54 protein-coding genes and 1 pseudogene (1 of these 55 only partly in view) are annotated in these 56,325 nt (G+C 62.2%); 22 read left to right on the top strand and 33 right to left on the bottom strand.

What is annotated here, in order from left to right; translation table 11 throughout:
• The 3 genes from INQ47_RS16190 to INQ47_RS16180 all read left to right on the top strand — a co-directional run.
• Positions 1-52 carry the end of an alpha/beta fold hydrolase gene (locus INQ47_RS16190; RefSeq protein WP_252461605.1) on the top strand. Its footprint begins 761 nt before the window's first position, so 52 of the gene's 813 nt are visible here — the last part of the coding sequence; the start codon falls outside the window, past its left edge; it ends in the stop codon at positions 50-52.
• Positions 46-603, top strand: coding sequence for a peptidylprolyl isomerase (locus tag INQ47_RS16185; protein ID WP_252461606.1), 558 nt, complete (start codon positions 46-48; stop codon positions 601-603). Before INQ47_RS16190 ends, INQ47_RS16185 begins: the two co-directional genes overlap by 7 nt.
• Positions 604-665: 62 nt before the next feature.
• On the top strand, positions 666-2,498 hold the full coding sequence (locus INQ47_RS16180) for an ABC transporter ATP-binding protein (protein WP_252461607.1): 1,833 nt from the start codon (positions 666-668) through the stop codon (positions 2,496-2,498).
• 124 nt (positions 2,499-2,622) lie between these two features.
• Here INQ47_RS16180 and INQ47_RS16175 read toward each other — a convergent pair whose 3' ends face one another.
• Entirely contained in the window at positions 2,623-3,750 is a 1,128-nt protein-coding gene (locus INQ47_RS16175; protein ID WP_404702101.1) for a GNAT family N-acetyltransferase, read from the bottom strand.
• Positions 3,751-4,012: 262 nt separating this feature from the next.
• Between INQ47_RS16175 and INQ47_RS16170 the strand changes: the two genes are divergently transcribed.
• Positions 4,013-5,257 (top strand): putative porin, encoded by a 1,245-nt coding sequence (locus INQ47_RS16170; RefSeq protein ID WP_252461609.1) that lies wholly within the window; start codon positions 4,013-4,015, stop codon positions 5,255-5,257.
• A 244-nt stretch (positions 5,258-5,501) separates the two neighbouring features.
• Here INQ47_RS16170 and INQ47_RS16165 read toward each other — a convergent pair whose 3' ends face one another.
• Positions 5,502-6,623, bottom strand: coding sequence for a beta-ketoacyl-ACP synthase III (locus tag INQ47_RS16165; RefSeq protein ID WP_252461610.1), 1,122 nt, complete (start codon positions 6,621-6,623; stop codon positions 5,502-5,504).
• A 174-nt stretch (positions 6,624-6,797) separates the two neighbouring features.
• Positions 6,798-10,703 carry an ATP-dependent RNA helicase HrpA gene (gene hrpA / locus INQ47_RS16160; RefSeq protein ID WP_404702100.1) on the bottom strand — a complete coding sequence of 1,302 codons (3,906 nt, stop codon included), beginning with the start codon at positions 10,701-10,703 and terminating at the stop codon, positions 6,798-6,800.
• A 458-nt stretch (positions 10,704-11,161) separates the two neighbouring features.
• Between hrpA and INQ47_RS16155 the strand changes: the two genes are divergently transcribed.
• Both INQ47_RS16155 and INQ47_RS16150 read left to right on the top strand, forming a co-directional pair.
• Complete coding sequence (locus INQ47_RS16155; RefSeq protein WP_209969891.1) at positions 11,162-12,526, top strand: glutamine synthetase family protein; 1,365 nt, start codon at positions 11,162-11,164, stop codon at positions 12,524-12,526.
• Between the two features lie 24 nt (positions 12,527-12,550).
• Positions 12,551-13,858 carry an FAD-binding oxidoreductase gene (locus INQ47_RS16150; RefSeq protein ID WP_021783406.1) on the top strand — a complete coding sequence of 436 codons (1,308 nt, stop codon included), beginning with the start codon at positions 12,551-12,553 and terminating at the stop codon, positions 13,856-13,858.
• Positions 13,859-14,136: 278 nt separating this feature from the next.
• On the opposite strand, the gene fadD1 is transcribed toward INQ47_RS16150, so the two are convergent.
• Both fadD1 and fadD2 read right to left on the bottom strand, forming a co-directional pair.
• A complete protein-coding gene (gene fadD1 / locus INQ47_RS16145; protein WP_404702099.1) occupies positions 14,137-15,834 on the bottom strand; it encodes a long-chain-fatty-acid--CoA ligase FadD1 in 1,698 nt (565 codons plus the stop codon).
• Between the two features lie 331 nt (positions 15,835-16,165).
• Positions 16,166-17,854 carry a long-chain-fatty-acid--CoA ligase FadD2 gene (fadD2, locus tag INQ47_RS16140; protein ID WP_404702098.1) on the bottom strand — a complete coding sequence of 563 codons (1,689 nt, stop codon included), beginning with the start codon at positions 17,852-17,854 and terminating at the stop codon, positions 16,166-16,168.
• 218 nt (positions 17,855-18,072) lie between these two features.
• Between fadD2 and INQ47_RS16135 the strand changes: the two genes are divergently transcribed.
• Positions 18,073-19,017, top strand: coding sequence for a lysophospholipase (locus INQ47_RS16135; protein WP_404702097.1), 945 nt, complete (start codon positions 18,073-18,075; stop codon positions 19,015-19,017).
• Positions 19,018-19,051: 34 nt separating this feature from the next.
• Positions 19,052-19,522 (top strand): MaoC family dehydratase, encoded by a 471-nt coding sequence (locus INQ47_RS16130; RefSeq protein WP_003254624.1) that lies wholly within the window; start codon positions 19,052-19,054, stop codon positions 19,520-19,522.
• 119 nt (positions 19,523-19,641) lie between these two features.
• On the opposite strand, the gene INQ47_RS16125 is transcribed toward INQ47_RS16130, so the two are convergent.
• The 5 genes from INQ47_RS16125 to INQ47_RS16105 form a co-directional block, all read right to left on the bottom strand.
• On the bottom strand, positions 19,642-20,880 hold the full coding sequence (locus INQ47_RS16125) for an RNA polymerase sigma factor (protein ID WP_404702096.1): 1,239 nt from the start codon (positions 20,878-20,880) through the stop codon (positions 19,642-19,644).
• Entirely contained in the window at positions 20,880-21,365 is a 486-nt protein-coding gene (locus INQ47_RS16120; RefSeq protein ID WP_252461616.1) for an SRPBCC family protein, read from the bottom strand. Before INQ47_RS16120 ends, INQ47_RS16125 begins: the two co-directional genes overlap by 1 nt.
• A 21-nt stretch (positions 21,366-21,386) precedes the next feature.
• Positions 21,387-21,731 carry a YciI family protein gene (locus INQ47_RS16115; protein ID WP_252461617.1) on the bottom strand — a complete coding sequence of 115 codons (345 nt, stop codon included), beginning with the start codon at positions 21,729-21,731 and terminating at the stop codon, positions 21,387-21,389.
• A 45-nt stretch (positions 21,732-21,776) separates the two neighbouring features.
• Positions 21,777-22,202 (bottom strand): nuclear transport factor 2 family protein, encoded by a 426-nt coding sequence (locus INQ47_RS16110; protein ID WP_252461618.1) that lies wholly within the window; start codon positions 22,200-22,202, stop codon positions 21,777-21,779.
• Positions 22,203-22,677: 475 nt separating this feature from the next.
• A complete protein-coding gene (locus INQ47_RS16105; protein WP_003254632.1) occupies positions 22,678-22,935 on the bottom strand; it encodes a DUF2790 domain-containing protein in 258 nt (85 codons plus the stop codon).
• Positions 22,936-23,253: 318 nt separating this feature from the next.
• Between INQ47_RS16105 and INQ47_RS16100 the strand changes: the two genes are divergently transcribed.
• Positions 23,254-23,658, top strand: coding sequence for a GNAT family N-acetyltransferase (locus tag INQ47_RS16100; protein WP_404702095.1), 405 nt, complete (start codon positions 23,254-23,256; stop codon positions 23,656-23,658).
• Here the strand turns inward: INQ47_RS16100 and def are convergent.
• The 3 genes from def to INQ47_RS16085 form a co-directional block, all read right to left on the bottom strand.
• Positions 23,613-24,149, bottom strand: coding sequence for a peptide deformylase (gene def, locus INQ47_RS16095; protein WP_404702094.1), 537 nt, complete (start codon positions 24,147-24,149; stop codon positions 23,613-23,615). The genes INQ47_RS16100 and def overlap by 46 nt on opposite strands.
• Positions 24,149-25,105, bottom strand: coding sequence for a YihY/virulence factor BrkB family protein (locus INQ47_RS16090; protein WP_404702093.1), 957 nt, complete (start codon positions 25,103-25,105; stop codon positions 24,149-24,151). Before INQ47_RS16090 ends, def begins: the two co-directional genes overlap by 1 nt.
• Before the next feature lie 157 nt (positions 25,106-25,262).
• Entirely contained in the window at positions 25,263-25,442 is a 180-nt protein-coding gene (locus INQ47_RS16085) for a CsbD family protein (protein WP_003254639.1), read from the bottom strand.
• A gap of 235 nt (positions 25,443-25,677) precedes the next feature.
• Here INQ47_RS16085 and INQ47_RS16080 point away from each other — a divergent pair, with 235 nt between their 5' ends.
• Complete coding sequence (locus tag INQ47_RS16080) at positions 25,678-26,058, top strand: hypothetical protein (protein ID WP_003254641.1); 381 nt, start codon at positions 25,678-25,680, stop codon at positions 26,056-26,058.
• Positions 26,059-26,063: 5 nt separating this feature from the next.
• Here INQ47_RS16080 and INQ47_RS16075 read toward each other — a convergent pair whose 3' ends face one another.
• The gene (locus INQ47_RS16075) at positions 26,064-26,900 is read right to left on the bottom strand and encodes a S1 RNA-binding domain-containing protein (protein WP_010955234.1); all 837 of its coding nucleotides are present in this window, start codon (positions 26,898-26,900) and stop codon (positions 26,064-26,066) included.
• Positions 26,901-27,030: 130 nt separating this feature from the next.
• On the opposite strand from INQ47_RS16075, the gene INQ47_RS16070 reads away from it, so the two are divergent.
• A complete protein-coding gene (locus INQ47_RS16070) occupies positions 27,031-27,891 on the top strand; it encodes a DUF6279 family lipoprotein (protein ID WP_252461621.1) in 861 nt (286 codons plus the stop codon).
• Between the two features lie 19 nt (positions 27,892-27,910).
• Here INQ47_RS16070 and aceK read toward each other — a convergent pair whose 3' ends face one another.
• Positions 27,911-29,626, bottom strand: a complete 1,716-nt coding sequence (gene aceK, locus INQ47_RS16065) for a bifunctional isocitrate dehydrogenase kinase/phosphatase (RefSeq protein WP_252461622.1) — start codon at positions 29,624-29,626, stop codon at positions 27,911-27,913.
• 204 nt (positions 29,627-29,830) lie between these two features.
• Here aceK and INQ47_RS16060 point away from each other — a divergent pair, with 204 nt between their 5' ends.
• Together INQ47_RS16060 and INQ47_RS16055 are read left to right on the top strand one after the other, a co-directional pair.
• Positions 29,831-30,706 (top strand): DMT family transporter, encoded by an 876-nt coding sequence (locus tag INQ47_RS16060; protein WP_404702092.1) that lies wholly within the window; start codon positions 29,831-29,833, stop codon positions 30,704-30,706.
• Between the two features lie 13 nt (positions 30,707-30,719).
• A complete protein-coding gene (locus INQ47_RS16055) occupies positions 30,720-31,178 on the top strand; it encodes a DUF4265 domain-containing protein (protein WP_404702091.1) in 459 nt (152 codons plus the stop codon).
• Between the two features lie 3 nt (positions 31,179-31,181).
• Here the strand turns inward: INQ47_RS16055 and INQ47_RS16050 are convergent.
• The 3 genes and pseudogenes from INQ47_RS16050 to cysK form a co-directional block, all read right to left on the bottom strand.
• Positions 31,182-32,062: pseudogene (locus tag INQ47_RS16050) on the bottom strand (DMT family transporter).
• Between the two features lie 436 nt (positions 32,063-32,498).
• Positions 32,499-33,434, bottom strand: a complete 936-nt coding sequence (locus INQ47_RS16045; RefSeq protein WP_101196526.1) for an aspartyl/asparaginyl beta-hydroxylase domain-containing protein — start codon at positions 33,432-33,434, stop codon at positions 32,499-32,501.
• Positions 33,435-33,607: 173 nt separating this feature from the next.
• Positions 33,608-34,582, bottom strand: a complete 975-nt coding sequence (gene cysK / locus INQ47_RS16040) for a cysteine synthase A (protein WP_252461626.1) — start codon at positions 34,580-34,582, stop codon at positions 33,608-33,610.
• Between the two features lie 132 nt (positions 34,583-34,714).
• Here cysK and INQ47_RS16035 point away from each other — a divergent pair, with 132 nt between their 5' ends.
• The 3 genes from INQ47_RS16035 to INQ47_RS16025 all read left to right on the top strand — a co-directional run bounded on the left by INQ47_RS16035 (position 34,715) and on the right by INQ47_RS16025 (position 38,025).
• Positions 34,715-35,788 (top strand): DUF748 domain-containing protein, encoded by a 1,074-nt coding sequence (locus INQ47_RS16035; RefSeq protein WP_252461627.1) that lies wholly within the window; start codon positions 34,715-34,717, stop codon positions 35,786-35,788.
• A 199-nt stretch (positions 35,789-35,987) separates the two neighbouring features.
• A complete protein-coding gene (locus INQ47_RS16030) occupies positions 35,988-36,833 on the top strand; it encodes a MoxR family ATPase (RefSeq protein WP_016488585.1) in 846 nt (281 codons plus the stop codon).
• 13 nt (positions 36,834-36,846) lie between these two features.
• Positions 36,847-38,025 carry a VWA domain-containing protein gene (locus INQ47_RS16025; RefSeq protein WP_252461628.1) on the top strand — a complete coding sequence of 393 codons (1,179 nt, stop codon included), beginning with the start codon at positions 36,847-36,849 and terminating at the stop codon, positions 38,023-38,025.
• 81 nt (positions 38,026-38,106) lie between these two features.
• Here INQ47_RS16025 and INQ47_RS16020 read toward each other — a convergent pair whose 3' ends face one another.
• The 4 genes from INQ47_RS16020 to INQ47_RS16005 are packed head-to-tail and all read right to left on the bottom strand — an operon-like array spanning position 38,107 to position 41,779.
• Positions 38,107-39,024: a biotin-dependent carboxyltransferase family protein gene (locus tag INQ47_RS16020; protein WP_404702090.1), complete on the bottom strand. Its 918-nt coding sequence runs from the start codon at positions 39,022-39,024 to the stop codon at positions 38,107-38,109.
• Positions 39,021-39,707 (bottom strand): 5-oxoprolinase subunit PxpB, encoded by a 687-nt coding sequence (gene pxpB, locus INQ47_RS16015; protein ID WP_404702089.1) that lies wholly within the window; start codon positions 39,705-39,707, stop codon positions 39,021-39,023. Before pxpB ends, INQ47_RS16020 begins: the two co-directional genes overlap by 4 nt.
• The gene (locus INQ47_RS16010) at positions 39,707-40,483 is read right to left on the bottom strand and encodes a 5-oxoprolinase subunit PxpA (protein WP_404702088.1); all 777 of its coding nucleotides are present in this window, start codon (positions 40,481-40,483) and stop codon (positions 39,707-39,709) included. Before INQ47_RS16010 ends, pxpB begins: the two co-directional genes overlap by 1 nt.
• A gap of 9 nt (positions 40,484-40,492) precedes the next feature.
• Positions 40,493-41,779 (bottom strand): MFS transporter, encoded by a 1,287-nt coding sequence (locus INQ47_RS16005; RefSeq protein ID WP_021783380.1) that lies wholly within the window; start codon positions 41,777-41,779, stop codon positions 40,493-40,495.
• Between the two features lie 130 nt (positions 41,780-41,909).
• Between INQ47_RS16005 and INQ47_RS16000 the strand changes: the two genes are divergently transcribed.
• Complete coding sequence (locus INQ47_RS16000; protein WP_252461631.1) at positions 41,910-42,821, top strand: LysR family transcriptional regulator; 912 nt, start codon at positions 41,910-41,912, stop codon at positions 42,819-42,821.
• A gap of 122 nt (positions 42,822-42,943) precedes the next feature.
• Here the strand turns inward: INQ47_RS16000 and INQ47_RS15995 are convergent, their stop codons facing one another.
• From INQ47_RS15995 to INQ47_RS15985, 3 genes are read right to left on the bottom strand one after another with little or no spacing between them, the layout of a single operon-like run.
• Positions 42,944-43,465: a DUF2937 family protein gene (locus tag INQ47_RS15995; RefSeq protein ID WP_003254669.1), complete on the bottom strand. Its 522-nt coding sequence runs from the start codon at positions 43,463-43,465 to the stop codon at positions 42,944-42,946.
• 9 nt (positions 43,466-43,474) lie between these two features.
• Complete coding sequence (locus tag INQ47_RS15990) at positions 43,475-44,248, bottom strand: class II glutamine amidotransferase (RefSeq protein ID WP_003254671.1); 774 nt, start codon at positions 44,246-44,248, stop codon at positions 43,475-43,477.
• A 14-nt stretch (positions 44,249-44,262) separates the two neighbouring features.
• Complete coding sequence (locus INQ47_RS15985) at positions 44,263-44,760, bottom strand: MFS transporter (RefSeq protein WP_252461632.1); 498 nt, start codon at positions 44,758-44,760, stop codon at positions 44,263-44,265.
• Between the two features lie 179 nt (positions 44,761-44,939).
• Here INQ47_RS15985 and INQ47_RS15980 point away from each other — a divergent pair, with 179 nt between their 5' ends.
• On the top strand, positions 44,940-46,982 hold the full coding sequence (locus tag INQ47_RS15980; protein WP_404702087.1) for a S9 family peptidase: 2,043 nt from the start codon (positions 44,940-44,942) through the stop codon (positions 46,980-46,982).
• Positions 46,983-47,167: 185 nt separating this feature from the next.
• Here the strand turns inward: INQ47_RS15980 and INQ47_RS15975 are convergent, their stop codons facing one another.
• Complete coding sequence (locus tag INQ47_RS15975; RefSeq protein WP_103462157.1) at positions 47,168-47,446, bottom strand: hypothetical protein; 279 nt, start codon at positions 47,444-47,446, stop codon at positions 47,168-47,170.
• 132 nt (positions 47,447-47,578) lie between these two features.
• Here INQ47_RS15975 and INQ47_RS15970 point away from each other — a divergent pair, with 132 nt between their 5' ends.
• The gene (locus tag INQ47_RS15970) at positions 47,579-47,950 is read left to right on the top strand and encodes a YajD family HNH nuclease (protein ID WP_003254676.1); all 372 of its coding nucleotides are present in this window, start codon (positions 47,579-47,581) and stop codon (positions 47,948-47,950) included.
• A 72-nt stretch (positions 47,951-48,022) separates the two neighbouring features.
• The gene (locus tag INQ47_RS15965) at positions 48,023-48,493 is read left to right on the top strand and encodes an RNA methyltransferase (RefSeq protein ID WP_003254677.1); all 471 of its coding nucleotides are present in this window, start codon (positions 48,023-48,025) and stop codon (positions 48,491-48,493) included.
• A gap of 64 nt (positions 48,494-48,557) precedes the next feature.
• Here the strand turns inward: INQ47_RS15965 and INQ47_RS15960 are convergent, their stop codons facing one another.
• Genes INQ47_RS15960 through INQ47_RS15950 form a run of 3 tightly spaced genes read right to left on the bottom strand, consistent with a single transcriptional unit; the run spans position 48,558 to position 50,478 of the window.
• Positions 48,558-48,776 carry an aldehyde dehydrogenase family protein gene (locus tag INQ47_RS15960; protein ID WP_289711653.1) on the bottom strand — a complete coding sequence of 73 codons (219 nt, stop codon included), beginning with the start codon at positions 48,774-48,776 and terminating at the stop codon, positions 48,558-48,560.
• A gap of 2 nt (positions 48,777-48,778) precedes the next feature.
• Positions 48,779-49,987, bottom strand: a complete 1,209-nt coding sequence (locus tag INQ47_RS15955) for a hypothetical protein (protein WP_404702086.1) — start codon at positions 49,985-49,987, stop codon at positions 48,779-48,781.
• 41 nt (positions 49,988-50,028) lie between these two features.
• Positions 50,029-50,478 (bottom strand): YcgN family cysteine cluster protein, encoded by a 450-nt coding sequence (locus INQ47_RS15950; protein WP_404702085.1) that lies wholly within the window; start codon positions 50,476-50,478, stop codon positions 50,029-50,031.
• A gap of 145 nt (positions 50,479-50,623) precedes the next feature.
• Here INQ47_RS15950 and INQ47_RS15945 point away from each other — a divergent pair, with 145 nt between their 5' ends.
• Positions 50,624-51,217, top strand: a complete 594-nt coding sequence (locus tag INQ47_RS15945; RefSeq protein WP_404702084.1) for a nitroreductase family protein — start codon at positions 50,624-50,626, stop codon at positions 51,215-51,217.
• 113 nt (positions 51,218-51,330) lie between these two features.
• Here INQ47_RS15945 and INQ47_RS15940 read toward each other — a convergent pair whose 3' ends face one another.
• From INQ47_RS15940 to INQ47_RS15925, 4 genes are all read right to left on the bottom strand, one after another.
• Positions 51,331-52,263 (bottom strand): D-2-hydroxyacid dehydrogenase, encoded by a 933-nt coding sequence (locus tag INQ47_RS15940; RefSeq protein ID WP_404702083.1) that lies wholly within the window; start codon positions 52,261-52,263, stop codon positions 51,331-51,333.
• A gap of 2 nt (positions 52,264-52,265) precedes the next feature.
• Positions 52,266-52,559, bottom strand: a complete 294-nt coding sequence (locus INQ47_RS15935) for a YcgL domain-containing protein (protein WP_021783370.1) — start codon at positions 52,557-52,559, stop codon at positions 52,266-52,268.
• Positions 52,556-53,689, bottom strand: a complete 1,134-nt coding sequence (rnd, locus tag INQ47_RS15930) for a ribonuclease D (RefSeq protein WP_404702082.1) — start codon at positions 53,687-53,689, stop codon at positions 52,556-52,558. Before rnd ends, INQ47_RS15935 begins: the two co-directional genes overlap by 4 nt.
• A gap of 206 nt (positions 53,690-53,895) precedes the next feature.
• The gene (locus INQ47_RS15925; RefSeq protein ID WP_404702081.1) at positions 53,896-55,533 is read right to left on the bottom strand and encodes a phosphoethanolamine transferase; all 1,638 of its coding nucleotides are present in this window, start codon (positions 55,531-55,533) and stop codon (positions 53,896-53,898) included.
• Between the two features lie 253 nt (positions 55,534-55,786).
• Between INQ47_RS15925 and INQ47_RS15920 the strand changes: the two genes are divergently transcribed.
• The gene (locus INQ47_RS15920) at positions 55,787-56,023 is read left to right on the top strand and encodes a YdcH family protein (RefSeq protein WP_016391913.1); all 237 of its coding nucleotides are present in this window, start codon (positions 55,787-55,789) and stop codon (positions 56,021-56,023) included.
• Positions 56,024-56,325 lie beyond the last annotated feature (302 nt).

Below are 56,325 nucleotides of genomic sequence, written 5' to 3'. Positions count from 1 at the left end.
GCAGTTCCTCGCAGCCGCTTCCACCTCTCAAGGATCTTTGAGCCCATGCTGAAAAAACTCCTGCTCACCGCCTGCTCGGTCGCCTTCGCCACCTGTGTCATGGCTTCCGACAAGACCCCGCACGTCATGCTGGACACCAGCTTCGGCCAGGTCGAAATCGAGCTGAACGCCGAGAAGGCACCGATCAGTACCAAGAACTTCCTGGAGTACGTCGACAGCGGCTTCTACAACAACACCATCTTCCACCGCGTGATCCCGGGGTTCATGGTCCAGGGCGGCGGTTTCACTGACCAGATGGTGCAGAAGAACACCAACGACCCAATCAAGAACGAGGCCAGCAACGGCCTGCAGAACACCCGCGGCACCCTGTCGATGGCGCGCACGTCCAACCCGAACTCAGCCACCAGCCAGTTCTTCATCAACGTCGCCGACAACGACTTCCTCAACCCGGGCCGCGACGCCGGTTATGCGGTGTTCGGCAAAGTGACCAAGGGCATGGAAGTGGTCGACCAGATCGTCAACTCGCCCACCACCATCAAAAAAGGCATGCGCGACGTACCGGCCGATCCGGTCTATATCAAGTCCGCCAAACGTATCGACTGACTGCAGGCTTCACAAGGATGTGAAACCGCCTGAGGGTCGGACGAACAGGAGTGTTGTCGACCATGCTGTACCGTCGTTTCGAAAGACTGATCGATATTTTCCGCGCGGCACCGAGCGAGGCCCCACCGAGCACGGTGTGGCCGTTCTATCTGTACTACCTGCGCCAGGTATGGCCTGCTTTTCTTGCGCTGCTGGTGGTTGGCCTGTTCGCCTCGCTGATCGAGGTGGCGATGTTCAGCTACCTCAGCCGCATCATCGACCTGGCCCAGGGTACGCCCAATGCCAACTTCTTCAGCGAGCACAGCGGCGAGCTGATCTGGATGCTGGTGGTGATCCTGCTGCTGCGGCCAGTGTTCTTCGGCCTGCATGACCTGCTGGTGCACCAGACCATCAACCCTGGCATGACCAGCCTGATCCGCTGGCAGAACCATACCTACGTGCTCAAGCAGAGCCTGAACTTCTTCCAGAGCGACTTTGCCGGGCGCATTGCCCAACGCATCATGCAGACCGGCAACTCGCTGCGCGACTCCGCCGTGCAGGCCGTGGACGCGTTATGGCATGTGCTGATCTACGCCATTACGTCGCTGGTGTTGTTTGCCGAGGCCGACTGGCGCCTGATGCTGCCGCTGCTGATGTGGATCATCGGCTACATCGCCGCGCTCTGCTACTTCGTGCCGAGGGTGAAGGAACGCTCGGTGATTTCTTCCGACGCCCGCTCCAAGCTCATGGGGCGTATCGTCGATGGCTACACCAACATCGCCACCCTCAAGCTGTTTGCCCACACCGACTACGAGCAGCAATACGCTCGCGAAGCAATCCGCGAACAAACCGAGAAGACCCAGCTGGCCTCACGGGTGGTCACCAGCATGGACGTGGTCATCACCACCCTCAACGGCCTGCTGGTAGTCACCACCACGGGCCTGGCGCTGTGGCTGTGGAGCCAGTCGCTGATCACCGTCGGCGCCATCGCCCTGGCCACTGGCCTGGTGATCCGCATCGTCAACATGTCAGGCTGGATCATGTGGGTGGTCAACGGCATTTTCGAGAACATCGGCATGGTGCAGGACGGCCTGCAGACCATCGCCCAGCCGGTCACCGTCACCGACAGGCCCAATGCGCCGGCACTGAAGGTCAGCCGCGGCGCGGTGCGTTTCGATGACGTCGACTTCCATTACGGCAAGGCTGCCAATGTCATCGAAGGGCTCAACCTGGACATCCGCCCTGGTGAGAAAATTGGCTTGATCGGCCCATCCGGGGCAGGCAAGTCGACCTTGGTCAACCTGCTGTTGCGCCTGTACGACGTGCAGGGTGGGCGCATCCTGATCGACGGCCAGGACATTGCCGAGGTCAGCCAGGCCAGCTTGCGTGCGCAGATCGGCATGATCACCCAGGACACCTCGCTGTTGCACCGTTCGATCCGCGACAACTTGCTGTATGGTCGCCCAGACGCCAGCGAGGCGGAGTTGATCGAAGCCGTGCGCCGTGCCCGCGCCGACGAGTTCATCCCGCAACTGTCGGATGCCCAGGGGCGTACCGGCTTCGATGCCCATGTGGGGGAGCGCGGGGTCAAGTTGTCGGGCGGTCAGCGTCAGCGTATCGCCATTGCCCGGGTCCTGTTGAAGAATGCACCGATCCTGATCATGGACGAGGCCACTTCAGCGCTGGACTCGGAGGTGGAGGCTGCCATCCAGGAAAGCCTGGAGACGCTGATGCAGGGCAAGACGGTGATTGCCATCGCCCACCGGCTGTCGACCATTGCCCGGATGGACCGGCTGGTGGTGCTGGACAAGGGGCGAATTGCCGAGAGTGGCAGCCACAGTGAGTTGCTGGAGCAGCAAGGGCTGTATGCCCGGTTGTGGCACCACCAGACCGGAGGCTTTGTCGGGGTCGATTGACACCTGTGCGGCCTCTTCGCGGGCTCGCCCGCTCCCACAGGATCACCACAGGCCATCAGAACTGTGCAATACCTGTGGGAGCGGGCGAGCCCGCGAAAAGGCCGGCACAGGCAACACAAAACGCTCAGTCCCGGCGGTAGGGCAACATCCCCCGCGCCTCCTCGGCATACCCCCTGACCCCTTCCCGTTCCTGCAGCAGAAAACCCTCCACCGCCCGCCGCAACCCCGGATGCAGCAGGTAATGCCACGACCGCGTCAACACCGGCTCGAAACCGCGAATCAACTTGTGCTCACCCTGCGCCCCGGCATCAAACCGCTGCAGCCCTTCGGCAATGGCAAAGTCCATGCCCTGGTAGAAACACGTCTCGAAATGCAGCCGGTCAAACTCATCCAGGCAGCCCCAGTAGCGGCCAAACAGGCTGTCACCGCCCACGAGGCTCAAGGCCATCGCCACATCTCGCCCACCCTGGCGGGCCATCACCACGCGCAACGCTTCGGGCATGCGTTCGGCCAGCAGGCTGAAAAACTCGCGGGTCAGGTAAGGCGCCCGACGGCGTACCGCATAGGTGTTGGCGTAACACAGGAAGACGAAGTCCCACTGTGCTTCATCCAGTTCGTCGCCCCGATACCAGCGAAAATCGATGCCTTGCCCCGCCACCTGCTCGCGCTCCTTGCGCATCTGCTTGCGCTTGCGCGAGCTGAGGCTGTCGAGAAAGTCCTGAAAGTCGCGGTAACCGTGATTGCGCCAATGAAACTGGCACCCCAACCGCTCCATCCACCCCGGCAAGCCAGCCATCTGCGCATCCAGCTGCGGGTCAGTGAAGTTGATGTGCGCCCCTGACAACCCACCCTTACCCAGGTATTCCGGTAGCGCCTGCAGCACCAGCAAGCCGTCGGCTGGGTCGGCAGCCAGCAAACGCGGGCCACTGACCGGGCTGAACGGCACGGCGCCGAGCAGCTTGGGGTAGTAAGCGATACCGGCCCGCTCACAAGCATCGGCCCAACCATGATCGAACACATACTCGCCAAACGAGTGCCACTTGCGGTAAGCGGGCAACAGCGCCCGCACCTGCCCGTCACGCTCCAGCACCAGGTGCTCGGGAGCCCAGCCAGTGCTGCGCGCCACGCTGCCGCTGTCCTCCATTGCACTGAGAAAAGCATGGCGCAGGAAGGGTTGACCGGCTGGCACATGGGCATCCCAGGTGGCTGTCGGGAGATCACGCAGATGGGCAAGGCTGTACAGGCTGGTCACGTTTTCGGCTCGCTGTCTGAAGACCGTCAGTATCCCCAAGGAAGGCCCGTCGCTCAAATGACGAACGCCGGGTTGATCCCTTCATTCTCAATTACTTAACAACAGTGCCACTAATCAGACATTAATCTGTCATTGACCCCCGCAATACTTGCGCCTGTTTTCCGGATCCACAGAACCTGTCTACTCAGGCCCTTTCCGAAGACATGCCAACGCAGGGGCAGGCGCTTGAGCCTCCCCCATTTTTTTCAGTAGGGAGAACCTTATGCGTCTTGTTTCCACACTTACCGGAGTAAGCCTCACCGGCATGATGCTGGCCCTGAGTGCCCCGGCCAGTGCTGCTGTCGACGCCAAGCTGCTCGAAATGCTCCGCGCCAATGGCTCGATCAACCAGGCGCAGTACAACGAACTGCAGGGCGACCTGGCAAAAGAAACCAAGGAAAAGGCCGACCAGAAAGCTCAGTCCGAACGTATGAGCTCCTTCGAACAAAAAGTGGCATGGGCCGCCAAGACCCAGATCAAGGGTGACGTGCGCCTGCGTTACGAAGACGTCAACGTCGACGACCCGAACAGCAGCAGCGGCAACCAGGACCGCCAGCGCGTGCGTGCCCGTGTCGGCTTCTACAGCGAGATCAACCCGCAGGTCGACGCAGGGGTTCGTATCGCCACTGGCAGCAGCGCTGACCGACGCTCGACCAACCAGAGCTTCGACAACTACTTTGACAAGAAGTCGCTGTGGGTCGACCTGGCCTACCTCGACTGGCACCCGACTGCAGTCCCTAACCTGCACCTGATTGGCGGCAAGATGCCACAGCCTTGGGTGAGCATGGGCGACATCATCTGGGATGGCGACATCAACCCGGAAGGTGTGGCTGCCACTTACAAGGCTGACCTGGGCGGGGCCGAGGTCTTTGCCAGCGCCGGTCAGTACACCCTGAAAGACAACGTCGATGGTGACGGCGTCCAGTACAAGCACGATGCGCAGGTCTACCACGGCCAGTTGGGCGCCAAGTTTGCGCCGGCCGACGTGCTCAAGCTCACCGTGGGTGCCAGCATCTATGGTTACGACAACGACAAGGAAGCAGCCATCCTGCAGTCGTTCGGCAACACCACCAACGAGTTCAATTTGGTGGAAGGCTTTGGCCAGATCGACTTTACCGGCTTGGCCATTCCGTTGTCGGCCTATGGCCAGTACGTGAAGAATACCGAGAGCACCGATGGCGAAGATCAGGCCTGGCTGGCTGGCTTGAAAACCAAAATGGGCGCCTGGAGCCTGGACTACAACTACCGCGATGTGCAGCGTAACGCGGTGGTCAGCCTGTTCACCGATTCGGACTTCGGTAACGGCTTCACCGGTTCGCGTGGTCACAAGTTCAAGGTCGGTTACGAAATCGACAAGAACTTCTCCCTGGGTGCTGCCTACCTGATGGCCAAGACCGACCTGTCGCAGCTGCCGAACAGCAATGCTGACGTAGATACCCTGCAGGTTGATCTGGAAGCCAAGTTCTAAGCAACACCCTGCTCTGTTTCACCTGAAGCGGGAAATGCCGACCCCATCCGGCGTTTCCCGCTTTTTTGCATACCAGAAATGCATCGGCCACTTTCTACCGGGCGTTCACCGGTGCCGGCGCTACCGTATTCGCGGGTGAACCCGCTCCTACAACGGTCGGTGGTGTACACGCATGGGCGGTCCGGCACGGCCCGTCGTAGGAGCGGGTTTACCCGCGAAGGGGCCGGAACAGGCCTCTGCTCAATCAGCGCTTGCGCAAAATCACGCTACCGATCGAATACCCCGCACCAAACGAGCTCAACACGCCCAACGAGCCCTTGGCCAGGTCATCCTGGTACAGGTGGAAGGCAATCACCGACCCCGCCGAGCTGGTATTGGCGTAACGGTCCAGAATCACCGGTGCATCTTCCTCGGCCACTTCACGCCCCAACAGCTTCTTGACGATCAGGTGGTTCATGCTGAGGTTGGCCTGATGCAGCCAGAATCGCTTCACATCGCTCGGCTGCAGCCCGTTCTCCTGCAGGTGCTCACCGATCAGCTCGGCCACCTTCGGGCACACCTCGCGGAACACCTTGCGGCCTTCCTGGATGAACAGCTTGTCCGCAGCGCCTTCGCCCTCTTCCGCCGCACGGTTGAGGAAGCCGAAGTTGTTGCGGATGTTGTTGGAGAACTCAGTCCAAAGCTTGCTGCTGACGACGTCGAACTGGTGCGCCGAAGTGGCCTGGTCGGCACGCTCCAGCAACACGGCGGTGGCAGCATCGCCAAATATGAAATGGCTGTCACGGTCACGGAAGTTGAGGTGACCGGTGCACACTTCGGGGTTGACCATCAGCACTGCCCGCGCCTGGCCCAGCGCTACGCTGTTGGCGGCGGTCTGGATGCCGAAGGTGGCCGACGAGCAGGCCACGTTCATGTCGAAGGCAAAACCCTGGATACCCAGTGCCTGTTGCACTTCGATGGCGATGGCCGGGTACGGGCGCTGCAAGTTGGAGCAGGCGACGATCACCCCGTCGACATCGGCCGCCGTTCGGCCAGCGCGCTCCAAGGCCTGGCGGGCGGCGGCCATGGCCATTTCACAGAGCACCGACGGTTCATCGTTGCTGCGCTCGGGCAGGCGCGGCTTCATGCGCTGCGGGTCGAGGATACCGGCCTTGTCCATGACAAAGCGGCTCTTGATGCCCGAGGCCTTTTCGATAAACGCCGCATCGGAGAGCGGCGCCGCTTCGACTTCACCGCGCTCGATGGCGGCAGCGTTGTCCTGGTTGAACTGCTGCGACCAGGCGTTGAAGGAAGCCACCAGCTCTTCGTTGGAAATGCTCTGGGCCGGGGTGTACAGGCCGGTGCCGCTGATCACGACGTTATGCACGGTCGTTCCTCTGGTCAAAGGCCATCGCCACAAGGCGCTGGCTGGGAATATGACAGGTTAATGGCACTTTAGTGCCAATTCAGGGGCGTACATTTACCCCTGCAGGGCGGGCTTACCCGCCAAGGGCCGCAAAGCGGCCCCAAACGCCCCAAAGTTTGCCACAAATAATGAAGGTTAGCCTTCCACCTGACTCCATTGTTTGCTCAATCGCTTGTCAGAAATCGGCACCTTGGTCCCCAACTGCTGGGCAAACAGCGACACGCGATATTCTTCCAGCCACCAGCGGTACAGGGTCAGTTGCTCATCACGCTTGCCTTCCTGGGCATGCTTGTCGGCACGGGCCTTGTACTGCGCCCACAAATTGGCCAACTCGCCGCTCCACACCCGGTCCTTCTGTACTTGCGAGCCGAGTTTTTCGAGGCGCAATTCAACCGCCTTGAGGTAACGCGGCAACTCCTTGAACCACACCCCAGGCGTTTCGCGCACAAAGCCCGGGTACACCAGGTTGCCTAGCTGCTGTTTGATATCGTTCAGTGCCACCGCTTGGCTCAGGTCGATCTTGCCCTTGAAGCGCTTCTGCAGCCCATGCCACAGCTTCAGCACTTCCAGGGTCTGCCTGGCCAGGCGCTCGGCATGCTCGGCCCAGCTGCCGCGCTTGCGTTCAGCCAGCCCGGCCAAGGCCGCGCCATCACGTGGCAACGGTTGTTCGCCTTCGAGGATGCAACTGTCCAGGCTGGCCAGCAGAATGTCTTCGACCAGCGCCTCTACTCGCCCCATTTCACGGTACAGCAGGCCCAGCTCGGTCAGCCCCGGCAGCTTGCCGCGCAGGAACTTGGCCGGCTCGGCCAACTGCTGCAGCAACAGCCGTTGCAATGCGCGGCGGTGCTGAAACTCGGCTTCGGCCTGGGTCGAGAAGCGCCCTTCACGCACGGTGCCGTTGTCTTCCACCAGCGCCGGGTACACGGTCATCGACAGGCCGGCGATCTTCTGCTGGGCGGTCTGCTTCACTTCGCTGAAGGCCTTGGCCTGCACCGGCTGCTCACCCTTGGCGTCACGCGGCACGGCCAAGGCAGCCTGGCTGGCGGCAGCAAAGCGCGCGGTCAGTTCTGCCAGGTCGCGGCCTTCGCCAAGGAACTTGCCCTGACCATCGACCACTTCGATGTTCATACGCAGGTGGCCTTCAACCTGGTTGACCGACTCGTCCCAGGCCTCGTCCGACACACGTGCCCCGGTCATGCGCAACAACTCCTGGCCCAGGGCCTGCGGCAGCGCCCCTTGGCCGAAGGTCATGCGCGCCAGCGAAGCCTTGACGAAGTCTGGCACCGGGACGAAGTTCTTGCGCAGGGCCTTGGGCAGGTTGCGCACCAGCGCCACGCACTTGGCCTCCAGCAGACCTGGCACCAGCCACTCCAGGCGCTCGCCCGGCAGGCTCGGCAACAGCGGCGCCGGCACCCGCACCGTCACACCATCGCGGGGGTGGCCGGGCTCGAAGTGGTAGCTCAGCGGCAGACGCAAATCGCCCACCTGCATACTGTCGGGGTACTGTGCGGCGGTCACTTCGCTGGCCTCGCGGGCCAGCACGTCCTCCTCGCGCATGATCAGCAGGTTGGCGTCCTTTTGGCTGCCCATGCGGTACCAACTGTCGAAGGTCGCCGTCTGGTGGATTTCTGTCGGCAGGCGCGCTTCGTAAAAAGCGTACAGCGTTTCTTCGTCAGCCAGAATGTCACGCCGGCGAGCCTTGGCTTCCAGCTCGTCCAGCTCTTCAAGCAGGCGCTTGTTGGCCGCCAGGCACTTGGCCCGCGACTGGATTTCGCCACCCACCAGGCCTTCGCGGATAAACAGCTCGCGCGAGGTCGCCGGGTCGATCGGGCCGTAGTGCACTGGCCGGCGGCCGACCAGGATCAGGCCGTAGAGGGTGATCTGCTCGTAGGCCACTACCTGCCCGCGCTTCTTCTCCCAGTGCGGCTCGAAATGGTTTTTCTTGATCAGGTGGCCGGCCAGCGGTTCGATCCAGTCCGGCTCGATCTTGGCCACCATGCGCGCATACAGCTTGGTGGTTTCGACCAGCTCGGCAGCCATGACCCACTGCGGGCGCTTGCGCCCCAGGCCCGACGACGGATGCACCCAGAAGCGCCGCTGGCGGGCGCCCTGGTAGTCGCCCTCTTCGGTCTTCTGGCCAATCTGGCTGAGCAGCCCGCTGAGGATTGCCTTGTGCAGCTTCTGGTAATCGGTCGGTTCCTTGTTCACCGTCAGTTGCAGGTCGCGGCAAATCAGCGCCAACTGACGATGAGCATCGCGCCACTCGCGCAGCCGCAAGTAGTTCAGGAACTGCTTGCGGCACCAGTTGCGCAGCGGGTTGGCGGTCAGCGCCTGGCGTTGTTCCTCGAAACCACGCCACAGGTTGACCAGCGCAGCGAAGTCCGAATCCACGTCCTTCCACTGTGCGTGCGCCTGATCGGCCGCCTGCTGGCGTTCTGGAGGGCGTTCACGCGGGTCCTGCACCGACAGCGCGCTGGTGACGATCAGCACTTCCTGCAGGCTGCCCAGGCGCGCGCCTTCAAGCAGCATGCGGCCCAGCCGCGGGTCGATCGGCAAGCGCGCCAGCTGGCGGCCAATTGGCGTCAGCTGGTTCTCGCGGTTAACCGCCGAAAGCTCCTGCAACAGGTTGAAGCCGTCACTGATGGCTTTGCCATCTGGCGGCTCGATGAACGGGAAGGCATCGATTGCGCCCAGGCGCAGGTGCAACATCTGCAGGATCACCGCCGCCAGGTTGGTGCGCAGAATCTCCGGGTCGGTAAACGCTGGCCGGCTGTTGAAATCCTCTTCGCTGTAGAGACGCACGCAAATGCCCGGCTCGACCCGGCCGCAACGGCCTTTTCGCTGGTTGGCACTGGCCTGTGACACCGCCTCGATCGGCAGGCGCTGGACCTTGGCGCGGTAGCTGTAGCGGCTGATGCGCGCAGTACCGGTGTCGATCACATAGCGGATGCCCGGCACGGTCAGCGAGGTTTCGGCGACGTTGGTGGCCAGCACTACGCGGCGCCCGGTGTGCGGTTGGAAGATACGCTGCTGCTCGGCCGGCGACAGGCGCGCGTACAGCGGCAAAATCTCGGTATGGCGCAGTTGCGCCTTGCGCAGGATCTCGGCGGCATCACGGATTTCCCGCTCGCCCGGCAGAAAGATCAACACATCGCCCGGGCCCTTGCCTTCGCTGCGTTCGTGCTGCGCCAGCTCGTCGAGGGTGGCAAGGATGGCCTGGTCGACCGTGAGGTCGTCCTCGATCTGGTTGCCCTCTTCGTCCTGTTCGCTGGTCAGCGGGCGGTACCAGGTGTCCACCGGGAAGGTGCGCCCGGACACCTCGATGATCGGCGCACCGTCGAAGTGCCTGGAAAAGCGCTCCAGGTCGATGGTGGCCGAGGTGATGATCAGCTTCAGGTCCGGTCGGCGATGCAGCAACGTTTTCAGGTAGCCGAGCAGGAAGTCGATGTTCAGGCTGCGCTCGTGCGCTTCGTCGACGATGATCGTGTCGTAGCGCTCAAGGAAGCGGTCGTGCTGGGTTTCGGCCAGGAGGATGCCGTCGGTCATCAGCTTGACCAAGGTGTTGGAGTCGCTCTGGTCTTCGAAACGCACCTGGTAGCCGACCAGCGCGCCCAAGGGCGTGCCCAGCTCTTCGGCGACCCGCGCTGCCACGCTACGCGCTGCGATCCTGCGTGGCTGGGTATGGGCGATCAAACCATGGCTGCCACGACCAAGCTCAAGGCAGATCTTCGGCAACTGGGTCGTCTTGCCAGAGCCGGTTTCGCCGGCGATCACCAACACCTGGTTTTCGGCCAGGGCCTTCTTGATTTCGTCACGCTTGGCGGCGATGGGCAGGTTGTCGTCGTAGCGTACGGTCGGCACGCTCTGCTGACGCGCGGTGACCTGAGCGCAAGAGGCCTGGACCTTCTCCACCCACTGCGCCAGCTTCGCCTCGTCGGGGCGCTTGCGCAGTTCGTGCAGTTGCCGGCGCAGGCGATGGCGGTCGGCAATCATGGCGTGGTCGAGGTTTTGCAGCAATTTGTCGATGGCGTGGTCAGTCATGGGGCTTTTTAGTGATGCAGGTGAGCCTGCTTTTTCATGATCGGCATTCGGAAAGTCGGGCGATTGTCGCAGATTTGCAGATTCTCTGCTGCTTGCACGCTCCCACATTGACCGTGATGCGTTCAGGGCGAATGTTTAGCCAAGTGCGATGTAAAGGTTGCCATTCACTGCTTTAATCAACCTTACGCCGCATGTGAGTATCAAAGGCATGACTCCCGCCCAGCCCATCGCCCCACCGTCGTCCCGCCCTTCGCTGCCGAAGGCCCGGAGGCGTGCCGGGGAAAATCCGCTGGTCCACATCATCCTCGCCTTCTGGGCCTTGTGGCACTGCCGTCACGCGCGCCCACCGGACACCTCGCTCACGCCATTGTGACCAAACCCGGCCACCTTCTGGCCGTTTGACTCATCCGGGCCGCCTGCTTGCGCGGTGGCCCTGCGCGCCCATGAGCGAATTGATCATGCACTTTGCCCCTGTAGAGCAGGCTACCCGTTTTCTGGCCGACAACCCCGATATCGAGTTGTTTGAACTGTTCATCCTCGACGCCAACGGCGTGCCACGCGGCAAACTGTTGCACCGCGAGGAACTGCTGGCCGTGTACCAGACCGGCCGGCCACTGCCCAGCACCATCCTTGGCCTGACCCTCAATGGCGACGACGTGGAAAACTCCGGCCTGGTGTGGGATGTCGGCGATATCGACTGCCGTGCCTACCCGCTTGACGGCAGCCTGGTGCGCCTGCCCTGGCGCCGGGTGCCAACCGCCGCAGTGCAGGTGAGCATGCACCCCAAGGAGGGCCTGCCCGCCAGCATCGCTGACCCACGCCATGTGCTGCTGCGCACCATCGAAGCGCTGAAGGCTGACGGTTATCACCCGGTGATGGCCTGCGAGCTGGAGTTCTACCTGCTTGACCAGCAGCGTGATGCCCAAGGCCGCCCACAACCGGCGCTGGACAACGATGGCGGCCGCCCCCGCAGCACCCAGGTCTATGGCCTGCGCGAACTGGAGCAGATCGAACCGTTCCTCGCCGACCTCTACGCTGCCTGCAAGGCCCAAGGCATCCCGGCGCGCACGGCCATTTCCGAGTACGCCCCCGGCCAGGTGGAAATCACCCTGGAGCATGGCGATGCGCTGCAGGCGATGGACCAGGCGGTGCGCTACAAGCGCCTGGTTAAAGGTGTGGCCCATGCCCACGGCATGCAGGCCTGCTTCATGGCCAAGCCATTCGCCCAACTGGCCGGCACCGGCATGCACATGCACCTGAGCCTGGCCGACAGCGACGGCAACAACCTGTTCGCCAGCGAAGACAAGGCCGGCACCCCGCTGCTGCGCCAGGCCGTGGCCGGCATGCTGCGCCACCTGCGCGACTCGCTGTTGCTGTTCTGCCCCAACGCCAACTCGTACCGCCGTTTCCAGGCCAACAGCTATGCGCCCCTGGCGCCAACCTGGGGCGTGGACAACCGCACCGTGAGCCTACGCGTGCCGGGTGGCCCGGCCAACAGCCGGCATGTGGAGCACCGCATCTGCGGCGCTGATGCCAACCCTTACCTGGCTGCAGCGGCGATCCTTGCTGCCAGCCACCGGGGCATCCGCGAACAGCTTGACCCAGGCGCCCCCGTTGAAGGCAACGGCTATGCCCAGGCCACCGAACACTTGCCCACCGACTGGCTGACCGCCCTCGACGCCCTGCAACAATCCGATTGGGCCCGTGAAGCATTGGGCGAAGACTTCCTTGGCGTGTACCTGAAGGTCAAGCGCGCCGAGTACCGCCAGTTCATGGCCGAAGTCAGCGAACAGGACTGGCGCTGGTACCTGCACCAGGCCTGAGCCCCTACATAACAAGGAACACCCATGAACGCAGCATTGAACAACGGCCCGGCGCAGCGCGCGCCGTCCTATTACAGCGCCACCCTCAACGACCACAGCGAGTACCCGCAACTCAAGGGCACAGTGCAGGTGGATGTGGCGATCATCGGCGGTGGCTTTACGGGCGTGGCCACGGCAGTGGAACTGGCCGAGCGCGGCCTGAAGGTCGCCATCGTCGAAACCAACCGCATCGGCTGGGGTGCCAGCGGGCGCAACGGTGGCCAGGTCACCGGCAGCCTGTCGGGCGACGAGGCCATGCGCGCGCAGATGCGCAACCACCTGGGCGCCGAAGTCGACGATTTCATCTGGCACTTGCGCTGGCGCGGGCACCAGGTGATCGAGCAGCGCGTGGCGCGCTATGGCATCGATTGCGACCTCAAGCGTGGCCACCTGCATGCAGCCATGAAGCCTTCGCACATGAACGAGCTGCGTGCGTTCGAGGCCGAGGCACGGCGCCGTGGCATGGGCGAGCAGGTGCAACTGCTCGACCGCTCTGCAGTGGCGGAGCATCTGCAAAGCCCGCTTTATCTGGGCGCGTTGAAGAACCTGCGCAACCTGCACCTGCACCCACTCAACCTGTGCCTGGGCGAAGCCCGTGCCGCACATGGCCTGGGTGCACTGATATTCGAAAATTCCGAAGTACTGGACATCGTCCATGGCCCGCGCCCGGCGGTGGTTACCGCCCACGGCCGGGTGGAAGCACGCCAGGTGATGTTGGCTGGTGATGTGTATCACAAGCTGGAAAAGCGCCAGCTCAAGGGCAAGATCTTCCCGGCCATGGGCGGTATCGTCACCACCGCGCCCCTGGGTGAGCTGGCCGAGCAGATCAACCCACAGGACCTGGCGGTATACGACTGCCGCTTCGTCCTCGACTACTATCGCCTGACAGCCGACAAACGCCTGCTGTTCGGCGGCGGCGCCAACTACTCCGGCAAGGATTCACGCGACATCGAAGGCGAATTGCGCCCCTGCATCGAACGCACCTTCCCGGCATTGAAGGGGGTGCCGATCGAATTCCAGTGGAGCTGCGCCATGGGCATCGTGGTCAACCGCATCCCGCAGCTGGGCAAGCTGTCGGACAACGTGTGGTACTGCCAGGGTTACTCAGGGCACGGCATCGCCACCAGCCACATCATGGGTGAGATCATGGCCGAAGCGTTGACCGGGACGCTGGAGAAGTTCGACACCTTTGCCCAGTGCAAGCATGTGCGCGTGCCGATGGGGGACTTGCTGGGGAATCCGCTGCTGGCGGCGGGGATGTGGTACTACCAGATGCTCGAGAAGCTGCGCTGAGTTGCGCGGATGTAGGAGCGGGTTTACCCGCGAAAGGGCCGGCCCTGCTGACCGATCCCCACCCGCCGTTCACCGTTGTCGCAACTACCGTATTCGCGGGTAAACCCGCTCCTACGGGGGCTCACAATGTCTGAAGACGGCGCCGCATCTTATTGTGGGGCCTTGTGTCGCGAAAGGGGCGCAAAGCGCCCCCAGCCATTGTTGCATCGCCGCCGAAACCCCAGGGCCGCTTCGCGGCCCTTTCGCAAGGCTCCCACACTGAGCGTGCAGGTTTATGGTCAGGCGATCTTCTTCAAACCTTGCTTCTTGAGCTCTTCATCACGCAGTTCGCGGCGCAGGATCTTGCCCACGTTGGTGGTTGGCAGCGAATCGCGGAACTCGATCTGGCGCGGTACCTTGTAGCCGGTAACGTTGGCACGCATGTGCTCCATCACCTGCTCCTTGGTCACGGTCATGCCCGGCTTGACCACGATGAAGACCTTGATCACTTCACCCGACTTCTCGTCCGGCACACCAATGGCCGCGCACTGCAGCACGCCCGGCAAGGCCGCCAACACGTCTTCCAGCTCGTTGGGGTACACGTTGAAGCCCGAGACCAGAATCATGTCTTTCTTGCGGTCGACGATGCGCATGTAGCCATCCGCCTGTATCAGGGCGATGTCACCGGTCTTCAGCCAGCCTTCGCTGTCGAGAATCTCGGCCGTGGCGTCTTCACGCTGCCAGTAGCCCTTCATCACCTGCGGGCCCTTGACGCACAGTTCGCCCACTTCGCCAAGCGGCAGCTCATTGCCGGCGTCGTCGATGATCTTGCACTGGGTCGACGGCACCGGAATACCGATAGTACCCACCTGGTTCGCTTCCGATGGGTTCACTGCCGCCACCGGGCTGGTTTCGGTCATGCCGTAGCCTTCGCAGATGGCACAACCGGTAACGGCCTTCCAGCGCTCAGCCACACTCAACTGCAGGGCCATGCCGCCCGACAGGGTGATCTTCAGCGCCGAGAAATCCAGGGCACGGAATGCCTCGTTGTTGCACAGGGCAACGAACAGGGTGTTGAGGCCGACAAAGCCGCTGAACTTCCACTTGCCCAGTTCCTTGACCATCGCCGGCAGGTCTCGCGGGTTGCTGATCAACACGTTGTGGTTGCCGATCAGCATCATCGCCATGCAATGGAATGTAAACGCATAGATGTGGTACAGCGGCAGCGGGGTGATGAGGATTTCGCAGCCTTCGTGCAGGTTGGCGCCCATCAGTGCCCGGCACTGCAGCATGTTGGCCACCAGGTTGCGGTGAGTCAGCATGGCGCCCTTGGCCACGCCGGTGGTACCGCCGGTGTATTGCAGCACCGCCACGTCGTTGGCCTGCGGGTTGGCCTCGGTCACTGGCTGGCCCTTGCCCAGCGCCAGGGCGTCATTGAAACGCACGGCCTGCGGCAGGCTGTAGGCCGGCACCATCTTCTTCACATACTTGATCACGCTGTTGATCAACAGGCGCTTGAGTGGCGGCAGCAGGTCGGCCACTTCGGTGACGATAACGTGCCTGACCTGGGTTTTAGGCACCACCTTCTCGGCCAGGTGAGCCATGTTGGCCAGGCACACCAGGGCCTTGGCACCAGAGTCGTTGAACTGGTGTTCCATCTCCCGCGCGGTGTACAGCGGGTTGGTGTTGACCACGATCAGCCCGGCACGCATGGCACCGAAGACCGCGACCGGGTATTGCAGGACATTGGGCAATTGCACGGCAATGCGGTCACCCGGCTTGAGGTCGGTATGCTGCTGTAGCCAGGCGGCAAACGCCCCCGACAACGCATACAACTCGCCATAAGTGATAGTCTTGCCCAGGTTGCTAAAGGCCGGTTTGTCGGCAAAGCGTTGGCAGGATTGCTTGAGTACCGCCTGGATATTGGGGAATTCGTCAGGATTGATTTCCGCCGTAATCCCGGCTGGGTACTTATCCTTCCAAAAATTTTCGATCATGGAAGCCCACTCCTTCAGCAACAGCGAAGTTCGATTCACGCGTCGATGCGCTTATTATTGATATGAGATGACGGTTCGTTGCAAACCGGATCATCTGGAAGCGGGCCGAGAGTAACAGCTTTGCCTGGGGTCGCCTAGAGGCCAAAACAGGCCTTACGGTCACAAAAATGACTCAATGAACAATACAGGTCATTTTTAGAGTAATTATCCAAAATGTCGCAGATAAGGCTGTATAGAGCCTGTTAGAGCGGTTTAAGGCATTCGCGGGTAAACCCGCTCCTACATTGGGCGGTGTAGGAGCGGGTTTACCCGCGAAGAAGCCATCCTGGTATCACGCTATGTCGCGCAACTCACGCCGCAAAATCTTGCCCACCGGCGTCATCGGCAACGACTCGCGCAGCACAATGTGCTTGGGGACCTTGTAGCCGGTGAGGTTGGCCTTGCAGTAGGCTTTCAGCTCATCAATGCTCACCCCGCCCTCGCGCGGTACCACGAACAGCTTGACCGCCTCGCCTGAACGCTCGTCCGGCACGCCGATAGCCGCACAGTTGGCGACCTTGGGATGCCCCATCACCACATCCTCGATTTCGTTGGGGTACACGTTGAAGCCCGAGACGATGATCATGTCCTTCTTGCGGTCGACGATGCGGGTGAAGCCGTCCGGGTCGATCACCGCGATATCACCGGTCTTGAACCAGCCGTCTGCATCCAGTGCCTGGGCCGTTGCCTCGGGCTGATGCCAGTACCCCTTCATGACCTGCGGGCCTTTGATGCAAAGTTCGCCCCGCTCGCCCAGCGGCAGTTCGTTGCCGTCATCATCGATGACCTTGAACGCAGTACCCGCCACGGGGATACCCACTGTCCCCAGACGCGCCAGCTGGCCGTAAGGGTTGGTGCTGGCTACCGGCGAGGTTTCTGTCAGGCCGTAGCCTTCAACGATGCGACACCCGGTAAGGTCTTCCCAACGCTCGGCGGTCGCTTTGACCAGCGCTGTGCCACCAGAGTTGGTGACCTTCAGCGCCGAGAAGTCCAGTTGACGGAAGCCCGGGTGGTCCATCAGTGCGACAAACAGGGTATTGAGGCCCAGCAAGCCAGAGAAACGCCATTTGCCCAGCTCCTTGATGAAGCCGGGAATATCCCGCGGGTTGGTGATCAGCACATTATGGTTGCCGGTCACCATCATGCACATGCAATTCGCGGTGAAGGCATAGATGTGATACAGCGGCAGCGGCGCGATCATCACCTCCTGGCCGTCCTTCAGCAGCTTCTGCCCATCGGGGCCGTGCTGCGAGAAGCAGGCCAGCACCTGCAGCATGTTGGCCACCAGGTTGCCGTGGGTGAGCATGGCGCCCTTGGCCAGGCCAGTGGTGCCGCCGGTGTACTGCAGCACAGCGATGTCATCGAGGTTCAGCGACACCGGTTTGGGCGACAGCCCGCGGCCCTCGCGCAGCACCTGTTTGAACGGCACTGCTTGAGGCAACTGGTAAGCTGGCACCATCTTCTTCAACTTGTCGACCACGGTGTTGACCAGCCAGCCCTTGGCGGTCGGCAGCAGGTCGCCCATCTTTGCCTCGATCAGGTACTCGATACCGGTATCGGGTAGTACCTCCTGCACGCGCTTGCCGAACATGTTCAGGTACACCAGCGCACGCGCGCCGCTGTCCTTGAATTGGTGGCGCATCTCGCGCTCGGTGTACAGCGGATTGGTGTTGACCACGATCAGCCCGGCGCGCATGGCACCGAATACGGCGATGGGGTACTGCAGCACGTTGGGCATCTGCACGGCGATGCGCTCACCCGGTTTGAGATCTGTGTGCTGCTGCAACCAGGCAGCGAAGGCAGCCGAATGGCGCTCCAGTTCCGCGTAGCTGAGGGTCACGCCCAGGTTGCTGAACGCCGGGCGGTCCGCAAAGCGCTTGCAGGAGCGTTCGAACACCTCGACGACCGAGGCGTAGGCATTGATGTCGATGGTGGAAGGCACGCCCGCCGGGCGCTTGTCATTCCAGAAGTCGGCTTGCATTTATTATTGTTCCTCTGCCTGGACCTGCACTGCGTCCTTTAGTCCTTTACCTGATCGCCTGCTGGCGAAAAGGCGTTGATCCGACGTTAGCAGGTAAGCCCAAGGTGGCATATACGCCAAGTGCCGCCATTAACATTGTGAATCTTATTTGTGCCCCTCCTGCAATCCGGCCGGTTGTGCATACACTGTTCGGGTAACCGCGCGCACAAGGACCCGCCATGCCCCACGACGCCTTCTGGCTGCCCGCCAGTGAGCACTGCAGCCTGTACGTACACCAATGGCTGCCGGCCACACCGGTGAAGGCCGTGGTGCTGCTGGCCCATGGCATGGCCGAGCATGCCGGGCGCTACCAGCGCCTGGGCCAGGCCCTGAGCGAGGCCGGCTTTGCGCTGTTCGCAGCCGATCAGCGTGGCCACGGGCGCACTGCCGAATTGGGCAGCCTCGGCCTGTTCGCCCGACATCATGGCTGGAATGCCGTAGTCAACGACCTGGGATGTGTGGCCCAGCACATCGGCCAGCAGTACCCGTGCACGCCGCTGTTCCTGTTCGGCCACAGCATGGGCAGCTACATCGCCCAGGCCTACCTGCTGCATCACAGTGGCAGCCTGCACGGGGCCATCCTCAGCGGCTCCAACTACCAACCGGCCGTGCTGTACCGCTTTGCGCGGCTGATTGCCCGGCTGGAGTCCTGGCGCCAGGGGCCACTGGGCAAGAGTGCACTGATCGAATGGTTGTCCTTCGGTTCGTTCAACAACGCCTTCAAGCCCAACCGCACGGCATTCGACTGGCTCAGCCGCGACCCGGACGAGGTCGATCAGTACGTGAACGACCCGTTATGTGGCTTTCGCTGCACCAACCAGTTGTGGCTCGACCTGCTACAAGGCTTGGCGCAGATCAGTCAGCCGGGTAACCTCGCGCAAATCGATCCCAACCTGCCGATGCTGGTGATCGGCGGTGAATGTGATCCGGTCAGTGTCGGGAAGCGTCTCACCCACCTGGCCGACGCCCTGCGCGCGACCGGCAACCGACATGTACAGCTGCGCGTCTATCCGGAGGCGCGGCATGAAGTACTCAACGAAACCAACCGTGGCGAGGTCATCGCCGACATTCTCGGCTGGCTTGAACAGGCGCTGGCCCTTGGCCGCCCTGCACGCAGTGAATGATAGCCGCCCTCGCCCAACGCTTAAGGAAGCATCGATGTCCCAGGTCACCAACACGCCTTACGAAGCCCTCGAAGTAGGCCAGAAGGCCGAGTACAAGAAGTCCGTTGAAGAACGCGACATCCAGCTGTTCGCTGCGATGTCCGGTGACCACAACCCGGTTCACCTGGATGCCGAGTTCGCCGCCAAGAGCATGTTCCGCGAACGTATTGCCCACGGCATGTTCAGCGGCGCGCTGATCAGTGCTGCAGTGGCCTGCACACTGCCTGGCCCTGGCACCATCTACCTGGGCCAGCAGATGAGCTTCCAGAAGCCGGTGAAAATTGGCGACACCCTGACCGTGCGCCTGGAAATCCTCGAGAAGCTGCCCAAGTTCAAGGTGCGCATCGCCACCAACGTGTACAACCAGAACGACGAGCTGGTGGTCGCGGGTGAAGCCGAGATCCTGGCGCCGCGCAAGCAGCAGACCGTCGAGCTGGTGTCGCCGCCGAACTTTGTGGCTAGCTGAAGTGTGATGCAGCCAGCACCTTCTTCAAGGCTGCTCTCCTGGGTAACCCGCTAATTCGTTGATTTAGCGGGCATCCTGTGGGTTATGGGCTGGCCCGCAAAGAGCCGGCACACCCCACATCATTCGATAGCCTGCAAGCGCCGCTCGATATGCCGCCGTTCTGGCGCCTGCCGTGTCAAGGCCAGCGCCTGCTGCCAGGCCGCACGCGCCGCTTCCACCTGCCCCAGCTGGCAATGCAACTCGGCGCGCGCCGCATGTGCCAGGTGATAGTCCAGCAACTCCCCCCGCGCCAGGATCCCTTCGACTTCCCGCAAGCCAACCTCCGGCCCATCCCGCTTCGCCAGCGCCACCGCCCGGTTCAGCTCCACCACCGCTGATGGCCAATACCGCTGCAATACGTCATACAGCCCGACGATCTCCCCCCAGTCCGTTTCTTCAGCCGTCGCCGCCTCGGCATGCACAGCAGCAATCGCCGCCTGGATGGTATAGGCCCCGAATGCACGGCTCTGCAGGGCCTGGCGCACCAGTTCACAGCCTTCGGCAATGAACTGCCGGTCCCACAGGCTACGATCCTGCTGCTCCAGAACCACCAGATTGCCTTGGCCATCGATTCGCGCCCGTTGCCGGGACGCCTGCAGCAACATCAACGCCAGCAGGCCGACCGCCTCCGGGTCGGGCAGCAACTGCACCAGCAACCGCGCCAGGCGAATGGCTTCATCACTCAGCGCCTGCTGCAGCAGGGTCTCGCCCGATGACGCCGAATAGCCCTCGTTGAACACCAGGTAGATCACCCGCAACACGCTTTCCAGGCGCTCAGGCAGCTCATTCAGCTCTGGTACCTGGTACGGTATGCCGGCGTCACGGATCTTGGCCTTGGCGCGCACGATGCGCTGGGCGATGGTTGTCGGGCTTTGCAGAAAGGCGCGGGCGATCTGCTCGGTGGTCAGGTCGCAGACTTCGCGAAGGGTCAATGGCACCTGAGCGTCGGGCGACAGGGCCGGATGGCAACAGGTGAAGATCAGCCGCAGGCGGTCATCCGCCAGCAGTTCTTCTTCACTGGGGTCCTGCGCCTGGCCCTCCAGCAGCATGCTCAAGTCAGCCTGGGAGCGGTCGAAGCGGGCGCGCCGGCGCAGCGCATCGATGGCCTTGAAGCGCCCGACAGAGACCAGCCACGCTCGCGGGTTGCCGGGGATGCCGTCGCGTTGCCAGCGTTCGACGGCAACGAAGAAGGCATCATGCATGGCCTCCTCGGCCAGGTCGAAATCACCCAGCAAGCGGATCAGTGTCGCCAGGATGCGCCGCGATTCCTGCCGGTATACGGCCTCTACTTCTGCACGCACCTGGGCCAGAGCTGTCATCAGTCGGGCATCCGCTGGGTCACCACCTCCACCAGGCGGTCCAGGCTTTCTCCCCAGCCTTGGTAGAAGCCCATTTCTTCATGAGCCTGGCAGTCAGTGGCATTCCAGTGCCAGGCACGGGCCGTGTAACGGGTTTTGCCCTGTTCCTCGTCAAAGCTGATCACGGCGGTCATGAAGGCCTTGTTCGACGGTACCCAACCGGGGCCGAAGGCATCGGTGAACACCAGCCGGCGTGGCGCGGCAATTTCCAGAAAAACGCCCTGGTTCGGGTACTCGCTGCCATCCGGCGCCCGCATCAGGGTGCGAAACAGGCCACCGGCCCACAGCTGCATTTCACATTCCGGGGTGGTCATGCCGTGCGGCCCCCACCACTGCATCAGCCACTGGGGTTCGGTCCAGGCGCGGAATACCTTGGCCGGTGGTGCGTCGATCAGGCGGCTGATGGACAACTCGTGTTGCGCTTGCGCAATGGGTGCAAGGCTCATGCTGATTGTTCTCCTTGGCTGTCAGGGTTGCAGCTCGCGCACTGGTCGCACCTCGACACTGCCGACCCGCGCGGCAGGGATACCCTTGGCGATACTCAGCGCTTCGTTGAGGTCGCGGGCCTCCACCAGGTAAAAGCCGGCCAGTTGCTCCTTGGTTTCGGCAAACGGGCCATCGGTCAGGCTCATCTGCCCGTTGCGCATGCGCACCGTGGTGGCAGTCTGCACCGACTTCAGCGCCTCGGCCGCCAGCATTCGCCCGGAACCGTGAATGGCTTCGGCGTAGGCCATGCATTCGGCGTCTGCCGGGCTGTCGGGCAGGCTGTGCAACAGCCCCTCGTCACAATAGACCAGGCACAGGTATTTCATGGTCGCCTCCAGGGCATTTGGCAAAGTGCGTTTGGCGATAACGGCTCAGGGCTTGAGATCGAACAGGGCTTTTTGCGTTTCCATGTCGAAAGGCGCCGACCAGTGTTCGTGGATTACCTGCCACTGGCCGCCTTGACGACGATAGCCCACCGTGGCGCGCATGAAGCCGCACTGGCTTTCGTCATCGCCCGGGCCGCAGCGGTTCAGCCAATGGGCCAGGGCCAGATCGTCAGCGGTGTGCACGGTAAGTTGGGCAAGTTCGAAGACCATGGGGCCCGTGCACATGCCCATGCACATTTCCCAGTGCGCCGTGTAGGCGGGCTTGCCTTTGAATTGCAGGGCCTGGATGGCATCGAAGGCGACAATATCGTCGGCGTAGGGGGCGATGATGCCCGGGATGTCGCGATCGCGCACGGCTTGCATCCAGCGCTCGATCAATTGGCGGATTTCGGTTTCGGCTGCGGTGCTCATCGGGGGTCCTCCGACAGGACAGGGTGTTTTGGCACACTGCGTGCGTGCCTTCACTTATGGTCGAACTGAGGGAGGGGAAATCGACAGTGGAGGAGAATATTTTGACGGGGGGCAGCTGAGAGCGTGCATCAGGGACTGCCTGGGGAATGTTCTCGGTGAATGTTCTCGGTGATTGGGCGCCTGGGAGATCGAGCGCCGCCCGCGCGGCGCATCGCGAGCAAGCTCGCTCCTACATTTGTTTCGGGCCAGTTATTCCTGAGGCAGAAGCGCGCGGCCCTTTGGCGTCCTCCTCGATATCGGGTGGAGCAAACAAGGCGGTCGCGCGCGTAGGCACAGGCAATACTGGCCCGAAACAAATGTAGGAGCGAGCTTGCTCGCGATGCGCCGCGCGGGCGGCGCTCGATCCCACGGGCGGTGAAAATGCTGCGGCGATCACATGGAAGCCAGCAGCAACTTTCATCGCACTACCTATCTATCACCCCTGCTGGCAACCTTCACCCATGGCCCGGTACTGAATGGTGTGCACCTGGCCCTGATGGTCTTCATAGGTCATGGTCGCAGGTACCACTTCGCAGACATTGGGGATGGTCGACAGGTTGATCACCCGCTTGATGTCCAGGTTCATCGAGTAGTCGTACTGCTGAGCCACAGGCTCGCTGGAAACGGGTTTGGCCTCATCGGCGAGGGCGAACGAGGACATACCGACCAATGCAAGAATCAGTAATGGTTTCATGTGGTTTTGCCTTTTGCGCGTTCAAGCTGATCGATTGACTTCTATTGCCGTATCCGGCGCGGAGAAGTTGTCATCTATGGTCTAGATGGCACGAAGTACCGATCCCGCTTCGTACTGCCAGGGGGGATGAACAAAATTCTACTCCCGGCCAGCAATAGTTGAACCCCGGAGTCGGATATTCACCCTTGCCGGTTTTGCAACAATCTGCGACAACGTGGCCGCAAATCATCAGGCCAGAGCCTCTGGCCACGTTTCAGGGTAGGACTCACCATTTCTGAACAATTGTCCTGTTCGAAGCTTTCGGACACAGAACGCCGTTTGCTGGACCACTTCTACCGCCAGCACAGCTCACGCATGCGCGCTGCAAGCGACGCCGAACTGTGGGTAGCGCGGGCGCCTGGCATCATCGCCGGGCTGAGCTTGAGTGCGGTGAGTGAGGGGTTCTGGCTGACCGGCCTGTTCGTCGACCCGCAGCGACGCAGCCAAGGGGTGGCCGCGCGGTTGGTCGAGGCAGCGCTGGCGCAACTTGGCGGGCCTGTCTGGCTGTTCTGTCATCCCGAGCTGACGCCCTTCTACCAGCGCCTGGGCTTCGACCTGGCCCAACAGCTGCCAGAAGCTCTGGCCAGCCGCCTGCAACGCTATCAGCGCAACAAACGCCTGGTAGCCCTGCAGCGAGGTCAGTCCTCGCTGACCTCGAGCCCGGGGAACAACACGTCGGTGTAGCCGAACCTGGCGAAGTCCTGGATGCGCGAGGGGTATAGCCGGCCAATCAGGTGGTCGCACTCGTGTTGCACCACCCGCGCATGGAAGCCATCGGCAAAGCGGCTGATCGGGTTGCCGTGGGGGTCGATGCCTTGGTAGCCGATATGCTTGAAGCGCGGCACCACGCCGCGCAGGCCAGGCACCGACAGGCAACCCTCCCAGCCGTCCTCGACCTCGCTGGAGGTCAGGGTGATGACCGGATTCAGCAGAATGGTCTGCGGCACCGCCTCGGCATCGGGGTATCGCTCGCTGCGCTCGAAGCCGAAGATCACCAACTGCAGGTCGATGCCGACCTGCGGGGCGGCCAGGCCCACACCGCCTACGTGACGCATGGTTTCGAACATGTCGTCGATCAACTGCTGCAGTTCGGCACTGCCAAGCATGTGCTCGGGCACTGGCGGTGCGATGCGCAGCAGGCGTTCATCGCCCATCTTGAGAATGTCACGGATCATCAGGGGTTCGGCTCGACGCTATGAGGCTTGCTCGGGTTCGGGTGCTCGTGACCCAGTACAGTCAAGGTTTCCTTGGGCTTAACTTCTTCGAAGTCTTTCTCGCCCGGGTTCTTGCCTTCGGCTGACATGTGCTCGATCACCGCATTCATTTCGGCGCCGAGCAACAACACGGCGGCCGAAATATAGAAATACAGCAACAGCACGATGATTGCACCAATGCTGCCGTACATGGCGTTGTAATCGGCAAAGGTCTTCACGTAGTAGGCAAAGCCCAGTGAGGCCACGATCCACACCACCACCGCCAGCACCGAGCCAGGGGTGATGAAGCGAAACTGCTGTTTCACATCAGGCATCACGTAATAGATCAGGGCCACTGCCACCATCAGCAGAATGATGATCACCGGCCAGCGCAGGATGGTCCACAGTGTGACGATGAACTCCTGCATGCCGATCTGGGCGGCGATCCATTCCATCACCTGGGGGCCCAGCACCATCAGTGCTGCGGCCGCCAGCAGCATGCCAGCCAGGCCCACAGTGTAGAAAATGGAAAGCGGGATACGCTTCCACACCGGGCGACCTTCGGGCACATCGTAAGCGGCGTTCATGGCGCTCATCATCAAGCGCACGCCAGCGGAGGCGGTCCACAGGGCGATCACGATACCCACCGACAGCAGTCCACCCTTGGATTGTTGCAACTGGTCGATCACCGGATTCACCTGCTCCAGCGCCTGGGGCGGCAATACCAGTTCCGATTGCAGACGCAGCCAGGAGAAAAAGTCCGGCAGGTGCAGGAAACCGATCAGGGCAATCAAGAACAACAGGAAGGGGAACAGCGAGAACAGCGCCTGGTAGGCCAGCGCTGAAGCATAGGTGGACATCTCATCGTCGAGGAATTCCTTGACGGTGCGTACCAGCACGCGGTGCAGGGGCAAGCCGCGCAGGTCGGGGAAAATCATAGCGTCTCCTTTCGCCGCTTGATCGTTACAACAGACAAGTCTAATAGACCCTGCCCGTGCTGTGCTGCTCCCGGCCGTGGTTGAAGAATTTGCTTACGTATAGTGCCGGCCTCTTCGCGGGTTCGTCCTCGAAGAGGCCGGCACAGGCCGTCTCAAGTCAAGGCTTCTTCACCGCATCCTTCACATTGCCCTTGATCTGTTGCGCCTCGCCTTTCAGCTCCTGCGCCTTGCCTTCGGCCCGCAGCTTGTCGTTGTCGGTCACCTTGCCAACACCCTGTTTCACGTTGCCGATCGCTTCGTTGGCCAAGCCTTTCGCTTTGTCTTTAGTACCGCTCATGGCAAAACTCCTGCAAATGGAGACACGTGAACCGTGTCGACATTAGGTGGACCCAACGCCTTCGCCAGGAGTTTCAACGGATTTCCCGCTCAGAAGCCGGACGGTAAGAATACGGGCGAATACCGCACAAGCCGGTGAAGAGGCCCGCACAGGCACCGCAAGTTACAAACCTTGCCCCGCCCCGTGCCACCCCTCACAATGCAGGCCTTCATAGCGTCAACCCGCAGGAACCTGCATGAAACTCGACAAACCCGCCGCCATCGCCCGGCGCAACGAAGCACTGGCCCGCCCGGTGCTGACCAGCAGCAATACGCTGTTCGCCATCCTGGACAACAAACGCAACCTGTGGTGGTTCGAAGTGCCAGTGGCACTGCTGGGCAAAGGCCAGGCCGACTGGGTCAACCTGCTGCTGCACACGCCAGAAAGCGATGAGCTGCAGCACCTGAAGGTGCCCACCAATTTCCTCAAGGCCCACCTGGAGCAGATGGAAGTGCGCAAGCCTGGCAAGCGCCGCTCCACCATCAGCCTGGCCCTCAGCGCCGACCGTGACTCGCTGCTGCGCGACACCCGTCCGGGTGGCGAGCAGTTGGACTTCCGTAACTTCGTACAGGCGTAACGCGGTCAGGCTTTCTCGATACGATCGTCATGGATGACGATCAGGCCCTGCTTGAACAACCCGCCAATGGCCTTCTTGAAGTTGCCCTTGCTGACGTTGAACAGCTTGCTGATCAGCGCAGGGTCACTCTTGTCGCACACACCCAACACCCCGCCCTCGGCTTCCAGGCGCGCCATGATCTGCTCTTGAAGGGTGTCCGCCAGGGCAGCGCCTACCGGCTGCAGGCTCAGTGAAATCTTGCCGTCCTGCCGCACTTCCTTGATGAAGCCTTTCTCGTGCATGCCCGAGCGCAAGAACTTGAACACTTCGTTCTTGTGGATCAGGCCCCAGTGGCGGTTGTTGATGATGGCCTTGAAGCCCATCGGCGTTTCGCCGGCCACCAGCAGCTCGACCGGCTGACCAACCTTGTAGTCGGCCGGGGTGACATCGAGGTAGCGGTCCAGGCGCGAGGTAGCAGTGATCCGGCGGGTGCGCTTGTCGAGGTACACGTGCACCACGCAGTAATCGCCAATCTTCAGCGGCCGTGCCTCTTCCGAGTACGGCATCAGCAAGTCCTTGGACAGGCCCCAGTCCAGGAAGATACCGGCACCGTTGATGTCCTTGACCTTCAGGCTGGCAAACTCGCCAACCTGCACCTTGGGCTTCTCGGTGGTGGCGATCAGCTGGTCTTCGCTGTCCAGGTAGATGAACACGTTCAACCAGTCATCGACCTCGGTCTCGGCGTTTTTCGGGATATAGCGCCCGGGCAGCAGGATCTCGCCATCGGCGCCGCCGTCCAGGTACAGACCGAAGTCCACGTGTTTCACGATTTGCAAACTGTTGTAGCGCCCAAGCAGAGCCATTTCCGATGATCCTCAAGACAAGGCGGCTATTCTACACCTGAAGCCACCACATGGCCCGACCACTCATGCAGTGGAACCGCCAGCCCGCACTTGCATCTACCTTCTGGCCAGCCTGAGGAAGGAACAGCACATGCCGCTACGCCTGCCCAAAGCCCTGCTTATCGCCATCGGCTTCGCCCTGGCCTTGGCCGCCTGCAGCCGCATCGACCTGGCCTATCGCAACCTCGACCGCCTGGTGCCGTGGTCGCTGAGTGACTACCTGGACATGAACCGCGAGCAGAGGGCGCTGCTGGATGATCGGTTGCGCGAGCACCTGGCCTGGCATTGCAAGACTCAACTGCCCGGCTACCTCGACTGGCTCGACCGGCTACGTGGCATGGTCGCCGCCGGCCGGGTGACCGACCAGGCCCTGCAGCAAAGCACCCACGACGTCCGTGAAGCGATTGGCCGGGTGACCGAGGAAATCACCCCGTCAGCCACCGAACTGCTGCGTGGCATGAGCGACGACCAGGTAGCGAAAATGCGTGAAGCCTTCCGCGAAGACATCAGTGAGCGGCAGAAGCAGTATGTGGATACGCCCTTGCCGAAGCAGATTGCCCGCCGTAGCGAGCGCATGGAAAAACGCCTGACGCCCTGGTTTGGCGAGTTGACTGCGGTACAGAAGCAACGCATCCAGACCTGGTCTCAAGCGCTGGGTGACCAGAACCGTGAATGGATCGCCAACCGCGCCCACTGGCAGCAGCAATTGCTGTTGGCGATGAACCAGCGCAACGACTCCAGCTTCGAACCGCGCCTGGCGACCTTGTTGCAGCGCAAGGAGAGTTTGTGGACACCCGAGTACCGGGCGGCGTATCAGAATACCGAGCAGCAAGCGCGCAACCTGCTCGTAGACCTGGTGCGGCAAAGCACCCCGCAGCAGCGGCGGTTCCTGCAGGAACGGTTGGGCAAGGTGCGCACTCATTTGAGTGAGATGAAGTGTTTGAAGGGGTGACAGGCCTGTTCGACCTGATTCACCGGGCCTTGCGCCGATACGGAAACACATCGATCACTTTCCCTTCACGTATCGCCGCCTGAAGCCCCTTCCAGTAATCCGCGTCATACAGTTCCCCATGCAAGCGGCTAAATAACCGCCGCTGGCCCATATCGGCAAACAGAAACGGCGGAAACTCTTCGGGGAACACATCCTGCGGCCCGATCGAGTACCACGGCTCGCCCGACATTTCGTCCTCCGGGTAACGCGGTGGCGGGATGTGGCGGAAATTCACCTCGGTCAGGAAGCTGATTTCGTCATAGTCGTAGAACACGACCCGGCCATGGCGGGTCACGCCAAAGTTCTTCAGCAGCATGTCGCCGGGGAAGATATTCGCCGCCGCCAACTGCTTGATGGCCAGGCCGTAGTCCTCCAGTGCCTCCAGCACCTGGCCCTCGGTGGCCTGCTCCAGGTACAGGTTCAACGGCGTCATGCGCCGCTCGGTCCAACAGTGGCGGATCAGCACCGTATCGCCCTCCAGCGCCACCGTCGACGGTGCCACCTCCAGCAACTCGGCCAGGCAATCCGGTTCGAACTTGCTGCGCGGAAAGCGAAAATCGGCAAACTCCTGGGTGTCGGCCATACGGCCCACCCGGTCGACGCTTTTCACCAGCCGGTACTTGTCGATCACCGTGGCGCGGTCCACGGTTTTCGATGGCGAAAAGCGGTCCTTGATGATCTTGAACACCGTATTGAAGCCGGGCAAGGTGAATACGCTCATGACCATGCCCCGTACCCCTGGCGCCATGACAAAGCGGTCATCACTGCTGGCCAGGTGGTTGATCAGCGCGCGGTAGAACTCCGACTTGCCCTGCTTGTAGAACCCGATCGAGGTGTATAGCTCGGCAATGTGCTTGCCCGGAAGGATGCGCTTGAGGAAATTGACGAACTCGGCCGGCACCGGTACATCGGCCATGAAGTAAGAGCGGGTGAACGAAAAGATGATCGACACCTCGGCCTCGTCGGTGATCAATGCATCGGCCTCGATGCCGTGGCCCTCGCGGTGCAGCAAGGGGATCACCAACGGCCACTGCTCATCGCTGTTGTACAGGCGGCCGACCAGATAGGCCCCCTTGTTTCGGTAAAGCACGGGTACAAACAATTCCACGGCCAGCGCCGGGTCCTTGCACACCCAGTTGGGCAGGCATTCACGTAGTTGTTCTTCCAGCCGCGTCAGGTCGCCTTCCAGGTCGCCGTACGGCATGTCGAACGGGTAATCGGCGAACACCGCGCGCAGCAAGTTCCTGAGACTGCCGTCAAGGCGATAGGTACGGGTTTGCGCGGCGCGCTCGCGGCCGCGCATGGAAGGCCGGGTGGTGTGGATGAACATGCAGCCGTCGCTGATCTGGTCATGGCTGAACAGGCTGCAAAACAGCGAGTTGTACCAGGTCTCTGCCAGCTCGTCGTCCAGGCGGGGGTCAATCAGGTGGATATAGGCGTTTTTCACCAGCGGCCACTGCTCCACGTCCAGCAGCACCTCTGCGGCAAAGGCCTGGCGCAGCCAACCGTTGACTTCGGCGACTTTCTCTTCGTAGAGATTGATGCGGGCGGCGGCGGCCTGCTGAATATCCTGCCAGCGCGCCTGCTCAAAGCGCTGGCGAGCACCAAGGGTGATGCGCTGGAAATGATCGCGGTAGTCGTCGAAGCCGGCGAGAATCATCCGGGCGATTTCGACAGCGGGCCAGGGCTGGGACATGCGTGGGGCCTCGGAGCTGGGATTGAGTACAGAGCTTAGCCGCCCTTGGCTTCATGGGTTACTGCCATTGAAGGCCCGAGCTGTAGTTGCACCTGCCTTGCCCAGAACCCCGCAGCCCGAGAGGAATTACACAGCAAGAAAGCACAAGAATCCCCCCGCCCCCTGGCGTACACTCGCGCCCCTGCCTTGCCTTCGGAGACCGTTGTGAGCCCCATCGCCCTAGCCCGCCTGCTGACCCTTGCCGCCGTCTGGGGAGCGAGTTTCCTGTTCATGCGCATCATCGCTCCCGAACTGGGCACGGTGCCGACCGCGTTCTTCCGGGTGTCCATCGCCTGCCTGGGCCTGATCGTGCTACTCGCCGCCGCCCGCGTACGCTGGGACTTCCAGGGTAAGCTCGGCGCGTGCCTGGTGCTGGGCATGATCAACTCCGGCATCCCCGCCACCTTCTACTCGGTGGCGGCCCAGGTGCTGCCTGCCGGCTATTCGGCGATCTTCAACGCCACCACCCCGTTGATGGGCGTGCTGGTCGGCGTACTGTTCTTCCGCGAGCCAATGACCCTGGCCAAACTCTGCGGCATCTTCCTTGGCCTGTTCGGCGTGGGCATCCTCAGCGGCGCCGGCCCGGTGGCGCTGGACATAGCCCTGCTGCAAGGCGCCCTCGCCTGCCTGGCGGCCACCACCTGCTACGGCTTTGCCGGGTTCCTCGCCCGCCGCTGGATCAGCGGCCTGGACAGCCGTCTTTCCGCGCTGGGCAGCATGCTCGGCGCCACGCTGATGCTGACCCCGCTGTTCGGCTGGAGCGCACTCACCCAACCGCCCGCCAGCTGGGGGGGCTGGGAGGTGTGGTTGTCGTTACTGGGGCTGGGTTTGCTGTGCACCGCCTTTGCCTACATCCTGTACTTCCGCCTGCTCGAAGAAATCGGCCCGGTAAAAGCCAGCACCGTAACGTTCCTGATCCCGGTATTCGGCGTATTGTGGGGGGCATGGCTGCTGAACGAGCCGTTGTCGATGGCGCACCTATACGGCGGCCTGCTGATTGGCCTGGCCTTGTGGCTGGTGCTGCGCCCGGCGCGCAGCTGAAGCGGAGTACTGCATGAACAGCGCGTACAAAAAGGTCCTGTTCCGCCTGGAGCAGGACGAGAACGGCTACCCACCGGCTTCGGTCGAGGGGCTGTGGGCCAAGGCCGTGGAAGGCGGCTATGCCGTCGACAACATACCCTTCCATGTCTATGGCATCGCCCCGGGCGACGTGATCGACACCCGCGAGGAAGAAGGCGAAACCTGGTTCGCAGAACTGCGCCACAGCAGCGGTAGCTCGGTGTTCCGGGTGGTCGTCAAACCTCCGGAAACCCTCGACCAGGTGCGCGCGGCATTGCTGGATTTCGGCTGTGCCTGTGAAACCGAGCAAGCAGTGAAGATGTTGGCGGTCGAGGTCCCGCAGCAACGCTCGCTCGACACCCTGCTCTACTACCTGCTCACCCAGCGCGAAGCCGGCCTGCTGGACTTCGAGGAAGGCGTGTTGCGCCACGCCATCCCCGAAGAATTCCGCTAGGGCCTACGCCTCCGCCAGGCGCGCGGCAGGCTTGCGAAACACGAACAGCAGCCCAACCACGATCAGCCCCATGCCCAGCAAGCTTAGCGGCGCCAGGCGATTACCGAAGATCAGCAAGTCCATCACTGCAGTCACTGCCGGCACTAGGTAGAACAGGCTGGTGACATTGACCAGATTGCCCTTGGCGATCAGCCGGTACAGCAGCAAGGTTGCCAGCAGCGAGACCACCAGGCCCATCCACAGCAGCGCACCGACGAAGCCGCCGGTCCACTCGACATGGAGCGGTTGCAAAGGTGCGAACAGCGCGCACATGGCAAAGCCGGCCAGGTACTGCAGCGGCAGTGTGCCCATGGGGTTGTCGGTAATGCGCTTCTGCAGGATCGAGCCAAAGGTCATGCTGACCAGCGCCAGCAGGGCGAACAGCATCCCCCCCAGCGATACCCGCCCAGGTTGATGCCCTGGTAGACCACCATGATCAAGCCGCCCAGCCCCAAACCCAGGCCGAACAAACGGCTCCAGGAACGCTGGCGCTCCATCAGCATCACGGTGAGGATCGGTTGGACGCCCATCACCGTCGCCATGACACCAGGGGTGACATGGGTATCAAGCGCCAACAGATAGAAGATCTGATAGGCACCGAGCAGCACACACCCTGTACCCAGGGCGCGCAGAATGCTCCCGCGAGTACACGGCCAACGCAACCCTAGCATCGGGCCGATCAGCAACAGGCCAGCCAGGGCCAGCGCCGAGCGCAACAGCAGAAAGGCGAACGGGCTGGCATGCGCCAGGCCCAGTTTGGAGACGATCGCCCCGCTGCTCCACAGCAGGACGAACAGGCAGGTAGTGGCCGCAGAGGCCACGGACGCTTTGGTAAAGACAGACATGAATTGCCACCTGATAGTAGGCAGATAAGCCAAACGGACGGCGTGCGCTTCGACGTGAGAAGTGGCCGACCGTGTTCAGTAGGTTGCGCGTGCGAAGGGTTGCGGCACGAAGCCGATCAGCCCAGCACAACCACGCAATGAGGCGGGGCTACGCCGCCTACGACGCCACTGACAGGTGGTGGGGAGTGACAGATCATGACCGGCTGCTGGCTACCACGCACGACCATGCCCGCGACTGGCGCGATGGCAAAGCATGTGGTGGAAGGGATGGCAGGCATGACAGGGGTCTTTGAAGGAGTGAATGTTCTGGAATATAGCGAGTGATTCTTCGCGGCACAAGCCTGCTTTCAAAGGTTCTGCTCATCCTTCAAGGAGGGTGATGCACTTATGGAAGCGGGCTTGCCCCCGCGAAGAGGCCCGAACAGACTACAAAAAATCAGAACAACCAGCGATACAGCAGATACGCCACCACCACCGCCAGTACCGGCCGCAGCACGCGGTAAGCCTTGGGGTTGGCGCGCTTGAACTGCTTCACATGGCTGCTGATCTTGTTGCTGAAGCGCTTGCTCCAGGCGTACGCCTGGTTGATCCCGCCCACGCGCTCTTCATCGGTGTTCTGCGGCGCGGTGGCGCGGCCGAGGAAGGCACTGACCTTACGGTTGATGCGCGTCATCAGCGGGCTACTCAGCGGGCGCTCGATGTCGCAGAACAGGATCACGCGGGTTACGTCGGTTTCGTTCTTGACCCAATGCACATAGGTTTCGTCGAACATCACGTCTTCGCCATCACGCCAAGCGTACTGCTCACCATCCACGTAGATGCGGCATGCGTCGGAGTTCGGCGTGGACAGCCCCAGGTGATAGCGCAGCGAGCCTGCGAACGGGTCACGGTGCGGGTTCAGGTGGCTGCCGCCGGGCAACAGGGCAAACATTGCGCCTTTGACATTGGGGATGCTGCTGACCAGCTCGACAGTGCGCGGGCAGAGGGTTTGCGCCGAAGGCAACGGTTTGTCGTACCACTTCAGGTAAAAGCGCTTCCAGCCCTTCTTGAAGAACGAACCGAAGCCGGCGTCGTTATCTTTCTCGGCAGCACGGATATAGCCTTCGTCGAACAGGCGCATGGCCTCTTCGCGGATTTCCTGCCAGTTGTCCTTCAGCACATCCAGCTCCGGGAAGCGCTGACGGTCCAGATAGGGCTTGGACGGCACGCCGGAAAACAGGTACATCAACGCGTTGTAGGGGGCGAACAGCGCCGAATGGTTGACGAACTGGCGCAACACCGGCAGGCGGGCCTTGCCGCGCAGGTGCACGAACAGCACGCTGCCGAAAAACACCAGCAAGACACCCGCCTTGGCTGCAAAGGAAAAGGTCATGCTTTCACTCCTTGGGGAAGAGCCAGGGCTGCGCTGCCTGCTCTCCAGAAAATCATCCTGCCATCATAAACCGATCCCGCCGCGGTAAAAACAACCCGGGCGGGATCGCATTCATGAAGATTCTGCAATAAACCAGGCCGCCGATTGTTGCGCCGAGTCAGCGGCAAGGCCGATTACTGTTGGTTTTCCTGCTCGCTGAACATGTCGCTGAACAGCATGCTCGACAAATATCGCTCGCCCGAATCGGGCAGGATTACGACGATGGTCTTACCCTGCATTTCCGGTTTTTCGGCCAGGCGCACCGCCGCCGCCATTGCCGCACCGCAGGAAATACCGCAAAGGATGCCCTCTTCCTGCATCAGGCGAATAGCCATGGCCTTGGACTCTTCGTCGGTCACCGTCTCCACTTGGTCGACGATCGACAGGTCGAGGTTTTTCGGCACGAAGCCGGCGCCGATGCCCTGGATTTTGTGCGGGCTGGGCTTGAGTTCTTCACCGGCCAGGGTCTGGCTGATCAGTGGCGATGCCACGGGTTCCACAGCCACCGACAGGATGGCCTTGCCCTGGGTATGCTTGATGTAACGCGACACGCCGGTGATGGTGCCGCCAGTGCCCACGCCCGCCACCAGCACGTCGATGGCGCCGTCAGTGTCGTTCCAGATCTCCGGGCCAGTGGTTTTTTCGTGAATGGCCGGGTTGGCCGGGTTTTCGAACTGGCCCGGCAGGAAGTACTGCTCCGGGTCGGAGGCGACGATTTCGTTGGCCTTCTCGATGGCGCCCTTCATGCCCTTGGCCGGATCGGTCAATACCAGTTCGGCGCCCAGTGCCTTGAGCACCTTGCGGCGCTCCAGGCTCATCGAGGCGGGCATGGTCAACATCAGCTTGTAGCCGCGGGCAGCGGCGACGAAGGCCAGGCCGATACCGGTGTTGCCCGAGGTGGGCTCGACGATGGTCATGCCCGGCTTGAGCTTGCCGCTGCTCTCCGCGTCCCAGACCATGTTCGCGCCAATGCGGCATTTAACCGAATAGCCCGGGTTGCGCCCTTCGATCTTGGCCAGGATGGTTACGCCGCGCGGGGCGATGCGATTGATCTGCACCAGCGGCGTGTTACCGATGGAGTGGGCGTTGTCTGCAAAGATACGGCTCATGGCAGGGGTCCTTGGCATGAAAAAGCAGGGAAATGCCTCAAGGGTAAGCCTGCGGCGGTGGCCCGTAAAGCCTGTTCGAACTCAGCCCGCCGCGGTGCGGTCAACCGCACATCCCGCCTTGGAGACCGCCTCATGAAAGCCCGCTATCGCTGGCCGCTGGTCGGCCTGGCCAGCCTGATCGCACTGCTGGTGGTGCTGCACCTGGCCCTGCCCTACCTGGTGCGCGACTACCTCAACGACAAGCTGGCCGACATGGGTGACTACCGCGGCCAGGTAACCGATGTGGACCTGGCCTGGTGGCGCGGTGCCTATCAGATCAATGGGCTGAAGGTCGTCAAGACCACCGGCAAGGTGCCCGTACCGCTTCTCGACGCCCCACTGATCGACCTTTCGGTGAGCTGGCGTTCGTTGTGGTACGACAAGGCAGTGGTGGCGGAGGTGACCTTCGTGCACCCCGAGCTGAACTTTGTCGACGGTGGTAGCAAACAGGCATCGCAGACCGGCCAAGGTACCGACTGGCGCCAACAGCTGGAAAAACTCCTGCCCATCACCCTCAACGAGGTGCGTATCGACAATGGCGTGCTGACGTTCCGCAACTTCAATTCCAAACCACCGGTCGACCTCAAGGCCACCCGGTTGAATGCCAGCATCCACAACTTGACCAATGTGCGCGACCAGAAAGGCCGTCGCGATGCCAGTTTCGAAGGTACGGCGCTCATAGCGGGGGATGCAAAGGTAGAAAGCCGTGCCACCTTCGACCCGTTCAGTGATTTCGATGACTTCGAATTCAGGCTTCGCGCCACCGGCATCGAGCTGCGCAAGCTGAATGACTTTGCCAGCGCCTACGGCAAATTCGACTTCAATGCCGGGCACGGTGACGTGGTCATCGAGGCCCAGGCAGAAAACGGCCGGCTGAACGGCTATATAAAACCGTTGCTGCGCGATGTCGACGTGTTCGACTGGCAACAGGACGTCGAGGAAAAGGACAAGGGCTTCTTCCGCTCGGTGTGGGAGGCCTTGGTGGGGGCGACCGAGACGGTGCTGAAAAACCAGCCGAAAAACCAGTTCGCCACCCGGGTGGAACTCAGCGGTAGTGTGCGCCAGCAGGATATCAGTGCCTTCGAGGCGTTCTTGCAGATCCTGCGCAACGGGTTTATCCAGGCGTTCAATGCACGCTACGAGCAGCCAGCGCCGAAGTCTGACTGAGAGAACGTGACGGGGCATTCAGGGACTGAATGCCCGGTCTGCGTTTGCAGCCGACTGGCCCCGCGTTATAGTCGGAAACAAATCCGGATTATGTGCTGCCTGTTCGGGCCTCTTCGCGGGTGAACCCGCTCCTACAACCCCGTAGGAGCGGGTTTACCCGCGAAGAGGCCCGCAAAGCCCTGAATAGAGGACACCCCCCATGAAGTTCGAAGGCACCCGCGACTACGTCGCCACAGACGACCTGAAACTGGCGGTAAACGCGGCCATTACCCTCGAACGCCCGCTGTTGGTCAAGGGCGAACCAGGCACCGGCAAAACCATGCTCGCCGAGCAGCTGGCAGCCTCGTTCGGTGCGCGCCTGATCACCTGGCACATCAAGTCCACCACCAAGGCCCACCAGGGGCTGTACGAGTATGACGCAGTCAGCCGCCTGCGTGATTCGCAGCTGGGCGTGGACAAGGTGCACGATGTGCGCAACTACCTGAAAAAGGGCAAGCTCTGGGAGGCCTTCGAGGCCGACGAGCGGGTCATCCTGCTGATCGACGAAATCGACAAGGCCGATATCGAATTCCCCAACGACCTGCTGCAAGAACTCGACAAGATGGAGTTCTACGTCTACGAAATCGACGAGACCATCAAGGCCAGACAGCGTCCGATCATCATCATTACCTCGAACAACGAAAAAGAGCTGCCGGACGCCTTCCTGCGCCGCTGCTTCTTCCACTACATCGCCTTCCCCGACCGCACTACCCTGCAGCAGATTGTCGACGTGCACTACCCGAACATCAGCCAGTCGCTGGTCAGCGAGGCGCTGGATGTGTTCTTCGACGTGCGCAAGGTGCCGGGCCTGAAGAAAAAGCCGTCCACCTCCGAGCTGGTCGACTGGCTCAAGCTGCTGATGGCCGACAACATCGGTGAAGCGGTGCTGCGCGAACGCGACCCGACCAAGGCCATCCCGCCGCTGGCCGGTGCGCTGGTGAAAAACGAGCAGGATGTACAACTGCTCGAGCGCCTGGCCTTCATGAGCCGGCGCGGCAACCGCTGACAGGAGCAGGGCCATGCTGCTCAATCTGTTCAATGAGATGCGTGCGGCCAAGGTGCCGGTTTCGGTGCGTGAGCTGCTCGACCTGCACCAGGCCTTGCAAAAGCGCGTGGTGTTTGCCGACATGGACGAGTTCTACTACCTCGCCCGCGCCATCCTGGTAAAGGACGAACGCCACTTCGACAAGTTCGACCGTGCCTTCGCAGCCTATTTCAAGGGCCTGGAAAACCTCGACCGGCACATTGAGGCGCTGATTCCTGAAGACTGGCTGCGCAAAGAGTTCGAGCGCTCGCTGACCGATGAAGAGCGCGCGCAGATCCAGTCGCTGGGCGGCCTGGACAAGCTTATCGAGGCATTCAAGAAACGCCTCGAAGAGCAAAAGGAGCGCCACGCTGGCGGCAACAAGTGGATTGGTACCGGTGGCACCAGCCCATTCGGCTCGGGCGGTTTCAACCCCGAGGGCATCCGCGTCGGTGACGCCGGCAAGCGTCAGGGCAAGGCGGTAAAAGTCTGGGACCAACGCGAGTACAAGAACCTCGATGACCAGGTCGAGCTGGGCACCCGCAACATCAAGCTGGCCCTGCGTCGGCTACGCAAGTTCGCCCGCGAAGGCGCCGCCGAAGAGCTCGACATCGACGGCACCATCGACCACACCGCGCGGGATGCCGGGTTGCTGAACATCCAGATGCGCCCTGAACGGCGCAACACCGTGAAACTGCTGTTGCTGTTCGACATTGGCGGCTCGATGGATGCGCACGTCAAAGTCTGCGAAGAGCTGTTCTCGGCCTGCAAGACCGAGTTCAAGCACCTGGAGTATTACTACTTCCACAATTGCGTCTATGAGTCGGTGTGGAAGAACAACCTGCGCCGCACGTCCGAGCGTTTTTCCACCTTCGACCTGCTGCACAAGTATGGCGATGACTACAAGGTGGTGTTCGTCGGTGACGCGGCCATGGCGCCCTACGAGATCACCCAGCCGGGTGGCAGCGTGGAGCACTGGAACGAAGAAGCCGGGTATGTGTGGATCCAGCGCTTCATGGAAAAATTCAAGAAAATCATCTGGATCAACCCTTACCCCAAGCAGGCCTGGGAATACACCGCGTCGACCCATCTGGTGCGGGACCTGATCGAGGACAAGATGTATCCGCTGACCCTGCAAGGGTTGGAGGACGGGATGCGCTACTTGTCCAAGTGAGGTTGCCCGCTCCAACATCGCCGTCAAGGCATGCACAAGACTTGTGTAGGAGCGGGTTTACCCGCGAAGAGGCCGCCCGTTCTACCGCCAACGGTTCAGGTAATCCTGCTGCGCCCGCCAGGCCTCGTCCTGCACCACCGCCCTGAACCGCACAGAAGCCCCCGGCATGCATTGCGCCAGTTGCGCCAGCGCCAGCGGCGTCAGCGCGCCCAGCCGCGGGTACCCACCAATGGTCTGCCGGTCATTGAGCAACACGATCGGCTGCCCGTCCGGTGGAACCTGCACAGCCCCCAGCGGAATCCCTTCAGAAATCATTGGCGCGCCTTGGTAGACCAGCTGTGGTCCCAGTAAGCGAACGCCCATGCGGTCGGCCCGGCTGTCCAGCGTCCAGTCACTGTTGAACGCTTCGAACAGGCTGGTACCGCTGAATTCACCGATCTGCGCGCCTATCACCAGGTCGAGCACCGGCTTTTTGGCAAACTGCGGGCGCAACGCTTGCGGCACTTCGCGCAGGGTTGTTTTGCTACTGGTAAAAGCTAATGCCTGGTCTTTAGCCAGCGCAGCACCCTGGCCATCGATGCCACCCAGTGCTTCACGTACCACGGTGGCACAACTGCCTAGCACATCCTTGCCCTGAAACCCGCCAGGTGCCGCCAGGTACGCGCGCACGCCCCGTTTTGGCTGCTTCAGGGTCAAGCGCTGCCCCTTGCCCAGGGCAAAGCTGCGCCATGGCGCCAAGGGCTGATCATCGACCCAGGCATCCAGGTCGGCACCGGCCAGGGCCAGCACGCAATCCTGTTCGGCCACCACGCAAAAACCACCCAGCGCCACCTCGACCACTGGCGCCCCCAACGGGTTGCCCAGCAGCCAGTTGGCCCAGTGCATCGCTACCCAGTCCAGCGCCCCACCCTGGGTCACGCCAAGGTGGCGCACGCCAAAGCGCCCGGCATCCTGTAACTGGCACAACGGCGTACTGGCCTCGATCCTCAACTGCTTCATCCCTGCGCCTCCACATCACCACCCATGGCCAGGAATTCACTGCGCGAAACCGGCACAAAGCGCACCCGGTCACCGGGTTGCAAGAGGCTGTAACCCTCACGCTCACGGTCGAACAACCGCACCGGGGTGCGCCCGATCAGGTTCCAGCCACCCGGCGATACTGCCGGATACGCCGCCGTCTGACGCTCGGCAATGCCCACGCTGCCCGCCGCCACGCGCTTGCGCGGGGTACTCAGACGAGGGCTGGCCAGGCGCTCATCGACCAGGCCCATGAAGCCGAAACCAGGTGCGAAGCCCAAGGCAAACACCGGGTAATCACGCTCGCAATGCAAGCGAACAATCTCGGCTTCACTCAAGCCGCTGCGGGCCGCCAGCACAGGCAGCTCGGGGCCGACACTGACGTCGTACCACACCGGGATCTCGTGTCGGCGGCCGCCACTGCCGGTGTCAGGCTGCAAGCCGTCCAGCGCCTGAGCGATTCGCGCCCTCGCCTCGCCCGGCGGCAGGGCAGACTGCACCATCAGCGTGGTGTAGGACGGCACCAGATCCAGCAAGTGCTCGCCGAACGCCGCGCTCAAGCGCCGGCTGGCGGCGAGCATCCATGGCATGTTGGCCTCATCGATACGGTCGAACAGGCGTACCATCAGGCTGTCGATGGCGACCACTTCGATTCGCGGCTTCATCACGCCTCCAGCCCATCGAGGGCCTGGCGAATCTGCCGCACCGCCGCCACCGAACTGTCGTTGTCGCCATGCACGCAGAGAGTGCGGGCGGCAAGCTGCAAGGCACTGCCATCGTCAGCCACCAGCGTTTCGCCTCGGGCCAGACGCACAGCCTGCTCCACCACCCGCGCCGGGTCGTGATGCACCGCGCCCGGCAGGCGCCGCGACAGCAGATGGCCGCTGGCGGTGTATGCGCGGTCTGCGAACGCCTCGAACCACAGCGGCACGCCAACTTCATCGCCCAGTGCCTGGGCGGCTCGGTTGTCGGCGGTGGCCATCAGCATCAACGGCAGGTGGCTGTCATAGGCCGCTACGGCCTCCAGCACGGTACGCAGCTTGAGCGGGTCGGCCATCATGTCGTTGTACAGCGCGCCATGGGGCTTCACATAGGCCACGCGACCACCCAGCACTTTGCAGATGCCATCCAGCGCACCGATCTGGTAATGCAGCAGGTCACGGATTTCTTCCGGGCTGCAGGCCATGGAACGGCGGCCAAAGCCGACCAGGTCCGGGTAGGCCGGATGAGCGCCGATAGTCACCCCGTGCTCCAGCGCCAACGTCACCGTGCGACGCATGATACCGGGGTCACCGGCGTGGTAGCCGCAGGCGATGTTGGCACAATCGATGTAAGGCATGACCTCGGCATCCAGGCCCATGCGCCAGCTGCCGAAACTCTCACCCATGTCGCAATTGAGTAGCAGGCGTTCCACCACGCGGTCTCCCTTGTCGTTGTGCATATGCCTACCTTACCGCGCCTGCAGCTGTTTGCCGCGGGTTTCCGGCAAGCTCAAGGCCGCCACGATCACAATGCCGTAGGACACCGCAGAAAACACGCCGATACCCAGGCCCAGCGGAACATTCTGGCCGAGCATGCCGATCATCAACGGGAACAGCGCGGCTATGACCTTGCCGATGTTGTAGCAGAAGCCCTGCCCCGAACCCCGAATGCGCGTAGGGAACAGTTCGGTCAGAAACGCGCCCATGCCACTGAAGATACCCGAGGCGAAAAAGCCCAGCGGGAGGCCCAGCCACAGCATCACGCCATCGCTGACCGGCATCTGCGTGTACAACAGCACAATGACGAAAGAGCCCACGGCGAACAGGATGAAGTTCTTCTTGCGCCCCAGCAGGTCGGACAGATAAGCGCTGACCACATAGCCCACGTACGAGCCGACGATCACCATGGCCAGATAGCCACCCGTGCCCAGCACACTCAGGCCGCGCTCGTTCTTCAGGAAGGTTGGCAGCCACGAGGTGATGGCGTAGTAACCGCCGAGCGCGCCGGTGGTCAGCAGGGATGCCCGAACGGTGGTCCAGAGCATGCCCGGCGCGAAGATTTCGTAGAAACGCGAAGGGGCCTCGGCGTTTTCCACTGCCTTGGCCTTACGATACACCTCAGGGTCCTTGACCAAGCGGCGAACGAAGATCACGAAAACCGCCGGTACCAGCCCCAGCAGGAACAACGCACGCCAGGCCTGCTCTGCCGGCAGCCAAGAGAACAGCAGCGCATAGAGGATGGCCGTGAGGCCCCAGCCAATTGCCCAACCGGACTGCACCATGCCGACCGCCTTGCCGCGGTCCTGGGCGCGGATCACCTCGCCGATCAACACCGCGCCGGCGGTCCACTCGCCACCGAAGCCAAAGCCCATCAGGGTTCGGGCAATCAGCAGTTGCTCGTAGTTCTGAGCGAAGCCACACAGGAAGGTGAAGAAGGCGAACCACAACACCGTCAGTTGCAGGGTACGCACACGGCCGATGCGGTCGGAGAGGATACCGGCCACCCAGCCTCCTGCAGCGGAGGCGATCAGCGTGCTGGTGTGGATCAAGCCGGCTTCGGTGGTGGTGAGCCCCCACAGCATGATCAGCGTAGGGATGACGAAGCTGAGCATCTGCGTGTCCATGCCGTCCAGGCCATAGCCGATCTTGCAGCTCCAGAAGGTACGTCGTTGCTGTTTGTCGATGTCGCGGTACCAGGCGAAAGGCCCGGTCGAACGGAAGGAACTGACCTGCTGCTGCACGCCGGTGGGGTTCATGGTTGCCTCGGCTTGTTGGTATTGTTTTATGGGCGACATAAAGCGTCGCGGCCTGGGCGCCATTGTTCAGAGGCCGCCTCGCCTGCGTCCAACGAAAAAAACCGCCGGTCTGGAACAAGAAAAACTGATCATGAACCTTCGCTTCCTCGAAACCTTCGTCTGGGTCGCCCGGCTCAAGAGCTTCCGCCTGACCGCAGAAAAGCTGTTCACCACCCAGGCTTCGGTATCCAGCCGTATTGCCGCACTGGAGGCTGACCTGGGCGTGAAGCTACTGCTGCGCGACTCCCGCGGGGTCAGCCTGACCCCGGAGGGCGGCAAGGTGCTGGAATACGCCGAACGCATGCTGGAAACCGCCAAGGCCATGAAGCAGTCGCTGGACAGCGACCGGGCCAAGGTCGGACGCATTCGCATCGGGGTGATGGACACTGTGATCCATACCTGGATGAGCGCACTGGTGGCGGAGTTGAGCGAGCGCTACCCGCAGGTGGAAATCGAGCTGGTGGCCGACACCGCGCTGAACTTGCGCGAACAGTTGCAAAAGGGCTTTCTTGACGTGATTTTGCAGACCGACTTGCTACGCGAGCAATCGATCCGCAGCCTCGACCTGGCGCGCTACCCAATGGGCTGGGTGGTGGCCGCAGGCGCCCACCAGCACCGGGACTATGCGTCGCTGGCCGAACTTGGGCGCGAGCGCATCATCACCTTCTCGAAGAATTCACGGCCGCACCAGGAGGTACTGACCTTGCTGCAGACTGCGGGAGCAGAGGCGCCGCGGTTGAATTGCGTGAACTCGGTGGCGGCGATTACCCGGCTGTTGCGCGACGGTTTTGGCATTGGCGCGCTACCGCCGGCGCTGGTGGATGCCGAGTTGGGACGGGGCGAGCTGGTGCTGCTGGAAGGGTTGCAGCCGCCGCCGAGCCTGGAGCTGGTGGTGGCGTGGCAGACCGGGGTGGTGTTGGTAGATGAGGTGGTTGGGGTTTGCCGGCAGGTGCTGGAGCGGTATGCGCGGGATGTGGGTGGGCAGCGGATCGTGCTGGTCTGAACGACGGTCTCTGTCTGTACCTGCCCTTTCGCGGGCTCGCCCGCTCCCACACCCGCCAGGCCTGTGATAATCCTGTGGGAGCGGCCAAGCCCGCGAAAGGGCCGGTACAGGTACAGCAGAACTTAGCGCCAGCTCTCTTTCACCACCCTGCGCCGCCCGCCCAGGATCAGCCAGCCAATCCCCAGCAACAGGCTTTCGACCACAAAGGCCAGCACAAAACCGGCACCCACACCCCAGCCGATCGCCTCGGGCACTAGCAGAATCTGGTAGCTGTAGCCATTGAGGGTTTCTTCGCGCAACTGCGGGTCGGCCTGCACCAGCACATGCCAGGTACGCTCGGCCCATGACCCTTGCAGCACCTGCCATTCGTTTTCCAGCAGTTCGTTGCGGATCATCAGGCTTTCGATGCTGTTGGCGTCACTGTTGAACACCGGGTCGTCGCTGCTGCGGTAGTGCTGCAGCAGCGCCTGCAAGTCGCCCTTGAAAAAGCGCTCGGCCGTTTGCCGGAACCCATCGAGCGCCTCGCGCGATTCGAACAGGTGCGCCTCGACCCGCTGGCTATAGTCCTTGACCAACCCCGGGACCTGGATACCGGCCAGCAGGCCGAAGGTAAACAACAGCAATCGCAGGTAACTTCTGAACATGCAGCGTCCTTAGCTCTGGCCGTGCGCCACGCACTCGCCGTGCCGCCACAGGGCCCACTGACCCGGCGCGTAGCGGTGCCAGGTCTCGTTCTCGGTCAGGGCCTCGGTGGCAATCACCGTGACCACGTCGTTGGGGGTGGTTTCGGTATGAAAATCGACGATCAGGTCGACATCCTTCAAACGTGCGGCACCAAATGGCGCACGGCGGGTAATGTGCACCAGCTTGGTCGAGCAAAAGCAGAACAGCCAGTCGCCGTCGCTGAGCATGCAGTTGAATACGCCCTGACCACGGTAGCCGGCACAGGCTTCGACCAGCACTGGCAGCAGCTGTTCCACCGGCACCGGTTCGGGGAAAGCGCTGCGGATGCGGTTGAGCAGGTCACAGAAGGCCGCTTCGCTGTCGGTGTCACCCACTGGCCGGTAGAAACTGGCCAGGCCCTTGAAGTCACCCAGCTGGCCGTTGTGCGCGAAGCACCAGTTGCGGCCCCACATTTCCCGCACGAACGGGTGGGTGTTGGACAGGCACACCCTGCCGACATTGGCCTGACGGATATGACCAATCACCACTTCGCTTTTGATCGGGTAGCGCTGCACGAGGTTGGCCACTTCCGACTCGCTGCTCGCAGCCGGGTCCTGGAACAGGCGCAGGCCGCGGCCTTCGTAAAAGCCTATACCCCAGCCGTCACGGTGCGGGCCGGTACGCCCGCCCCGCTGCATCAGGCCAGTGAAGCTGAAAACGATGTCGGTAGGAACGTTGGCACTCATGCCCAGCAGTTCGCACACAGGCGTGTCTCCGTTTACAGACGAGGCTCGACCCGGCCTGCGCCACGCGCAGCGGCTGGCGGCGAGTCGTCACGGTACCGGTCGCTGCGCTCGGCAGCCAGCGGCACCTGGGCGCCGAGCTGATCATCCTCGGCCAGCTGACGCTTGGTAGCGGCTTCGGCCTGTTCACGGCGTGCGCGCGCGCGTTTTTCCAACGGCCAGCGCAGCAAGACGAAGAGGAAGTACAGGCCGAAGGCGATCATGCCGTACATGGCAAAGTCGGACACAGCGCGCCAGGCGTTGTTGCCGACCTTGAAGGCAACATCCAGCACAGTGATGGCGATTGCCGGGGCGAAGCTGTCCTTGACCGGGTCGACGATGGTCGGGGTCAGGAGCAGTACCGCCAGCACCACCCGTAGCGGTTCGCGCAGCCAGCGCCACATCCAGCCGGTGAGCTTGAAGCCCACCAACAGGCACCCTAAGGCGGCCACTGCGTACAGGCCCCAGGCGAAGGTGTAGTCGTTTTCGGTCATGGTGTTCGTGCAAGCCAGGCAAAGAGTTGCCTATGATAAACACTTTTCCGGGTGCAGACAGTGTTTGCCTGTGCCGGCCTCTTCGCGGGTAAACCCGCTCCTACCTCGGTGCGATCCCTGTAGGAGCGGGTTTACCCGCGAAGAGGCCGGCACAGGCAACTCCAATCAAGAGACCTTCAATGCCAACCAAGCCCCAACCCCCGATTGCCCAAGCCGACCAGGCAACCGACCCGTATGCCTGGCTGCAACAGCGCGACACCCCAGAGGTCCTCGCCTACCTGCAAGCTGAAAACGCCTACCAGGAAGCCTGCCTGGCCGACCAGGCCCCGTTGCGTGAGCAACTGTTCGAAGAGATCAAGGGCCGCATCCTGGAGACCGACCTGTCACTGCCGGCGCCCTGGGGCCCCTACCTGTACTACACCCGCACCACCGCCGGCGACGAATACCCGCGTCACTACCGCTGCCCACGCCCCGCCGACGACTCGAACACCGTCGATGAAAACCAGGAGCAGCTGCTGCTCGACCCCAACGCCCTGGCCAACGGCGGTTTCCTTTCCCTCGGCGCGTTCAACGTCAGCCCCGACCACCGCCTGCTGGCCTACAGCCTCGACACCAGCGGCGACGAAATCTATACCCTGTACGTCAAAGACCTGGCCAGTGGCAGTGTCACTACCCTGCCCTTCGACGACTGCGACGGTAGCCTGACCTGGGCCAACGACAGCCAGACGCTGTTCTTCGCTGAGCTGGACGACACCCACCGCCCATGGCGCCTGCGTCGCCACACCTTGGGTACCAACGCCGCGCAAACCGTGTTCGAAGAGCCGGACGGGCGTTTCTTCCTGCACTGCTACCGCACCAGTTCCGAGCGCCAGCTGGTACTGCTGCTGAACAGCAAGACCACCAGCGAGGCCTGGGTACTGGACGCCGAAACCCCGCAGGCGCCGTTCACCTGCCTGGCGCCGCGCATCGAAGGCCACGAATACTTCCCCGACCATGGCCAGCTCGACGGCCAGTGGCGCTGGTTCATCCGCACCAACCAGGATGGCATCAACTTCGCCCTGTACCAGGCGCCAGTCGCGCCAGTGCCAAGCCGCGAACAGTGGCAGGTGCTGGTGGCGCACCGCGAAGCGGTCATGCTCGAAGGCCTCAGCCTGAATAGCGGTGCCCTGACCCTGAGCCTGCGCGAAGGCGGCCTGCCAATCATCGAAGTACGCCCGCAGGGTTTGCCGGCCTACCGCGTCGAGCTGCCAGATGCCGCCTACAGCCTGTACGTGCAGGACAGCCTTGAGTTTGCCAGCACTCGCATACGCTTGCGCTACGAAGCGCTCAACCGCCCGGCCCAGGTGCGCCAACTGGCGTTGTCCACGGGCGCCCAGGTGGTGCTGAAACAAACCCCGGTGCTCGGTGCATTCGATGCCGATGACTATGTCAGTGAGCGCCTGTGGGCAACCGCGGCGGACGGCACCCAGGTGCCAATCAGCCTGGTACGCCGCCGCCAGGACCTGGGCAAGACCGTGCCACTGTACCTTTACGGTTATGGCGCCTATGGCGAAAGCCTCGACCCCTGGTTCTCGCATGCGCGCCTGAGCCTGCTGGAACGTGGCGTGGCCTTTGCCATCGCCCATGTGCGGGGTGGCGGTGAACTGGGGGAGGCCTGGTACCGCGCCGGCAAGCAGGAGCACAAGCACAACACGTTCAGCGACTTCATTGCCTGCGCCGAGCACCTGATCAGCCAGGGCGTGACGGCTGCCGACCGCCTGGCCATCAGTGGTGGCAGTGCCGGCGGCCTGCTGATCGGCGCGGTGCTCAACCTGCGCCCGGAACTGTTCCGCTGCGCCATTGCCGAGGTGCCATTCGTCGACGTGCTCAACACCATGCTCGACCCGGACCTGCCGCTGACCGTGACCGAGTACGACGAATGGGGCAACCCTGAAGAGCCAGAGGTGTATGAACGGATCAAGGCTTATGCGCCGTACGAGAATCTGAAAGCGCAGGCCTACCCGGCGATGCTGGTGGTGGCGGGCTACAACGACAGCCGCGTGCAGTATTGGGAAGCCGCCAAATGGGTGGCGAAGTTGCGCACGCTCAAGACCGACAGCAACCTGCTGCTGCTCAAGACCGAGATGGGGGCTGGGCATGGTGGGATGAGCGGGCGGTACCAAGGGTTGAAAGATGTGGCGCTGGAGTATGCGTTCGTGTTCGGCGAGCTAGGTATTGCCTAAACCCAGGTTTGAGCACCCGCGCGATCGCTGTGGTAGCGGGCAAGCCCGCGAAGCCAACACCGTGGTGGATGGCACGGGCTTCGCCCGTGTTCGCGGGCAAGCCCGCTCCCACACGGTTCGCGCCAGCTTTCAGAAATTGAGCAAGACAGTTGCTCCAACATGATGACGGCGTGGGCCGCTCATGCTCAATCATTCTGGGCCGGCGGCTTCGGCGGCTCCGGCCGCAACCCGGGCAATGGCTGGTCCTTCGGCGGGCCGGGCACTGGCATCGGCGGCAACAACGGCGCCCCCGGCTGACTGTCATAAGCCTTGGGCGGTGTACTCGGAGTTATCTGCGGGTATGGCGTGGGCGTGGGCGTACCCGGTGCACCAGGCACTGGCGTATTGAGTCGAGGTGGCGTGCTGGCAGCTTCTGCCAGAGGCAGGCCAGCCATCAACAGCGCGGCGAGGATCGCATGAAACATCAGCAACCTCCTGTCGGGAACCTTTCTACAGGCTACGCCTAAATCAACGCTTTCGCCTGTCCGCCTGACCTGCAAGCGCGCTAGACTCAATGGCATAACCGTCACCTGCCTGATCAGAACAAAGGAAACACCATGAGCTCCACCTCTTCTGCCGCCGCTACCGCGCGCCTCGACCGCATCCTGGCCGATGCCAAGCGCGACAAGGAAATGGGCTACCGCGACAAGGCCCTGAGAATGTACCCGCACGTGTGCGGCCGCTGCGCCCGCGAGTTCGCCGGCAAGCGCCTGAGCGAACTGACCGTGCATCACCGTGACCACAACCACGACAACAATCCTCAGGACGGCTCCAACTGGGAGCTGCTGTGCCTGTACTGCCACGACAACGAGCACTCGCGCTACACCGACCAGCAGTACTTCAGCGAAGGCTCCACCAGCACCCCGAGCATTGCCAAGGCCACGCACAACCCGTTTGCCGGGCTGGCGGGCATGCTGAAGAAAGACTGACCATCGATTCGCCCCCCGCTGCTACCGGGCAGCCCGTATAATCGCGCTTTTTTTCGCGAAGGGCCCCGGTACGTGGCAAACAAACGATACAGCTGCATCGGCCTGTTCAACCCCAAGTCGGCAGAAAACGTCGGCTCTGTGATGCGCGCCGCGGGCTGCTATGGCGTCAATTCGGTGTTCTACACGGGCAAACGCTATGAGCGCGCGCGTGACTTCGTCACCGACACCAAACGCGTGCACTACGACATCCCGCTGATCGGCATCGACGACCTGCAGCGCATTATCCCGCTGGGCTGCACGCCAGTGGCGGTGGAACTGGTGGAGGGAGCGCGGCCATTGCCGGACTACACCCATCCGGACCGGGCCATTTACATCTTCGGGCCAGAGGATGGCTCGTTGAGCGAAGAGGTGCGGGGATGGTGTGAGGAAACAATCTACATACCAACCGAGGGCTGCATGAACCTGGCGGCAACGGTGAATGTGGTGCTGTACGACCGCTTGGCCAAGGGGCTGAATACCCGCTCGGGGCCCAAGTTCAAATAAAAAGGCCGCCACTGCGGCGGCAGGACAGACCTGCCAACACAGGGCGACCGAGTGCTGAGCTCCGTCAGAACAGCACCGAAACCGGGCCGAACATTGCCTCGACAAACCATGGGTTGTCGCGATCAACGTTGCCGACGATGGTTGGCTGCACGCTCCCCCTCCTCGGTTTCGCCCCGTGAACAATGCTGAGTTTCTGCTCGGCGGTGTATTCCAGGTACGACTTGATACGCTTGAAATGCGACTTGCAGACGATGCCGCCCTGCCGATTGTCAGGCGCAGGGATGCCTAGTGCAGCACCTTGCTCTGCAGCACATCGGAACGCCGACCCAGCACGTTCTCGCTGATCTGCACAAAGTCTTCGGTACTGACGCTGGGCAGGCGCATCAGCCCACGCACCACATCGTCCAACGAACGCTTGGCCTGGGTGTGAATGCGGATTTCCTTGTCCAACGCCTGCAACAGCATCACGCCACGGGCCACCTGCGCCGGACTGGCGCGCTCACCCTTGAGCCGGTTGACCTTGGCGCCCTGCTTGCTCAGGCGCGCCTGCCAGACCTGGTAGCGGTCGTCACTCATCCCGCCCGAGCGGCGTAGCAACTCGTTGGCGTAATAATCGGTCAGGCTTCCTACCAGCCAGTCACTGTTGTCACGCCCGTGAATCTGCGCGAACAGTTGCACCAGTTCGCGCAGCAACGGGCTATTGCCGTTTTCGCTGACCATGGGCCGGGCACTGTTCAGGTACAACGAGCCCTGCGCAGCCATAGCCCCTCGCCACATGCCGTCACGCGCCCCGACCAAAAGCAGCTTGGGCGGGTTACGTGGGAACACAGCTTGTAGTTGTGGCCAGACGAATGTGAGCAAGGTCAGGTTGTCCATGCGCCGCATGCCCTGCCCCACCGGCGCGGCCACGGTCACTTCGGTCTCGCCCAGGCGAGCGCGGCGGCTGCCCAGGTCGCCGGCAAGCATCCAGCCGGTCGGGCGATCGAACAGACGCGACACGTTGTCGATGCGAAACTTCCCCTTGCCAATGCGCGGCCAGGACGTTTCGATGCTCCTCCAGCCCTCGGGCAGGTCGAAAGCCAGGCGCGCCACCAGCTCGGTACCGTCCTGCTGGTCGAGGCGCGCAGGTGGTATCAACTGGTCGCCGAGGAACAGTGCCCAGTGCGGGGTGACACGTGATGAATAGGCGCCGCTGGCCAGCTTCTGGTCCAGTTGCACGCGGTAGCTAAGGCTGGTCTTGCCGGCCGCTGGCTGCCATATGCCACGCTGCCCCTTCAGTTGCCATTGCCCATCAGTCTGGAAGCCGCTATAAGCCCCGGCCTTGCTCAGGTCGAAGTCCAGGCTGCGCACTACGCTGCCTTCGGCCAATGTAACGCGCACTTCAGCCTGGCCACTGGCAGGCAGCAAACGCACCTGGTAGTCGAGGTCGACCTTTTTCGCCCAGGCCGGCGAACTGGCCATCAGGCCCAACAGCAACAACAGCTGGCAACGCATACAGAAACTCCTTGTTTCCCCGGGGCAGCGGGCCGCGCCGGTCAGCTGGCGCGGAAGATCAGGTGGTCTTCCCAGTCGTCTTCGTGCACATCGTGTTCACTGAGCATACGCCCCGACTGTGAAATGCGCTGTTCATGGACCTGTTGGCGATCGCCACAGACCAGGTGATGCCAGGCCGGCAAGTCCTTGCCCTCACTGATCAGACGGTAACCGCAGGTACTTGGCAGCCACTTGAACTGGTCGGCCTTGCCCGGGGTAAGCTGGATGCAGTCCGGCACTTGGGCGAAGCGGTTGGGGTAGTCACTGCACTGGCACGTATCCAGGTCCAGCAACTTGCAGGCGATGCGGGTGTAATAGACGCTGTTGTCGTCTTCATCCTCGAGCTTTTGCAGGCAGCACAGGCCGCAGCCATCGCACAGCGACTCCCACTCTTGCTGGCTGAGTTGTTCGAGGGTCTTACGCCGCCAGAACGGCGCGTTTTCAGCGATCATCACACGGGGTTCCTGCATTCATCTTGGGGGCCACGGCGCGCGGCGGCGCCAGTCTAGAGCCTGGGCTTCGGCAAAGCCAGACCGCTTGTCAGTCGCGACGACACGCAGTAGCGTGCGCTTTTCCCGTCCATTTGCAGGAGCCGCCATGAGCGCCACCCCCCGCATTGCCGATTACGCCATCAACGAGCAGTTCATCAACCGCTGGTCACCACGCGCCTTCACCGCCGAGCCGATCAGCGAAGAAACCCTGCTGAGCTTCCTCGAAGCCGCCCGCTGGGCACCTTCGGCCTATAATTCGCAGCCTTGGCGCTTCCTGTATGCCCGCCGTGACACGCCGAACTGGGAGCGTTACCTGAGCCTGCTGGTACCGTTCAATCGCAGCTGGGCGCAACAAGCGTCGGCGCTGGTGCTGGTCATTTCAAAGACCACCTTCGCGGCCCCGGGCGCTACGGAAGAAAAACCGGCGCTATGGCACACCTTCGACACGGGCTCTGCCTGGGGGCACCTGGCCCTGCAGGCCAGCATCAGCGGCTGGCATACCCATGGCATGGCCGGCTTCGATCAGGACCTGGCACGTCAGGAGCTGAAGATTCCCGAAGGTTACGTACTGCATGCCATGGTGGCGATCGGCAAGCTGGGTGACAAGGCCAGCCTGGATGAAGCGCTGCAGGCGCGTGAAGTGCCAAGCCCGCGCAAGCCGCTGAGCGAGCTGGCTGCCGAAGGTGATTTCAACCTGTAAGGTTTGTATTGGCAGTGCTGGCCTCTTTGCGGGCAAGCCCGCTCCTACGGGGGTATCATCACCTTGTGCAGGAGTGGGTTCAACCGTGAAGAGGCCGGTACAGGCCACAGCAATCAGTAGCCCCGGGCGAAATCGACTTCGCCACGCAACCCCTGCCCCGCCGCATACGCTCGCACATTCTCCGCAAACAAGCGCACCATCGCCGACGGCGAGGTGGGCGCCGAGCTGTGCCCGGTCAGCAGCAAGCCCCAGGCGGTCCAGAACGGGTGTTGCTTGGGCAACGGCTCCTGGCGGCACACATCGATCACCGCACCGGCCAGATGGCCCGCCTTCAGCGCCTCAACCAGATCGGCATCGACCACCGCCACACCACGGCCGGCGTTGATGAACAAGGCCGAGGGCTGGAAGCACTTGAACAGCGCTGCGTCATACAGGTCATGAGTCGCCGGGGTATCGGGCAGCAGGTTCAGCACGTAATCGACCTGGCCGACCATGCGCGGCAGGTCGACCAGCGCCGCCACCTCGACGAACGGCGCCTGCTCACGGGCGCTGCTGGCGACCCCGTAAAGCTCTACACCAAACGGCTGCAGGAACTCGGCCACACGCTGACCAATTTCGCCTACACCCACAATGAGTACCTTGCGCCCTTCCAGGCTGCGCCCCGGGTGGTCATCCCAACGCCGCTCGACCTGGCTGACCAGGCGCGACAGCACCTCACGCTCATGCCCTAGCATATAGGTGAGCATGTATTCGGCCATCACCTGCCCGAAGATACCCACTGCCCGGCTCAGGCGGTAATCACGCGGCAAGCCATCGGCCAACAACGGCGTGATACCGGCCCATGTCGACTGCATCCAGGCAGGCTTATGGCCTTGGCGCAGCAGACTTGCCAGCAAGTCCGGCTGGCCCAGCCACACCGGGCACTGCGGTGCCTGGCGGGCGAGTTCGGCAGAGTCGCCGCTGGTCAGAACTTCCACTTCAGGCGCGGCTGCGCGCAAAAGCTCGGCGTATCGAGCATGGTCATGCTCAGCAATCAGTACGCGCATGGTCAGACGGGGTCGTTACGGCGCAGCAGCTCTTCGGGCAGGTGCTCGATGTACTCATCTTCCAGCGGCGGCATCTGCAGGTGGTAGCCTTGGCTTTCGAGGTTCTCCAGCACCTTGCTGATGTCCTCGCGGGCCAGCTTGCGCTCAGGGCTGAGCACCAGGTCGAAAGCGTGAACGGGGGTGCCGAAAAACGGCAGCAGGCCTTCAGGCACGCGCTCCAGGCCGTCAGCCTTGAGCACGTACAGGTACATTTCGTTCTTGCGTGGGCTCTTGTAGATCGAGCAAATGCGTTTCATCGGGTTTCTCCGGCACCTGCCAGGTTGTCCAGCAGGGCCTGGCCCATGCGCTCACGGCGCCAGCCGCGCAACGAATCGGGCAGTTTATAAGGGCCATTGGGGTAGCCGCTCTTGAGCAGCGCTTCCAGGGTTTTCTTGCGCAGCATCAGCTCGGGCGCAATCCCCAGGCGCTCGCCTTCGGCCTGGCCGATGGCACGCAACTGCTTGAGGAGGCCGGCAGCCTCGATCGGCAGCGGCTCGGGCAAGGGCGCTGGCCATTGCTCGGCAGGCAGGCTGGCGGCGCGCTTGATCAGCTGGATGAGGAACTCACCGTCCTGACGAATGGTGCGCGGGTGCATCTCGTCGATCTTGGCCAAGGCCGACAGGTTGTTCGGCTGGCTCTTGGCCATGGGCCACAGCGAGTGCTCCTTGAGGATACGATTGCGCGGTACATCGCGGTTGCGCGCCTCGCGCTCGCGCCAGGCGCACAGCTCACGCAGCACTGCCAGTTGTTGAGGCGCCAGCTTCCAGGCCAGCTTGACGTCGCGGTACAGGCTTTCGGGCTCGACTTCACGGCGCAACGCAGCCACCAGCTCGGCGCCGTCTTCCAGCACCCAGGCGTACTTGTCGTCACTCAGCCGCGGGCGCAGCACGGTGAACAGCTCGGCCAGGTGCACGGCATCTTCGGCAGCGTAGCTGACCTGGGTTTCCGAGAGCGGGCGTTGCAGCCAGTCAGAGCGGGTTTCGCCTTTGGGCAATTCGATGCCCAGCACTTCCTGCACCAGGCGCGAATAGCCCATGGAGAAGCCCAGGTTCAGGTAACCGGCGGCCAGCTGAGTGTCGAACAGCGGTTGAGGCAGCTTGCCGGTCAGGCGCAGCAGCACTTCAAGGTCTTCGCTGCAAGCGTGCAGCACCTTGACCACACCGCTGTCTTCCAGCAGGTCGGCCAAGGGTTGCCAGTTGCCGATCAGCAGCGGGTCGATCAGGAAGGCGCGTTGGCCGTCGCCGATCTGAATCAGCCCGGCTTTCGGGTAGAAGGTGTCGACCCGCATGAATTCGGTGTCGACGGCGACGAAGGGCAACTGGTGCCAGTCGCGGCAGTGTTCGGCCAGGCTCTGGTCGTCACGGATCCAGTGAATTTCGATGGCCACAAGGCTCTCCCACTAACATTGGCGCGCAGTATATACGGCGCGGGCACTGCTGGTGAAACTGTCCAGCTTTTCGGGAGCAGTCCACCCTGTGGGAGCGGGCGCGCCCGCGAAGAAGGCAGCACGGTGTATGGCACGGGCTTGGCCCGGGTTCGCGGGCTTGCCCGCCCCACAGGGACCGCGCAAGCTTGCATGACACGCGACTGGCTTCAGCGCTTGGCCGCCAGCCAGGGCCGGCAACTGGCGAACATGTCCAGCGACTGCTGGTAGAGTTCAGTGTGTACCTGCAACAAGCCAAGCATCGAGTGGAACAGGTTGTCCTGGGACAGCGGGGCATCGCTGAGCCGGGCCAGGCAGTCGGTATCGACGCCGAAGTCCTCCTTGTAGCTGTCAGAGAACCAGGTCAGCAGCGGCACATGCTTCTGCGGCTCGGGAGCGATGGCGTACGGCGTACCGTGCAGGAACAGGTTGTACTCACCCAGCGACTCGCCGTGGTCGGACAGGTAGATCATCGCCGTGTCGACCTTGTCTTGCTTGCTGCGCAGGGTATCGATCAGCGAGGCCAGCACCTTGTCGGTGTAAGCAAGGGTGTTGTCATACCCGTTGATGATTTCCTCCTTGCTGCACTGGTTCAACGCGTTGCTTTGGCACACCGGGGTGAAGCGCTCGTCGTCACTGGGGTAGCGCTTGAAGTACTCGGGGCCGTGGCTGCCCATCTGGTGCAGCACCAGCACGGTGTCCTTGTCGAGGTTGTCGATCAGCGCGTCCAGGCCTTGCAGCAGGATCTGGTCATGGCATTCACCATTGGCGCACAGTTGCGGATCCTTGAGGTTGCTGACATCGATGAACTGCACGCGATCGCAGGTGCCTTTGCAGCCCGACTGGTTGTCACGCCACTGCACGGCCAGGCCGGCACGCTGGAGAATGTCCAACAGCCCTTCACGGTTTTTCGCTACCCGGGCATCGTAGTCCCTGCGCTTCATGCCCGAGAACATGCAAGGCACCGAAACCGCCGTTTCCGTACCACACGAGTGCACGTCGGAAAACGCCAGCAGGCCCTGTTCCTTGGCGAGATTCGGCGTGGTATCGCGGTCATAGCCCAGCACGCCGAAATGGTCTGCCCGGGCACTTTCCCCGACCACCAGCACGGTCAGCGACTTGCGCTCATGTTTTTGCCAGGCCGCATCACGCTTGGCATCTTCGCCATAATGTTGGAACGGGCGCGAGGCCGTACCGACACGCTCGCTGACATAACCAATGGAAGCCCCGACGATATTGCTGGGGGTGAGCATCAGGCGCAGTTCATGGTGATTGCGAAACAGCGACGACAGCCCCTGATAATTGACCAACGCGACCGAGCCAATGGTCACTACACAGGCGCCACTGACCACCAACTTGCCCAGCAGCTCGCGGTGCCAGGGGCGGTAAGCGATCTTCGCCTTCCACAGCAGCACCGAAGGCAGCACACCCAGCAGCAGGATATATGCGGCAAACTTGAACGACATCAAGTCGCGCACTTCCGCAATATTGGTCTCGGCCATATTACGAAACATGCCGGTATCAATAAGTACGCCGTACTGGTTCATGAAGTAAGCCACGCCTGCGCTACTCATGAACAACACGATAAGTACCGGCTTCAATACATACCGGAATGCAAGTAACGTGAGGATCAGATTGAAGGCGAAGAGCATCAGCACGGCAAACGCCAGGCTTAGCCACAACCCCGACAGGCCGGCAGGAACCACCGCTTGCAGGTGCTCCCAGAGGAACATGTTGAAGCCGATCAGAAGGTAAAGACTGGCCAGCAGCGTGACCCATTCAGTCCGCAGGGATTTGAAGTTGAGCATCAGCGTTCGCAATCAAGAGTGATTTTCACCCCCCAGGCCAGAAGGCACCGTGGGAAAGTTGGGCGAACTCTAGAAAGGGCACCATCAAATTTTTGTGAAAAAGACGGTAACAATTTCGTGAAGGTGCGTCTTTTACAAATAATCTCAAAATCATTCAGCTGCCATTCAGCCTGGGCAGCCGCCACAAGCCTGCGCAAAGACAGCTATCCTCAGTGATCAGAGCCTTACCGACAACCCTGACAGAGGTGAAGAAATGCCAGTTCCGCATGATCTGCTCGCTGACCTGCACGTTACCGCTGATGCATTCCAGGCGCTCATTGACAAGGATCAGGACCTGCACAAACTGCACAAGGAGTACAACGCCAAGGACAAGGAGGTGGTCGCCGCCGAAGGCAACGGTACCAACGACGAGGCCGTCAACCGCCTGCGCAAGGAAAGGTTGCTGATCAAGGACAAGATCGAACGGATCATTCATCCGCCCAAATCCTGACAGGCATCTATTGAATCCGCCGGCCTCTTCGCGGGCAAGCCCGCTCCTATACCGATGCGCAGACCGTCGTAGGAGCGGGTTCACCCGCGAAAGGGCCGGGCCTGCTGGCCAATGCCCCTGGCCGTTCACCGTTGCCGCCGCTACCGTATTCGCGGGTAAACCCGCTCCTACATCAATGCGCAGACCGTCGTAGGAGCGGGTTCACCCGCGAAAGGGCCGGGCCTGCTGGCCAATGCCCCTGGCCGTTCACCGTTGCCGCCGCTACCGTATTCGCGGGTAAACCCGCTCCTACATCAATGCGC

Source organism: Pseudomonas sp. 3HC3, assembly GCF_044904505.1.
GTDB classification, from domain to species: domain Bacteria; phylum Pseudomonadota; class Gammaproteobacteria; order Pseudomonadales; family Pseudomonadaceae; genus Aquipseudomonas; species Aquipseudomonas putida_Y.
Note: the sequence above shows the minus strand (reverse complement) of the source record. Positions and strands in the feature narration are given on the sequence as shown.

Coding starts and splice junctions, on each gene's coding strand:
- INQ47_RS16185 (WP_252461606.1), top strand. CDS start 46: ATGCTGAAAAAACTCCTGCTCACCGCCTGCTCGGTCGCCTTCGCCACC.
- INQ47_RS16180 (WP_252461607.1), top strand. CDS start 666: ATGCTGTACCGTCGTTTCGAAAGACTGATCGATATTTTCCGCGCGGCA.
- INQ47_RS16170 (WP_252461609.1), top strand. CDS start 4,013: ATGCGTCTTGTTTCCACACTTACCGGAGTAAGCCTCACCGGCATGATG.
- hrpA (WP_404702100.1), bottom strand. CDS start 10,703: ATGACTGACCACGCCATCGACAAATTGCTGCAAAACCTCGACCACGCC.
- INQ47_RS16155 (WP_209969891.1), top strand. CDS start 11,162: ATGCACTTTGCCCCTGTAGAGCAGGCTACCCGTTTTCTGGCCGACAAC.
- INQ47_RS16150 (WP_021783406.1), top strand. CDS start 12,551: ATGAACGCAGCATTGAACAACGGCCCGGCGCAGCGCGCGCCGTCCTAT.
- fadD1 (WP_404702099.1), bottom strand. CDS start 15,834: ATGATCGAAAATTTTTGGAAGGATAAGTACCCAGCCGGGATTACGGCG.
- fadD2 (WP_404702098.1), bottom strand. CDS start 17,854: ATGCAAGCCGACTTCTGGAATGACAAGCGCCCGGCGGGCGTGCCTTCC.
- INQ47_RS16135 (WP_404702097.1), top strand. CDS start 18,073: ATGCCCCACGACGCCTTCTGGCTGCCCGCCAGTGAGCACTGCAGCCTG.
- INQ47_RS16130 (WP_003254624.1), top strand. CDS start 19,052: ATGTCCCAGGTCACCAACACGCCTTACGAAGCCCTCGAAGTAGGCCAG.
- INQ47_RS16125 (WP_404702096.1), bottom strand. CDS start 20,880: ATGACAGCTCTGGCCCAGGTGCGTGCAGAAGTAGAGGCCGTATACCGG.
- INQ47_RS16120 (WP_252461616.1), bottom strand. CDS start 21,365: ATGAGCCTTGCACCCATTGCGCAAGCGCAACACGAGTTGTCCATCAGC.
- INQ47_RS16115 (WP_252461617.1), bottom strand. CDS start 21,731: ATGAAATACCTGTGCCTGGTCTATTGTGACGAGGGGCTGTTGCACAGC.
- INQ47_RS16110 (WP_252461618.1), bottom strand. CDS start 22,202: ATGAGCACCGCAGCCGAAACCGAAATCCGCCAATTGATCGAGCGCTGG.
- INQ47_RS16105 (WP_003254632.1), bottom strand. CDS start 22,935: ATGAAACCATTACTGATTCTTGCATTGGTCGGTATGTCCTCGTTCGCC.
- def (WP_404702094.1), bottom strand. CDS start 24,149: ATGATCCGTGACATTCTCAAGATGGGCGATGAACGCCTGCTGCGCATC.
- INQ47_RS16090 (WP_404702093.1), bottom strand. CDS start 25,105: ATGATTTTCCCCGACCTGCGCGGCTTGCCCCTGCACCGCGTGCTGGTA.
- INQ47_RS16085 (WP_003254639.1), bottom strand. CDS start 25,442: ATGAGCGGTACTAAAGACAAAGCGAAAGGCTTGGCCAACGAAGCGATC.
- INQ47_RS16080 (WP_003254641.1), top strand. CDS start 25,678: ATGAAACTCGACAAACCCGCCGCCATCGCCCGGCGCAACGAAGCACTG.
- INQ47_RS16075 (WP_010955234.1), bottom strand. CDS start 26,900: ATGGCTCTGCTTGGGCGCTACAACAGTTTGCAAATCGTGAAACACGTG.
- INQ47_RS16070 (WP_252461621.1), top strand. CDS start 27,031: ATGCCGCTACGCCTGCCCAAAGCCCTGCTTATCGCCATCGGCTTCGCC.
- aceK (WP_252461622.1), bottom strand. CDS start 29,626: ATGTCCCAGCCCTGGCCCGCTGTCGAAATCGCCCGGATGATTCTCGCC.
- INQ47_RS16055 (WP_404702091.1), top strand. CDS start 30,720: ATGAACAGCGCGTACAAAAAGGTCCTGTTCCGCCTGGAGCAGGACGAG.
- INQ47_RS16045 (WP_101196526.1), bottom strand. CDS start 33,434: ATGACCTTTTCCTTTGCAGCCAAGGCGGGTGTCTTGCTGGTGTTTTTC.
- cysK (WP_252461626.1), bottom strand. CDS start 34,582: ATGAGCCGTATCTTTGCAGACAACGCCCACTCCATCGGTAACACGCCG.
- INQ47_RS16035 (WP_252461627.1), top strand. CDS start 34,715: ATGAAAGCCCGCTATCGCTGGCCGCTGGTCGGCCTGGCCAGCCTGATC.
- INQ47_RS16030 (WP_016488585.1), top strand. CDS start 35,988: ATGAAGTTCGAAGGCACCCGCGACTACGTCGCCACAGACGACCTGAAA.
- INQ47_RS16025 (WP_252461628.1), top strand. CDS start 36,847: ATGCTGCTCAATCTGTTCAATGAGATGCGTGCGGCCAAGGTGCCGGTT.
- INQ47_RS16020 (WP_404702090.1), bottom strand. CDS start 39,024: ATGAAGCAGTTGAGGATCGAGGCCAGTACGCCGTTGTGCCAGTTACAG.
- pxpB (WP_404702089.1), bottom strand. CDS start 39,707: ATGAAGCCGCGAATCGAAGTGGTCGCCATCGACAGCCTGATGGTACGC.
- INQ47_RS16010 (WP_404702088.1), bottom strand. CDS start 40,483: ATGCACAACGACAAGGGAGACCGCGTGGTGGAACGCCTGCTACTCAAT.
- INQ47_RS16005 (WP_021783380.1), bottom strand. CDS start 41,779: ATGAACCCCACCGGCGTGCAGCAGCAGGTCAGTTCCTTCCGTTCGACC.
- INQ47_RS16000 (WP_252461631.1), top strand. CDS start 41,910: ATGAACCTTCGCTTCCTCGAAACCTTCGTCTGGGTCGCCCGGCTCAAG.
- INQ47_RS15995 (WP_003254669.1), bottom strand. CDS start 43,465: ATGTTCAGAAGTTACCTGCGATTGCTGTTGTTTACCTTCGGCCTGCTG.
- INQ47_RS15985 (WP_252461632.1), bottom strand. CDS start 44,760: ATGACCGAAAACGACTACACCTTCGCCTGGGGCCTGTACGCAGTGGCC.
- INQ47_RS15980 (WP_404702087.1), top strand. CDS start 44,940: ATGCCAACCAAGCCCCAACCCCCGATTGCCCAAGCCGACCAGGCAACC.
- INQ47_RS15975 (WP_103462157.1), bottom strand. CDS start 47,446: ATGTTTCATGCGATCCTCGCCGCGCTGTTGATGGCTGGCCTGCCTCTG.
- INQ47_RS15970 (WP_003254676.1), top strand. CDS start 47,579: ATGAGCTCCACCTCTTCTGCCGCCGCTACCGCGCGCCTCGACCGCATC.
- INQ47_RS15955 (WP_404702086.1), bottom strand. CDS start 49,987: ATGCGTTGCCAGCTGTTGTTGCTGTTGGGCCTGATGGCCAGTTCGCCG.
- INQ47_RS15950 (WP_404702085.1), bottom strand. CDS start 50,478: ATGATCGCTGAAAACGCGCCGTTCTGGCGGCGTAAGACCCTCGAACAA.
- INQ47_RS15945 (WP_404702084.1), top strand. CDS start 50,624: ATGAGCGCCACCCCCCGCATTGCCGATTACGCCATCAACGAGCAGTTC.
- INQ47_RS15940 (WP_404702083.1), bottom strand. CDS start 52,263: ATGCGCGTACTGATTGCTGAGCATGACCATGCTCGATACGCCGAGCTT.
- INQ47_RS15935 (WP_021783370.1), bottom strand. CDS start 52,559: ATGAAACGCATTTGCTCGATCTACAAGAGCCCACGCAAGAACGAAATG.
- INQ47_RS15925 (WP_404702081.1), bottom strand. CDS start 55,533: ATGCTCAACTTCAAATCCCTGCGGACTGAATGGGTCACGCTGCTGGCC.
- INQ47_RS15920 (WP_016391913.1), top strand. CDS start 55,787: ATGCCAGTTCCGCATGATCTGCTCGCTGACCTGCACGTTACCGCTGAT.